The 57416-nt window shown below is 43.8% G+C and carries 61 protein-coding genes (1 of these 61 running past the window's edge); 16 read left to right on the plus strand and 45 right to left on the minus strand.

All coding sequences use genetic code 11. From position 1 onward, the window contains the following. The 11 genes from AB4298_RS06835 to AB4298_RS06885 form a co-directional block, all read right to left on the minus strand. Positions 1-245 (minus strand): hypothetical protein (locus AB4298_RS06835; protein ID WP_371986155.1); only part of this gene is annotated, 245 nt, incomplete at its 3' end. A gap of 506 nt (positions 246-751) precedes the next feature. Then, positions 752-1036 carry a hypothetical protein gene (locus AB4298_RS06840; protein ID WP_371986157.1) on the minus strand — a complete coding sequence of 95 codons (285 nt, stop codon included), beginning with the start codon at positions 1034-1036 and terminating at the stop codon, positions 752-754. A gap of 102 nt (positions 1037-1138) precedes the next feature. Beyond that, entirely contained in the window at positions 1139-2161 is a 1023-nt protein-coding gene (locus AB4298_RS06845; RefSeq protein ID WP_371986158.1) for a flagellar motor protein MotB, read from the minus strand. Further along, complete coding sequence (motA, locus tag AB4298_RS06850; RefSeq protein WP_249000203.1) at positions 2161-3018, minus strand: flagellar motor stator protein MotA; 858 nt, start codon at positions 3016-3018, stop codon at positions 2161-2163. Before motA ends, AB4298_RS06845 begins: the two co-directional genes overlap by 1 nt. 14 nt (positions 3019-3032) lie before the next feature. Continuing rightward, entirely contained in the window at positions 3033-3755 is a 723-nt protein-coding gene (gene fliA, locus AB4298_RS06855; RefSeq protein ID WP_371986159.1) for an RNA polymerase sigma factor FliA, read from the minus strand. Positions 3756-3766: 11 nt separating this feature from the next. Next, positions 3767-4210 (minus strand): flagellar basal body-associated FliL family protein, encoded by a 444-nt coding sequence (locus AB4298_RS06860; RefSeq protein WP_371986160.1) that lies wholly within the window; start codon positions 4208-4210, stop codon positions 3767-3769. Positions 4211-4225: 15 nt separating this feature from the next. Further along, positions 4226-5320, minus strand: coding sequence for a flagellar hook-length control protein FliK (locus tag AB4298_RS06865; protein ID WP_371986161.1), 1095 nt, complete (start codon positions 5318-5320; stop codon positions 4226-4228). Next, on the minus strand, positions 5313-5639 hold the full coding sequence (locus AB4298_RS06870) for a hypothetical protein (RefSeq protein ID WP_249000207.1): 327 nt from the start codon (positions 5637-5639) through the stop codon (positions 5313-5315). The genes AB4298_RS06865 and AB4298_RS06870 overlap by 8 nt, the downstream gene beginning before the upstream one ends. Continuing rightward, positions 5608-5988 carry a flagellar export chaperone FliS gene (fliS, locus tag AB4298_RS06875; protein WP_249000208.1) on the minus strand — a complete coding sequence of 127 codons (381 nt, stop codon included), beginning with the start codon at positions 5986-5988 and terminating at the stop codon, positions 5608-5610. The genes AB4298_RS06870 and fliS overlap by 32 nt, the downstream gene beginning before the upstream one ends. 14 nt (positions 5989-6002) lie before the next feature. After that, the gene (gene fliD, locus AB4298_RS06880; protein ID WP_371986162.1) at positions 6003-7382 is read right to left on the minus strand and encodes a flagellar filament capping protein FliD; all 1380 of its coding nucleotides are present in this window, start codon (positions 7380-7382) and stop codon (positions 6003-6005) included. A gap of 288 nt (positions 7383-7670) precedes the next feature. Continuing rightward, the gene (locus AB4298_RS06885) at positions 7671-8486 is read right to left on the minus strand and encodes a flagellin N-terminal helical domain-containing protein (protein WP_249000210.1); all 816 of its coding nucleotides are present in this window, start codon (positions 8484-8486) and stop codon (positions 7671-7673) included. A gap of 230 nt (positions 8487-8716) precedes the next feature. Between AB4298_RS06885 and fliB the strand changes: the two genes are divergently transcribed. Next, the gene (fliB, locus tag AB4298_RS06890; RefSeq protein ID WP_371986164.1) at positions 8717-9892 is read left to right on the plus strand and encodes a flagellin lysine-N-methylase; all 1176 of its coding nucleotides are present in this window, start codon (positions 8717-8719) and stop codon (positions 9890-9892) included. Positions 9893-9952: 60 nt separating this feature from the next. Here the strand turns inward: fliB and AB4298_RS06895 are convergent, their stop codons facing one another. The 12 genes from AB4298_RS06895 to AB4298_RS06950 are packed head-to-tail and all read right to left on the minus strand — an operon-like array spanning position 9953 to position 19889. After that, positions 9953-10972, minus strand: a complete 1020-nt coding sequence (locus tag AB4298_RS06895) for a hypothetical protein (protein ID WP_371986165.1) — start codon at positions 10970-10972, stop codon at positions 9953-9955. A gap of 34 nt (positions 10973-11006) precedes the next feature. Continuing rightward, positions 11007-11924: a flagellar hook-associated protein FlgL gene (gene flgL, locus AB4298_RS06900; protein WP_371986166.1), complete on the minus strand. Its 918-nt coding sequence runs from the start codon at positions 11922-11924 to the stop codon at positions 11007-11009. Positions 11925-11934: 10 nt separating this feature from the next. Then, the gene (flgK, locus tag AB4298_RS06905; protein WP_371986167.1) at positions 11935-13308 is read right to left on the minus strand and encodes a flagellar hook-associated protein FlgK; all 1374 of its coding nucleotides are present in this window, start codon (positions 13306-13308) and stop codon (positions 11935-11937) included. 45 nt (positions 13309-13353) lie between these two features. After that, positions 13354-13767, minus strand: coding sequence for a rod-binding protein (locus AB4298_RS06910; protein ID WP_249000215.1), 414 nt, complete (start codon positions 13765-13767; stop codon positions 13354-13356). Further along, on the minus strand, positions 13767-14897 hold the full coding sequence (locus AB4298_RS06915) for a flagellar basal body P-ring protein FlgI (protein ID WP_371986168.1): 1131 nt from the start codon (positions 14895-14897) through the stop codon (positions 13767-13769). Before AB4298_RS06915 ends, AB4298_RS06910 begins: the two co-directional genes overlap by 1 nt. Positions 14898-14932: 35 nt before the next feature. Continuing rightward, complete coding sequence (gene flgH / locus AB4298_RS06920; RefSeq protein WP_249000217.1) at positions 14933-15601, minus strand: flagellar basal body L-ring protein FlgH; 669 nt, start codon at positions 15599-15601, stop codon at positions 14933-14935. 50 nt (positions 15602-15651) lie between these two features. Continuing rightward, positions 15652-16437 (minus strand): flagellar basal-body rod protein FlgG, encoded by a 786-nt coding sequence (flgG, locus tag AB4298_RS06925; RefSeq protein ID WP_249000218.1) that lies wholly within the window; start codon positions 16435-16437, stop codon positions 15652-15654. Positions 16438-16475: 38 nt separating this feature from the next. After that, positions 16476-17210 carry a flagellar basal-body rod protein FlgF gene (locus AB4298_RS06930; RefSeq protein WP_249000219.1) on the minus strand — a complete coding sequence of 245 codons (735 nt, stop codon included), beginning with the start codon at positions 17208-17210 and terminating at the stop codon, positions 16476-16478. Between the two features lie 9 nt (positions 17211-17219). After that, positions 17220-18428: a flagellar hook protein FlgE gene (flgE, locus tag AB4298_RS06935; RefSeq protein ID WP_249000220.1), complete on the minus strand. Its 1209-nt coding sequence runs from the start codon at positions 18426-18428 to the stop codon at positions 17220-17222. Positions 18429-18450: 22 nt separating this feature from the next. Further along, complete coding sequence (locus AB4298_RS06940; RefSeq protein ID WP_249000221.1) at positions 18451-19113, minus strand: flagellar hook capping FlgD N-terminal domain-containing protein; 663 nt, start codon at positions 19111-19113, stop codon at positions 18451-18453. Next, complete coding sequence (gene flgC / locus AB4298_RS06945; protein ID WP_249000222.1) at positions 19113-19532, minus strand: flagellar basal body rod protein FlgC; 420 nt, start codon at positions 19530-19532, stop codon at positions 19113-19115. Before flgC ends, AB4298_RS06940 begins: the two co-directional genes overlap by 1 nt. 6 nt (positions 19533-19538) lie before the next feature. Continuing rightward, positions 19539-19889 carry a flagellar basal body rod protein FlgB gene (locus tag AB4298_RS06950; RefSeq protein WP_249000223.1) on the minus strand — a complete coding sequence of 117 codons (351 nt, stop codon included), beginning with the start codon at positions 19887-19889 and terminating at the stop codon, positions 19539-19541. Between the two features lie 102 nt (positions 19890-19991). Here AB4298_RS06950 and flgA point away from each other — a divergent pair, with 102 nt between their 5' ends. The 3 genes from flgA (at position 19992) to flgN (ending at position 21560) form a co-directional block, all read left to right on the plus strand. After that, positions 19992-20720, plus strand: a complete 729-nt coding sequence (flgA, locus tag AB4298_RS06955; protein ID WP_371986169.1) for a flagellar basal body P-ring formation chaperone FlgA — start codon at positions 19992-19994, stop codon at positions 20718-20720. Positions 20721-20830: 110 nt separating this feature from the next. Further along, positions 20831-21109, plus strand: coding sequence for a flagellar biosynthesis anti-sigma factor FlgM (gene flgM, locus AB4298_RS06960; protein ID WP_249000225.1), 279 nt, complete (start codon positions 20831-20833; stop codon positions 21107-21109). Then, a complete protein-coding gene (flgN, locus tag AB4298_RS06965; protein ID WP_249000226.1) occupies positions 21102-21560 on the plus strand; it encodes a flagellar export chaperone FlgN in 459 nt (152 codons plus the stop codon). The genes flgM and flgN overlap by 8 nt, the downstream gene beginning before the upstream one ends. A 45-nt stretch (positions 21561-21605) precedes the next feature. Here flgN and AB4298_RS06970 read toward each other — a convergent pair whose 3' ends face one another. The 8 genes from AB4298_RS06970 to AB4298_RS07005 form a co-directional block, all read right to left on the minus strand. Then, the gene (locus AB4298_RS06970) at positions 21606-22019 is read right to left on the minus strand and encodes a flagellar FliJ family protein (RefSeq protein WP_249000227.1); all 414 of its coding nucleotides are present in this window, start codon (positions 22017-22019) and stop codon (positions 21606-21608) included. Further along, on the minus strand, positions 22016-23359 hold the full coding sequence (locus AB4298_RS06975) for a FliI/YscN family ATPase (RefSeq protein WP_249000228.1): 1344 nt from the start codon (positions 23357-23359) through the stop codon (positions 22016-22018). Before AB4298_RS06975 ends, AB4298_RS06970 begins: the two co-directional genes overlap by 4 nt. Continuing rightward, a complete protein-coding gene (gene fliH, locus AB4298_RS06980; RefSeq protein WP_249000229.1) occupies positions 23349-24101 on the minus strand; it encodes a flagellar assembly protein FliH in 753 nt (250 codons plus the stop codon). Before fliH ends, AB4298_RS06975 begins: the two co-directional genes overlap by 11 nt. Next, positions 24101-25087, minus strand: coding sequence for a flagellar motor switch protein FliG (locus tag AB4298_RS06985; RefSeq protein WP_249000312.1), 987 nt, complete (start codon positions 25085-25087; stop codon positions 24101-24103). Before AB4298_RS06985 ends, fliH begins: the two co-directional genes overlap by 1 nt. 52 nt (positions 25088-25139) lie before the next feature. Then, positions 25140-26858, minus strand: a complete 1719-nt coding sequence (gene fliF / locus AB4298_RS06990) for a flagellar basal-body MS-ring/collar protein FliF (RefSeq protein ID WP_371986171.1) — start codon at positions 26856-26858, stop codon at positions 25140-25142. A 74-nt stretch (positions 26859-26932) separates the two neighbouring features. After that, entirely contained in the window at positions 26933-27271 is a 339-nt protein-coding gene (fliE, locus tag AB4298_RS06995; RefSeq protein WP_283107328.1) for a flagellar hook-basal body complex protein FliE, read from the minus strand. Between the two features lie 28 nt (positions 27272-27299). Continuing rightward, a complete protein-coding gene (locus AB4298_RS07000; protein WP_371986174.1) occupies positions 27300-28607 on the minus strand; it encodes a sigma-54 interaction domain-containing protein in 1308 nt (435 codons plus the stop codon). Further along, a complete protein-coding gene (locus tag AB4298_RS07005; protein WP_371986175.1) occupies positions 28604-29500 on the minus strand; it encodes a MotY family protein in 897 nt (298 codons plus the stop codon). Before AB4298_RS07005 ends, AB4298_RS07000 begins: the two co-directional genes overlap by 4 nt. Positions 29501-30044: 544 nt before the next feature. Here AB4298_RS07005 and AB4298_RS07010 point away from each other — a divergent pair. The 8 genes from AB4298_RS07010 (at position 30045) to flhA (ending at position 36568) form a co-directional block, all read left to right on the plus strand. After that, complete coding sequence (locus tag AB4298_RS07010; protein ID WP_249000233.1) at positions 30045-30926, plus strand: FliM/FliN family flagellar motor switch protein; 882 nt, start codon at positions 30045-30047, stop codon at positions 30924-30926. Then, complete coding sequence (gene fliN, locus AB4298_RS07015; protein ID WP_249000234.1) at positions 30919-31275, plus strand: flagellar motor switch protein FliN; 357 nt, start codon at positions 30919-30921, stop codon at positions 31273-31275. Before AB4298_RS07010 ends, fliN begins: the two co-directional genes overlap by 8 nt. 2 nt (positions 31276-31277) lie before the next feature. After that, positions 31278-32006 (plus strand): flagellar type III secretion system pore protein FliP, encoded by a 729-nt coding sequence (fliP, locus tag AB4298_RS07020; RefSeq protein ID WP_249000235.1) that lies wholly within the window; start codon positions 31278-31280, stop codon positions 32004-32006. Between the two features lie 27 nt (positions 32007-32033). After that, entirely contained in the window at positions 32034-32180 is a 147-nt protein-coding gene (locus AB4298_RS07025) for a hypothetical protein (protein WP_249000236.1), read from the plus strand. A gap of 42 nt (positions 32181-32222) precedes the next feature. Then, positions 32223-32492 (plus strand): flagellar biosynthesis protein FliQ, encoded by a 270-nt coding sequence (gene fliQ, locus AB4298_RS07030; protein ID WP_249000237.1) that lies wholly within the window; start codon positions 32223-32225, stop codon positions 32490-32492. 69 nt (positions 32493-32561) lie between these two features. Then, the gene (gene fliR, locus AB4298_RS07035) at positions 32562-33341 is read left to right on the plus strand and encodes a flagellar biosynthetic protein FliR (RefSeq protein WP_371986177.1); all 780 of its coding nucleotides are present in this window, start codon (positions 32562-32564) and stop codon (positions 33339-33341) included. Continuing rightward, positions 33338-34471 carry a flagellar biosynthesis protein FlhB gene (flhB, locus tag AB4298_RS07040; protein WP_371986178.1) on the plus strand — a complete coding sequence of 378 codons (1134 nt, stop codon included), beginning with the start codon at positions 33338-33340 and terminating at the stop codon, positions 34469-34471. The genes fliR and flhB overlap by 4 nt, the downstream gene beginning before the upstream one ends. 15 nt (positions 34472-34486) lie before the next feature. Further along, positions 34487-36568, plus strand: coding sequence for a flagellar biosynthesis protein FlhA (gene flhA, locus AB4298_RS07045; RefSeq protein WP_371986179.1), 2082 nt, complete (start codon positions 34487-34489; stop codon positions 36566-36568). Positions 36569-36665: 97 nt separating this feature from the next. Here flhA and AB4298_RS07050 read toward each other — a convergent pair whose 3' ends face one another. The 7 genes from AB4298_RS07050 to AB4298_RS07080 form a co-directional block, all read right to left on the minus strand. Continuing rightward, positions 36666-37637, minus strand: coding sequence for an alpha/beta fold hydrolase (locus AB4298_RS07050; RefSeq protein ID WP_371986180.1), 972 nt, complete (start codon positions 37635-37637; stop codon positions 36666-36668). Positions 37638-37752: 115 nt separating this feature from the next. Next, positions 37753-39540 carry a DUF885 domain-containing protein gene (locus AB4298_RS07055; protein WP_371986181.1) on the minus strand — a complete coding sequence of 596 codons (1788 nt, stop codon included), beginning with the start codon at positions 39538-39540 and terminating at the stop codon, positions 37753-37755. Between the two features lie 178 nt (positions 39541-39718). Continuing rightward, positions 39719-41095 (minus strand): oxygen-independent coproporphyrinogen III oxidase, encoded by a 1377-nt coding sequence (gene hemN, locus AB4298_RS07060; RefSeq protein ID WP_283107330.1) that lies wholly within the window; start codon positions 41093-41095, stop codon positions 39719-39721. Positions 41096-41343: 248 nt separating this feature from the next. Continuing rightward, positions 41344-41811, minus strand: coding sequence for a DUF2489 domain-containing protein (locus AB4298_RS07065; protein WP_249000243.1), 468 nt, complete (start codon positions 41809-41811; stop codon positions 41344-41346). Between the two features lie 94 nt (positions 41812-41905). Then, positions 41906-42442, minus strand: a complete 537-nt coding sequence (gene yihI / locus AB4298_RS07070) for a Der GTPase-activating protein YihI (protein ID WP_249000244.1) — start codon at positions 42440-42442, stop codon at positions 41906-41908. Between the two features lie 52 nt (positions 42443-42494). Continuing rightward, positions 42495-43163, minus strand: coding sequence for a methyltransferase domain-containing protein (locus AB4298_RS07075; protein WP_249000245.1), 669 nt, complete (start codon positions 43161-43163; stop codon positions 42495-42497). 811 nt (positions 43164-43974) lie between these two features. Further along, a complete protein-coding gene (locus tag AB4298_RS07080) occupies positions 43975-44595 on the minus strand; it encodes a c-type cytochrome (RefSeq protein ID WP_249000246.1) in 621 nt (206 codons plus the stop codon). Between the two features lie 169 nt (positions 44596-44764). Between AB4298_RS07080 and yihA the strand changes: the two genes are divergently transcribed. After that, complete coding sequence (gene yihA, locus AB4298_RS07085; protein WP_249000247.1) at positions 44765-45442, plus strand: ribosome biogenesis GTP-binding protein YihA/YsxC; 678 nt, start codon at positions 44765-44767, stop codon at positions 45440-45442. 831 nt (positions 45443-46273) lie between these two features. Here the strand turns inward: yihA and polA are convergent. Then, positions 46274-49030: a DNA polymerase I gene (gene polA, locus AB4298_RS07090; protein WP_249000248.1), complete on the minus strand. Its 2757-nt coding sequence runs from the start codon at positions 49028-49030 to the stop codon at positions 46274-46276. A 387-nt stretch (positions 49031-49417) separates the two neighbouring features. On the opposite strand from polA, the gene elbB reads away from it, so the two are divergent. Continuing rightward, positions 49418-50071 (plus strand): isoprenoid biosynthesis glyoxalase ElbB, encoded by a 654-nt coding sequence (gene elbB, locus AB4298_RS07095; protein ID WP_249000249.1) that lies wholly within the window; start codon positions 49418-49420, stop codon positions 50069-50071. Positions 50072-50161: 90 nt separating this feature from the next. On the opposite strand, the gene glpG is transcribed toward elbB, so the two are convergent. From glpG to kbl, 4 genes are all read right to left on the minus strand, one after another. Then, the gene (gene glpG / locus AB4298_RS07100) at positions 50162-51001 is read right to left on the minus strand and encodes a rhomboid family intramembrane serine protease GlpG (RefSeq protein ID WP_249000250.1); all 840 of its coding nucleotides are present in this window, start codon (positions 50999-51001) and stop codon (positions 50162-50164) included. Positions 51002-51020: 19 nt separating this feature from the next. Further along, positions 51021-51329 (minus strand): thiosulfate sulfurtransferase GlpE, encoded by a 309-nt coding sequence (gene glpE, locus AB4298_RS07105; RefSeq protein ID WP_249000251.1) that lies wholly within the window; start codon positions 51327-51329, stop codon positions 51021-51023. Positions 51330-51436: 107 nt separating this feature from the next. Next, entirely contained in the window at positions 51437-52462 is a 1026-nt protein-coding gene (tdh, locus tag AB4298_RS07110) for an L-threonine 3-dehydrogenase, zinc-binding type (protein WP_249000252.1), read from the minus strand. 83 nt (positions 52463-52545) lie between these two features. Then, entirely contained in the window at positions 52546-53742 is a 1197-nt protein-coding gene (gene kbl, locus AB4298_RS07115; protein ID WP_249000253.1) for a glycine C-acetyltransferase, read from the minus strand. Between the two features lie 314 nt (positions 53743-54056). Between kbl and AB4298_RS07120 the strand changes: the two genes are divergently transcribed. Next, positions 54057-54851, plus strand: a complete 795-nt coding sequence (locus AB4298_RS07120; protein WP_371986183.1) for a glycosyltransferase family 2 protein — start codon at positions 54057-54059, stop codon at positions 54849-54851. A gap of 13 nt (positions 54852-54864) precedes the next feature. Here AB4298_RS07120 and AB4298_RS07125 read toward each other — a convergent pair whose 3' ends face one another. After that, positions 54865-55515, minus strand: a complete 651-nt coding sequence (locus tag AB4298_RS07125) for a TetR/AcrR family transcriptional regulator (RefSeq protein ID WP_249000255.1) — start codon at positions 55513-55515, stop codon at positions 54865-54867. A 151-nt stretch (positions 55516-55666) separates the two neighbouring features. Between AB4298_RS07125 and waaA the strand changes: the two genes are divergently transcribed. Continuing rightward, positions 55667-56932, plus strand: a complete 1266-nt coding sequence (waaA, locus tag AB4298_RS07130; RefSeq protein ID WP_371986184.1) for a lipid IV(A) 3-deoxy-D-manno-octulosonic acid transferase — start codon at positions 55667-55669, stop codon at positions 56930-56932. A gap of 96 nt (positions 56933-57028) precedes the next feature. Here the strand turns inward: waaA and AB4298_RS07135 are convergent, their stop codons facing one another. Next, positions 57029-57416 carry the 3' portion of a 3-deoxy-D-manno-octulosonic acid kinase gene (locus tag AB4298_RS07135; protein ID WP_249000257.1) on the minus strand. Its footprint extends 344 nt past the window's final position, so only the last 388 of its 732 coding nucleotides appear in the window; its start codon lies beyond the right edge, outside the window; it ends in the stop codon at positions 57029-57031.

A 57416-nucleotide genomic window follows, 5' to 3' on the forward strand; every position in this document is an offset into this window, starting at 1 on the left:
GTCATTTCCAGGCGCCAAATAACGAGAAAGCCCGTTGCTAATGCAACGGGCTTTTTTCGTTTTTGTCTGGAAAGATGACCGAACGAACATGGTGAAATAAAAAGCCCGAACGCAGTGAGGTTCAGTACGCATGTGGAGTAGGGTGAGGTCCTTGTGCTTATCAAACGAAGCTTGATGCAAGGGATGAACGCGGAGAGCTTTTGACCTGCAGGAAATTCAGACTTCAAGGCATTCAATCGCTGCATATCCATATCCAAAAGACCTATATGTTTACTTCCGCGACTCGCTATAAAGTGAGTGTGTACTCCTAGATAGTTGATACACTCACCAGAGTCGTAGAGCATTTCTAGCGGGGAGTTACAGCGAGATAAATACGTTCGGATTTTTTATAGACTATGAATCCGTTATATAGATATAAATCATTATTCTTATTTAAATCCTCCCGATGCGCTGCAAGATTGCAAAGTACTTTGAGCCTTCTAACCCCTCAAAGGCACAGTTGGTTTCTAGTTACTGATTTATCGATACCTTAGTCGGAATTTCAATATGATTCGCTGAGTTTTGAAAGGCTGATATATATCTGTAAAACTAAGATTTAAATTCCTGTCAGGAAATTGGGACAAAGCATAGGGATGAAGAATATTTTGGTTTTAGAAACCGCAACGGGGCTAGCATTGTGTTGTTTAATCGCTCTTACAGGGATTTGGCAAGCTTGTGTCCGTTAAGGGCAACGGACACTGAAGCTGTAGTACTAGAAGAAAAAGAAGTAGGCGATGATAACGAAGGACATTAATGCGCCCATTATCACGGGATAAATTTGGTAACTGTCTTCTGCCCTACGGGCACGCTTGAAACATAGGTTGACTAGAATAAGATTAAAGATGACCACCATCACTGACGTAATAGCGCCATGACGAAAAGACATACTCTTTATTTCTACAAATAGGTAAAGCAATACAACCCAGTCGAATAAAATCAAATATAGAAAAAGTTTCTGCAGAAAGTCAGGTCCTTTACGTATATATGAAGCAGGCATTGTGATCTCCTTATATTTCACTAAATACCCTGGTTGTTTAGCAATTAAATCGAAAGTAGCCGATTTAAAGTTTGTTACTGATGAGGTGAGTCTGAGATAAACTTATTGCGAGTCGTTATTAGTCGTCCATGATTGTGGGTATCGAACCCGAGTTTGATTGGCTTCTGCTACCTGCTTTGCCTGTTTTAGTACACTTTTTGCAGCGCTGTCTTCAACGGTTAACCCCATCATCTGCTTAAGTTGGTTTTCTGCAGCTGAGGTCATTACTAATACTTCTATACGGCGGTTTGCTGCGGCAGCTGGATCTTCGGCAATATAAGGTACTTGATCAGCCATGCCTGTTACTTGAATGACTTGGTTGCGATTAATTCCGCCGTATTCTAATACCCTTCTTGCTAAAAGTGCACGTTTACTTGAGAGCTCCCAGTTGGTAAAGCTTTTACCTGCATAAGGACTAGAGTCTGTGTGGCCTGAAATGGTTATTTTGTTTTCTACTTGGCTTAATAATGGGCCTAATGCCATTAATAGATCTTCAAAGTATGGCATCATCTCTGAGCTGCCACGAGTAAACATAAATTGATGTATATTATCATGCATTAATATACGTACGCCTTGCGGTACTACTTGCAGTTCGACATTAGCCCCCATACTTACATCACGAATGACATTATCGATTTCTCGTGCAAGAAACTCTAGTTGTGCTTGGGTTTCAAATTTTCCCGGTACTAAGGCGTTTAGTTTAGGACCTCTACCGGCTTTAGCATTTTCCTCGCCAAAAGGAATACGGTTATGCATGGCTGGGCCACTTTTATCTACACCTGTTGAGGTTGCTGGCAGCACGGCTTGCTGAATACCTAAGTTGCCGTTGAAATCCAACATTGAAGGTGCGCCGCCTAAATCAAAGGGATTAATCGAGCCGTTATCGTAAAGGTCGCCGTTTAAGTACTGCACAATCATGGTTCTTTCTTGCTGATCAGCAATCTGCATTATCCATAGCACCATAAAGAGCGCCATCATGGCTAATGTGAAATCAGCGAAAGCAACCTTCCAAGCGCCACCGTGGGTTGACTTAGTTTTAGTGCGTTTTTTTCGGCGAATGATAATTGGCTCGGGTCTGATTAACATTAGCTTTTTTGCTCCGCCATCCAACGTTCAAGCTCAATAAAACTAGGGCGATTTTCACTTTGGATCTGTTTGCGTCCGGCATCTATGGCTTGCATCGGTGGTTTGCCTTTGGCAAATGCGGTTAGGGCTGCTGCGACACAACGCATTTGAGCGGACTTTCTTTCTACCAAATGCTCAAGTGCTTTAGAAAGAGGGTCGAATAAACAGTAGCAGGCAAAGATACCAATAAATGTGCCCACTAATGCAGCGGCAACCTTTACACCAATCATGGTTATGGGGCCGTCTATGTTAGACATGGTAATAATAATCCCCATTACTGCAGCTAGAATACCAAAGCCTGGCATAGCTTCTGCTGTTTTACTTAGAGCATGAGATGGACGCATTCTATCTTCTTCGATACGGTGGATCTCTTCTTCTAGAATATGCTCTAAGTCATGAGGTGAGATTTTACCGATAGATTGTAATCTCAGGTTATCGATAAGGAAGCTAAGTACATTGGGATGTTCTAATACCGCGGGATACATTAGAAACAGCGAGCTTTCGTTAGGGTTCTCAATGTGGTCATCAAGAATGCGTAATCCTTGTGCCTGTATTTGAGACATTAGCATGCCCATTAGGCCAAAAAGCTGAGGATAAAGCTCAGGATCTTCTTGTTCAACACGAAACAACTCTTTAAGTTGCTCAACCATTTCTATCAGGACTGGTTTAGGATTTGCTATCACTAGAGCGCCAATACCTGCGCCAAAAATGATCAGTATTTCAGCTGGCTGCCATAAAGAGACCAATGCTCCTCCAGCCCAAATATAGCCTCCAAATACTGAAAACATTATGATTACTAGCCCTAACAGTTTACTCATTCTATCTCACCTGATTACCGTTCCCATTGGTGGTAGACGTTGTGAAGTTGCTTAACGGCTTGTTTATGCAGTTGGCAAATCCGAGTTTCTGTCAGACCTAATGTTGCGGCAATTTCTTTTAAATTAAGTTCATGTTGATAGTAAAGCGACAGGATCACCTGTTCTCTTTTGTTTAATTTTGAAATTGCCTGGAATAAATATTCTTTTGCTGAAAATTGCTCCAATACATCATTGCTATCAACAAAGTGGCGTCCATCACTAATTAGTTCATCTAAGCTATGCATGGATTCTGATTGTGAAGCAAATAGGCGCTCGCGGTATTCAATAGGGTTAAGAGACATAGCCGCGGCAATTTCTTTGTCGCTAGGCTCACGCTCTAGCTGACGAGTCAGCTTTCTAACCATGTCATTTAGCTCATGGGCTTGCTGTCTTACAGGCCTTGGGCGCCAATCTTGACGGCGTAGCTCATCCAAAATTGCGCCTCGTATCCTTTGACCAGCAAAAGAAATAAAGCCGTTATCATATTCTCCAGGGTAGCGTCTCGCAGACTCGAGCAGTGCCATTAAACCAATCTGCTCCATATCCTCGATAGCTAAAACTGAACCACAATGGCTTCTTAGTTGGGATACTGAACGTTTTACTAAGGGTAAGTATTGCGTCATAACCTGGCCTTCAGAAAGTCGTCTTACCGCAGGATCTTCACTTACTTCTTGGTACGCAGATTGGGCTGTATTCATTGCAAAGACCTTTATTGAATAACCATACGAGTGAATAAGACTTCATCTAATTCAATGGCGAAGTCATTTTTAGCCAGCACAACCGACAGTAAGTTGTGTGCTTCTGTTTGTAACGATTCAAATTGTTTAGCGTTATTTAGCTCGTTAAAGTGCTTGTTGGAAAACATCTTCATTAATGAATTTCTAATAACTGGATCTGCTTGCTCAATGGTGTGAGCTACGTTCGTAGAGCGACTTTTGAAAGCCATTTCGAGCAATAGGTAATGAGGGTATTCGTCACCAGGAATAGAGATAACGAACTTTTCTAATGGGTAAAATTGTGCTGTTGGGGGAGTTTTCTCTGTAGAAAACAAGTCTTTATTAAGCAGTTGTGGAGACTGTGCTCCAAGCCAAAATGAAGCGGCTGTCCAGCCTAGAAGTAAGGCAGAAATAGTGATTTTTTTAGTTAATGCCATAGTTTTAGTCCTTAATTATGCAAGCAAATCAACGTAGTCTTGTTGAGGGGGAACAGTTCTCTCTGCAGCTGATTCATGCATTCCTGCAATTGAGATAACAGGTTGGTTTGGGTCTTGCTGCTGTTTGTTTTGCGACTCGCCTTGACTCACATCAACATCAATTAAGCCGCCATGATCATTAGCTAAATCGCTACGTAACCTGTCGAGGCCAGCTAACATTGCATCACGAATGACTGAGTTGGCGGCATGCATTTGAATATGTAGGCGATCACCATCTAAGCGTACGTTGAGTTCAATTTTGCCTAGTTCTGGTGGATCTAAACGGATCTCGGCTTGCTTTATCTGCTGATCTATTTGAAAACGAATCTGTTCTCTTAGGGGCGAAAGCATATCTTGAGCTTGCTGTAGTAGCGGTGCCGACTGAGTTACAGATACTGGTCCCCACTGTGCAATAGCGCTTTGTGAGCGGGTATTGGTACTAATTAACTGATTAGTCATTGAATCAAGGCCATCTAGATTAGTCGCATCTAGCTGTTGTCCATTGAATGACGTTTGTAGCGCAGACATATGCGATATAGCCGTGTTATTCAGCGTTTTTGTTAACCCTAAATCTAAGTTTAAAGTGTTAGATTGTTTAACTAGGTTTGCATTATTAAAGCTAATCGTGTTTTGGGTGTTTGTAAGGCTTTTTTCTAGATTTGAATTTATATTTTCAGGCGATTTTTGGAGATGTGAAGTGACGCTATTTGCCGTTACTGATGTAAGTTGTTTACCTAGAAAAGCTTGATTTATTCTATTTTGAATATCACCTAAAACATCTATTTGGCTGGCATTATTTTGGCTATAAATGGCGTTGTTAGCGACTAAACCTAATGTAGTTATTTGGGTGTTTATAACAGAACTTTCAGATGTATAAGTCGTATTCGCTAGTCTATTCATGCTATCTGGAGGCAAGATTGTCTGCGGTTGAGCCAATGCGAAAGGCACAGCTTCGTTAACGCTTTCAGTGTCAGCATTGTCATAACTTGTCACCGATGATGCAGGCTTTATCTGGCCGTTAGTCAAGGGGTTAGTAGTGGGCGTAGTATTGATTAATACTGAGTTATTCATAGTTAACCCCACCGCTTGCGCAGGTAAATTGATAAGCAGCAAGGCCATCTTGTTGCTGCTTAAAAATATCCATCTCTTGCTTTAATTGGCCTTGTGCTTGTTGCAATTGCTGCACTATAGCCTGATGAGTATTTGCGAGAGACTGGCGTGCAACTAGCTGTGAGCGGCAAGTAGGCTTACCCGCTTTTATCAGTGCATTAATCATTTTTTGATTTACTATTGCCAATTTTTCCCAATCCTGTGCTTGAGCGTGAAACTGCAGGGCTTTTTCAAACCGTTGCCATTGCTCAATTGAGATTGGACCATCCAGATCTGACATCGGTAATCACCTTGGTAATAGGAGTGAGTGCACTAGTGCTGTTTTCAACACTAGCAACGACTAATTGGCGACTGCAGTAGTCATAAAGCTGATTCAGTTTTGTCGCGACTTCACCACCATTTTCGATATCCAACATTGAATCCAAACCGTGAACGATATTTAGGCACTTATTGATGCTTTGACCTTTATCCTCATAGCTTTTTCTTTGCATAAAACCTGCAGCGCGTTCGATCTCTTCTAGTAGACCATCAAGCAACATACGCACCATTTCATGTGGGTTTGCAGCTGCAGCTCTAGCATTAATAGAGGTTTGCTTATAAGCATTAAAAGGATCGTGCTCGTTTAACATTTTGCTAGAATTCCTTAATAAAACAGCGCACTGGCTGAGTTAAGTTGGTTAATGGTGTTTTCCATTGCGGTAAACTGTGAAAGGTAAATTTGGTATCTTTGTTCCATTTGGCGATCGTGGTTATCCATGCTGGTTTCAACACGTTCAATCTGCTTTTCAAGATTGTCTTTTTTGAGATCCATCGAGCCTTGGAATTTGGTGAAAGGGTCAATTAGGGTGTCGAGTCTATCGATATAGCTACCACTGTCGGTAAACATGGCTTGTATCGCATCAGGATCATCTTTTAGTGCTTTTGATAGCTTGTTTGAATCAATATCAAGCTTGCCGTCACGGCCCATTTCAACGCCAATATCCGATAAACGCATGCCGTTAGAAGCGCTATCAAATATGGCGTTGCGCATACCTTGTTGCAGCATTCTGATGCTTGAATCGCCCTTAAGTACGCCTAATTGGTCTTCGGTAATTGAAGAGTTAAAGTCGTCATCTTTATCGTCTTCATCTTTGTCATCGGTATCGCTATCTTTATCTTCGTTTTCTTTGTTGAGATCATCTAACTCCTGACTGCCCATTGAGCGAGTCAACTTGTTAATCTCATCCATTAAATCGTTAAAGATATCGACAAAGTCCTCTACGGCTTTCTCACTGGCGTCGGTATCTGATTCGATTCTAATACTGCTACTTTCACCAGCGGTATGGGCTTTATTAAGCTCGATTGATACGCCGTCGATAACATTGGCTAAATTGTTGCTGCTACTAGTGATATCGATACCATTTAGATTGACCATGGCATCTTGTGCTGCGCGGCGTTCAGTCACGCCCCAATCGGCACCATTCATAGTGACATTGATATTGTTTGCTGCGCCAGATTCCTTCGAAGAAAGCATAAGCTCAACTTGGCCACCAGTGCGTACCAAAGAAGCTTGAACTCCTGGGTTGTCTGGATGCTCGTTGATCATGCTGGTGAGATCTTTGACGGTAGCTGTGCCATCGGGATTGAGCACTGCCATATCTAGGCTTACACTTTTACCGCCAAGTTGGATTTCAAGTACACCTGTTGTTGGAATTAAAGTATCTTCACTAGCGAAATTTTTAGTCAGTTGGTGTGCTTGCGCAAGTTGCTGTACGTGCAGGTCATAGTTACCCGCTGGTGCGCCACTTTCGACCGTGATGCTGGCATTGTCATCGCTGATTGATGAGGTTTTGCTCTCAAAGGCATCACCGTTAATCTTTTCAAGATTACTGGTCATTTTATCTAGACTGCGTTCAAGGATCTTATAAGCATCAAGTTGTGATTCGTACTTGGTCTTGTTGCTTTCAAATATCTGATCTTTGCCCATACGCTCAGCGGCAATAAGTTGTTCGGCGAATGTGGCGCCACCCATACCTGATATCATTTGATCTCTCCAATTCGTCTATTAATGGCAACCTTTGTGCCATATATTTAAGTGGTTGTTTTTATAGGGTTGTGCTCTTGGTGTGTGCTTGCTATGACCTGGGTTTTTCCGTTTCCCATGGCATAAAGGGAAGTAGGACTTCCGTTATTGAAATTGGTTGATTTATTGCAAACCCTTATCTGATATAAGGCGACATTTGCTGAGGGAGGCTGAAGCGAAAGCGGGATTTTTTATCAATAAAAAAGAGCCCTAAGGCTCTTTTTGAGGTCGGGATAAAAGGGAGGAAGATTAGCCCAATAGACCCATAACCAAACCAGTGTTTTGGTTTGAAGAAGACAGAATGTTTGTACCTGCTTGAACCAGTAGCTGGTTCTTAGTCATCGCAGCAGTTTCAACAGCAAAGTCAGTGTCCATGATACGACCAGCAGCAGCTTTGGTGTTTTCGGTAACGTTAGTTAGGTTAGATGCCGTGTGACCTAGACGGTTGATACTCGCACCTAAGTTAGAACGTTCTGTACCAACAGCATCAATGATTGCATCAACGTTGTCGATTTGAGCTTTTGCTGTCGCAGAGTCAGTAATATCACCAACAAATAGCGCTTTAACGTCAGCGACTTTAGTCGTTACAGTTAACTGCTCAGAAGCTGTGTTAGAAGCACCAATTTGGAAGCCTACACCCGCATCTAAAGAAGTGAATAGCTTGTTTCCGCCGTATTCCGTGCTGTCGATAATACGGTTAGCTTCAGCGTTAAGTTCTTTGTATTCAGCACCAAGCGCTTTAATGTCTTCAGCAGAGTTCACGCCGTTAGCTGCTTGAGTTGCTAGTTCTTTTTGGCGAGAAGCAATATTGTTTAGCTCATCTAGTGCGCCGTCAGCAGTTTGTAGCATTGACGTTGCATCTGAAACGTTACGATTAGCAGTTTCCATACCTGTTACGTTAGCATTTAGGCGAGTCGCAATCTGTAGACCCGCTGCATCATCAGCAGCGCTGTTGATACGAAGACCTGTTGATAGGCGCTCCATAGCGTTGCCAAGAAGGTCGTTATTTTTAGTGACAGCATTTTGAGCGATGTTTGACGCGTTATTAGTCATTACAGATAACATAGGATATTCCTTTGAGTTTTAACGGGTTATTTGTTGTCTATAAACTTAAAACGACGCCTAAATCGAAAACTGAAAGCAGGGCTGAAAATCTTTTTAAAAATATGGTTAAGCCTATGATTTTAATATTTAAATAATTTACAAAAATTAGATTAAAAAAAGCAAAGTTTTAGAAAAATTGGCTTTTTGTCGCTATAGATAAGCATATTTAGGCTTAATCATAGCGAACGATAATGAAGCACTCACTTGTTAGACCTCAATTTGTCACCCACTTCAATTGTATCGGCAGCGAATGTGAAGATAGCTGCTGTTATGGCTGGAATATTCATATTGATAAACAAAGCTATAAAAAAACATTAGCTCATAAAGAACTGAAAGAATTAGCCCAAACGGCACTTAAAAAAGTAAAGAAAAGTGAAGGGGTTTGGGCGCAGGCTGTGCTCAATGAAAATGGTGCTTGTGGGTTTTTAGATGACAACAATCTATGCCAGATCCATGCTAAAGCGGGTGAATCCCTCCTGAGTAATACCTGCAAAACCTACCCTCGAATGGCACACATGCGTGGCAATGATCGTTATGAAAGTCTATCTCTATCTTGCCCTGAAGCGGCACGTAATGTCTTGTTTAGGCCTAATCCATTTCTGTTTGAACAGCGTGAGTTTCATCATGATAAACGCCTTAAGTCCGCGCCACTTTGGGCTGAAAAGGCTTACGACTATTCAATTCAGTTACTGTTAAAGCCTGGTCAGCCACTAGAGTTGGGTTTGACCGCGATTGGTATTTTGATGAAGACGACAGATCGGGTGGCTAATCAAGAACTAAAAAGCAGCGCTATTGACGATATGTTTCAACAGTTGGTTATCCTAAGTGAGAACGGCCAGCTTAAGCAGCATTTTGACGGCTTTAATCAAGATACTGACATTCATCAAATGAATGCGTTTACCTCGATTCAATTATGGCTCAACACCAATAAAGTAAGACGTGGCCGCAGCCGATTTGAATTGATAAATAAAGCGATTTGCGCGTTAGCGGATGACAAGAAAAACATCAGCATGGCCAGTATTAACCAAGCTTGGCAGGATGTTGCGTTACCCGCGCTTGTTGGCCATGAAGCATTGTTTAGCCGTTACTTACTTTACTATTTCTACCATATGCAGTTTCCACAAGTTGATGCATTAACGCCTTCAGAGGCTTTTCGGGTGATGCTGACAGATCTATTTATGTTGCGCTGTTATTTAGCGGTGATGGCGGCTTATCACCAAGGCTTGTCTGAGCACGATATTATAATGTGTTTTCAGGTTTACCATACCAATCGCCAACATAAAGCTAACTATAGTCAGTATGTTACTGGGATATTGAAGCAGTCGAAGTTTGATGATTTGGCGGCAATTTTAACTTTACTCGCTTAGCAATATAGCGCTAAAAAATAAGGCGTCACCATTAAGGATGACGCCGAGCTCAATTGATATTTAAGCCAATAAAGAAGACACATGTGGCCGGGTGAGGTTAGCTTGTGCCATCAGGGAGTTTATTTTCAGTTTAAAAGGCGATGGCTGCATAAGGTTTGCTAGATCATTTAAAGTTGAGTCTATATTTAGCCCCACATCTTTTAGCTTATTGGCTTTGTGCAGCTGTTGCTGAATATGTAGCTGGCTGGTTTGTAGCTCTTTTAATTGCGTATCGACTTTATGGGCTGACTTAGCCACTTTAGCGAGTGATTGCTTAATTTCTTCGTGGCTATTGAAGCGCCATTGCTGTGGATCTTGCCAGCTGAGTTCGGGTTGCACTTTTATGGTTCTTATATCGCCTGCAGGCAGACGCTGCCCTTGCCCGGTCATCAATATTCCAGCCTTAATTTGTTGCCATTGCTGGGGGTGACTTTTAAATATTGTCCGATTGTCAGTTGATTGCTGCACCTCAATATCAAGTGCGGCAAACCCTTGTTTGAGCTTTGCCGTTAATTCATGTGCTTGAGCATTGGCAGGCAAAAGCACTTGGGTTGAGTCTTTTCCTAATTGAATTTGAACAATTTCGTCACGGGGTTTAGGACTCGTAAGATCTACCGATTTTAAGCTAAAACTATGCATTGCTGCTGGCCGATTGGCTGAAATAAGATTGAGCTGGTGATCGATTAGCGGGGCATCTAAATAGCGAATATCTAGCTGAGATAATCGTTGTTGCAATTGCTGGGCGCGACCAATAAATTCACTGTCTACGCTAGCTTTTAAAGCTTGCTGCCCTTGGTTATTTAGCTGCTTTAATAAGTTTTTTGCCTGCTGCAATCCTTGTTCAGCAACTTGTTGTGCACTGATTTTATGTTGTCCTTGAGTGACTTTAGCCCACTTGTTATAGCTTTCTAATCGATGGCTGGGAATAGTCGCAGCTTGGTTATTGTTGCGCTCAGGCAGTAATGGAGAGGCAACCGTCGTTGGCGCAACCCTAGGGTTACGCTGTTGGACATGAAGAGAGTCTGAAATTCCATTTAGCATCGAATTTTCTTTAAGTTAAATAATTGAATGTTATCTACAGGTGGTTAAACAGTGATAGTTGCGATACTTGCACAAAGGTTTGCTGAGTCACTTTTAATGCTGTCAGCTTAACATTGAACTCTGCCGTTGCCTGGGCATAGTCTAAGCCTTCAGTTTCACCAATAACCTCTTTATTAAATAGCACTCGTTCTTCATGGGAAGACTGCACTAAGCTCAGAGTATTTTGCTTGCCGCCAATGTCTGTAATGGCAGAGCTAATACTGTTAAGGCTGTCATCTAAGCTGGTTTGCATATCAATGGCTACTTGGTCAAACGCAGCATCACCTGGAGCTAGTGCAGGATCTTCTAGCGCTGCAATAAAATCTTTAGTCTGATTGAGGATATCTGCGCTGCCATTGGAGAATAAAAAATCAGCCGCGGTGCTATTGGCGGTCATCCAAGATGAACCTGAGGTTTGTACTTCTCGGGTGTTGCTATCGCCTTGGTAAACGTAATTACCGTCGGCATCTTTACCTATTGGCGCTGTGTCTGTTTTGTTGCCTGAAAATAGGTAGTTACCGGCTTCATCTTTGGCATTGACCGTATCTACAAAGGTTTCCAGCAATTCGTTCATTTCAGCGGCATAAGCGGATCTGTCTTCTGGCGATAGGCTACCGTTACTTGCTGAAATGGTGATTTCGCGCATACGACCTTGGAGCTCAACCATGCTCGACATATAGGTTTCTGAGCGGTCAAAGCTAGTCGACAAAGACTCGGTATTTTCAAGGTATTGATTGGTGGCGGCCATGTCTCTTTGGCTGCCAATGACTTTAACTGAGCCAATAGGATCATCTGACGGACGTAAAATGGATTTGCCCGTCGACATCATTTCATTGAGCTTAGAGATATCAAACGTCGACTTTTGTAGGCTGTGTAAATTGTTGCTGTAAAGATTCATCATACTAACGCGCATACAAATGTCCTTAAATACTGTTCAAAATGGTTTGAAATAACTGGTCTGCAGTCGCGATGACTTTGGCATTAGCTTGATATGCTTGCTGATACATAATTAAGTTGGCCCCCTCTTCATCAACATTTACACCGCTGGTGCTTGCCCATTGAGTTTGCGCCTCTAACTGCAACTTTTCAGCAGTATCTTGGCTCATTTTAGCTTGGCGTGAGGCGGAGCCGAGCTCACCAATTTTACTGGCGAAGGCATCGCCCATGGTGGCATCTACGCCCATAGAGCTAAATGAGATGTTCTTGTTCGCGAGTTCGACAAGATCTTTTAGATTGCTGTTGTCACCTGGACTGCCATCTTTACCAAATGCCAGCATGTCGGCACTAAAACCTGTACTTAGGGTTAAACTGCCCGCTGGGTTGGTTGGGTCATAACTAAATAGTGGTGTGGTTGGCGTATTACCATTTAAATCGGTACCGGCTGCTAAAACATTATTAAATTCATCGGCCATGGTCATCGCGAGTTCGTCAATAAAGGCTAGTGAGTCAACCATGCTGTTATCACGATAATCAATGAGTGCGCCTAAGCTGCCGCCAGCAGTTTCATCTAGTGGAAAATTAGATTGGCCAAACTGAATACTGACTTGATTAAAGCGTGGAGATGTCGGATCTGGGCTGACATTAATTTTTGATGCCGTGGTGCCCGAAAGTAACGGCTGGCCTTGAGCTAAAGAGATATTGAGCATGCCATCGGCATCTTCTACCACTTTAACATCAATAATCAGTGATAAGTCATCAACGGCAGCGTCTCTAGCATCTAACAAGGCTAATGGTACATTGCCGCTAGCCTTGGCTTTTTGAATATCGGTATTAAAACTGGCGATGGTGGCAAGTTGCGCATTAATCTCTTTAGCTGAAGCGTGGATCTGCCCTTCGATTTGTGAAACCTGTGCGTTTAAGCCTTCGCTAATAGAGTTGAAGCGCTGGGTTATTGCTTTGGCTTCATTTAAAAAGCCTTGGCGATGAGCTATTTCATTTGGTTGCTCCATTGCTGAATTGAGCGAGGCAAATAGTAGGTCTAATCCTGCTGAAATATTATTGCCCTCAGAACCGAAGATCTGCTCTACCTGACCAAAGTAGCTCGACTGAGTTTTGGTATAGCTTAAATTACTGGTGGTATTCCACAGCTGCGCGACTTCGTATTGGTCTGAAATACGGCGTACGCCATCAACCATAGCACCTGAGCCGCTGCCATAAATGCCATTACCCACAGAGCTGAGCATGGCATGTTGGCGTGAGTAACCCGGAACCATAGCGCTAGCAAGGTTATTTGAGGTGACGGTCAAGGCTGCCATACTGGCATTAAGCCCAGACATACCAATATTGAGCATGCTCATGTTAAATCCTTATCTGTGGTGTAAATGAGTTAATTACTTGTTCATTTACTCAGGTAATTTGCTAATAAAGGGCAGTATCAATGCAGGTTGCATCGCGTGAGTTGTCGGCCCATTGTTTGGTTGATTATTAGAGGCGACCGTCTCAGGGCTAGACTTAAGTCCTGCCGATAATTGTTTAGTCATTACCTCAGCTAACCCCGTGCTTTGCATCTGGCTTAAACGGCCTGCAAGTTCGGCGTCATGCCAGTCGCGATACATACCGTCATTTTGCGACGACAGAGGGCTATCTTTATCAGCCATCACATCAGAAGCTGATCGCATTTGCTTTAATACGGTTTGTAAAAACTGTGCTTCAAACTGCTGACTAACTAGTTTAAGTGCGCCGTACTCGCCGTTAGCTTTGATTAAGTCGCCGGCATCAAGCTGGTTAAGATAACTATGGTTATTGTCGATTTTCATTAGATCACCACCAATTCAGCTTCAAGCGCACCGGCTTCATTTAAGGCTTGTAAAATGGCCATGAGATCCATAGGTGATGCGCCTAAACTGTTGACTGCACGCACCACATCATTAAGCGCAATGCCTTCTGGCCAGACAAACATATGCCCATTGCCTGTATCAATATCGACTTGGCTGTCGGTAGTAACCACGGTTTCGCCCTGCGCTTGGCCTAAGTAGGCACCATTGGGTTGGCTTACCGATTCTTTTTCAACTATGGTGACGGTAAGGTTGCCATGACTAACAGCCGCTTTACGCACCACGACGTCACCGCCCATTACAACTGTGCCTGTGCGGCTGTTAAATACCACTCGTGGTGATTTACGCCCTTGTTCAATTTGTAGTTCTTCAAGCATTGACATAAAGGTCACGCGTTCACGATTTGATTTTGGCGCACGTACAATCACTTTGGCGCTGCTGTCTGCTTCAGCAACGTCAGGGCCAAATAACTCATTGACTGCACGCTCAATGTTGCGGGCCGTTTTAAAGCTGGGATCGATAAGGTTAAGCACGATATTTTCGTTATCGTTAAAGTCACTGCTCATATCGGCTTCGAGTAGGGCGCCGTTGGGAATATTGCCTACGGTTGGCACGTTAATGGTAATAGAGCTCCCATTTCGACCTTGCGCCGAGACGCCGCCAACCACTAAATTGCCTTGGGCAACAGCATAAATTTCGCCATCAACAGCGCGCATAGGTGTCATCAGTAGCGTACCTCCACGTAAACTCTTAGCATCACCGAGTGATGACACTGTGATATCTAATGTTTGTCCGGGACTTGCTAATGGTGGCACTGTGGCATGTACCGCGACCGCAGCCACGTTTTTTAACTTTGGATCGGTTTTATCATCAATCTGCACCCCAAACTGCTTCAACATATTGACGATAGACTGGCTGGTAAAGCGCACTTGATTACGGTCACCGGTGCCATCTAAGCCAACGACTAATCCGTAACCTACAAGTTGGTTATCACGGATCCCTTGTACATCAACAATATCCATTAAATATCTGTGCTGTACCTGAGCTTGGACGGGTAGCAAAGGTGATAGGCTCAACAGTACGCTGGCGATAAACAGGGCAATTTTTTTCATTAACACAATCCTGACTTTTACACGGAAACGGCTGATCACAATGGGAACCATGGGCTGTTAAAATATCGCGCCGCCCAACCCATTCGATTGCTATCTGAAATGGCGCCTTGGCCGCCATAAATTATGCGCGCATCGGCAATACGTTGGCTGGAAATTGTGTTGTCGTTACCAATGTCATCGGCGCGAATAAGCCCAAGTAGACGCAGGTATTCGTCACCTTGGTTGAGGCGTAGCCACTTTTCACCACGGATAAGCAGTGCACCGTTGGGGAGAACCTTAGCGACGGTTACAGTAATAGAGCCCGACAATTGGTTTTGCTGAGTGCTAGAGCCTGTGCCATTGAACGAGCGTCCCATATTTGCTTCGCCGTTGCCGCTGATAGCGTTACTACCCGTGGTAGCTTGGCCATCAATCGACATTCCGCCTGTTTTACTGGTTTTGGTGTCGGCACGTTTGCTTGAGTAAGTCTTTTCGTCGAGAGCGACGGTAAGAATGTCGCCCTCGCGAAATGCACGTTTATCTTTAAATAACGTCAGCATAAATCCAGGACGATAAACACTGCCATTTTCTGCTGGTGGCAGACTGTAATCGATTTCTGGTGGAGCCCACTCAGGTTTACCCGGCGCAGTATCTGCTTCTGGAATATGAGCAATACAGCCAGACAATAACATTGCCATTGCTAAGCTTAACCAAAGAGATTGCATACGGGCTCCTATGTTGAATATCATCATTTGTTAGTCGATAGCGTGCTGGTTTACAGCGCTTGGTTTAAGAACTTGAGCATGTCATCTGACGCTGATACCACTTTGGCATTCATCTCATAAGCTCGTTGGGTTGAGATCATCTCAACCATCTCTTCAACAACGTTAACGTTAGCGCCTTCGAGTGCGCCTTGGCGGATCTGGCCTAAAGCCTGGTCACCTGCAATGCCTTCAACGGCGGCGCCTGATGCACCTGTTTCGCGGTAAAGGTTGTTGCCACGAGCCTCAAGACCTGCTGGGTTGGTAAAGTTAACCAAGGTAATTTGCCCTAGCTCTTGGGCGTCGGCTTGACCAGCCATTTGTGCCGATACCACACCGTCGCTGGCAATCGTCACCGTTAGAGCGTCTTCAGGGATCTCAATATTGGGTACTAAAGGTAAGCCTTGAGAGGTGACCATTAAGCCTTCGCTGTCACGGTAGAATTGACCGTCACGTGAAAAACTGACTTCACCATTGGCTTCTTCAATTTGGAAAAAGCCTTGGCCTTCAATCGCTAAATCTAACTGCTGATTAGTGGTCAGCATGTCACCTGGGGTAAATACCTTTTGCGTGCCAACTACGCGAGTACCAGTACCTAGCTGTAAACCCGATGGCAGTTCGTTTTGCTCATCAACTTGGCCACCAGGTTGGCGCTGCACTTGATAAAACAGATCATTAAATGCCACACGATCGCGTTTAAAGCCGGTGGTGTTTACGTTTGCCAAGTTGTTGGCAATGGTGGTCATCTTAGTATCTTGGGCGGTTAAGCCGGTTTTACTGACCCATAAAGCTGATTGCATAGCGGTATTTCCTTAAAAATAGGCTTCAAAAACTGAGATTAGGCGTCACGTAACAGGCGGTTACCTGCTTCTGCCAGCTTTTCGGCACTCTTCATCAGTTTGACTTGCACTTCAAATTGGCGACTTAAGTCCATTGCAGCAATAAGCTCGCTTACGGCTTGCACGTTGCTGGCTTCAAGAAACCCACTACTGACCGTCACCTCGGCATTAACAGGTAAAGGTTGGCGGTCTTGGGTATAAAGTAAGCCATCTAAGCCTTTGCTCATCGTGTTGATATCGGGATTAACTAGCTTAAGCTGGCCAACTTCTTCAATCACGCCACCTTCGTCAGCCACTATGCTGAGTCGGCCATCTTCACCAACAAATAGCTCGCGGTACTCTGGTAGCACAATTGGCCCATCAACTCCGGCAACAGGGCGACCATCTAGGGTTAATTGGCCATTTTCATCTGGCTGAATCGCACCTGAGCGGGTATAGCCTTCACCGTCTTCAGTCATAACGGCAAATAAACCTGCGTCATTAATCGCCAGATCTAAGATTCTGCCAGTTGGGTTCATGGCGCCGCTTTGCTGGCTAAAGCCACTGCTTTGGGTTTGCGCTAGCACGCGGGTCTGCAAGCTGTTACCGGTTGCGGCTACAGTCATGGCATTAACGCGCTCTAAGTCTGCTTTAAACCCCGTTGTGTCAGCATTGGCCAAATTGTTGGCGCGAATAGCTTGCGCCTCCATGACTCTGGCGGCCCCCTTGGCTGCGGTATAAATCATTCTGTCCATGGATTAGGCCTAAATCACGTTCAGCAAGGCTTGCTGCATGGTTGAGTTAGCGTCTAACACTTTGGCGTTGGACTGGTAGTTGCGTTGGGCGGTCATTAGGTTGACCATCTCAGCGGTGGTATCGACGTTTGAGCCTTCAAGGTACCCCCCCGCAATTGCGCCTAAGGTGCCGGTTGTTGGCGTACCAATAATTGGCTGCCCAGCGGCATTAGTCGCGGTCCATGCGTTATTACTGATCGGCGTTAAACCGTTAGGATTGTTAAAGTCAGCCAGTACCACTTGGCCTTGTAGTTGTTCTTGGCCGTTGGTGTAAGTACCAAAAAGCATACCGCTTTCATCTAAGCGGATGCCGTTTAGCTCACCAGAGGTGTAACCGTTTTGGCTAAGGCTAGAGTTGTTGTAATCAGAGGCATACTGGGTACTCTTGTCATAGCTTAGAGCGAGGTTGAGATCTGACGCGCCACCAACAATATTCGGGTCGGTAATATCTAGACTGATATCTGCGCCGCTAGTCAGCATACCGTCTGAGTCAAACTCTAGTTCATGACCACCTGTTGGCGTTACATCGGTGTCACCCATCATGTAGTGCACAGACCAAGTATTGTCGTCAGTCTTAACGTAATACTGGGTTAATGCATGCTCTTTTCCTAGCGAGTCATAAGCCGTAACAGTACTTGATGAGTGGTAGGTTGAAGCGTCATCTGAGTCGAAAGGTGTCACCGCTGGGTCTATAGCCTCTACGCGAGCATCTAAGTTTGAAACCAAGCCAATATCGCTGGTGGCTTTTGCTGGTAATGAACCCGCTTGTACTTGTAGGTCGGCTACGTTACCTGTTTGCAGATTTCCTGCTGCGCTAACTGAGTAACCTTGTAAGCGGTTGCCTGCTGGGTCGGTAACAAAACCATTAGCATCTTGGTTAAACATGCCGGCTCTAGCGTAAGTGGTGGTGCCATCTTGGCCACTTAGTACGAAAAAGCCTTCCCCCTGAATGCCCATATCTAACTGGCGTCCAGTGTAAGTTAAGCTACCGCTACTACTGAAGTTTTGGCTGGTGGACATTACGTTTACGCCACCGGCTTGGCCGCCATTGTAAATCGCTGAAAACTCACTGCGACCACCACGAAACCCGACTGTCGACGAGTTAGCGATATTATTACTGATGGTGTTGAGATCTTGTGTGGTTGCTTGTAAGCCACTTAACGCAATATTGAACGACATAAATTAAGTCCTTGAAAATTAGTTATGAAACTTCAGAGATTTCCAGCACGGAAATCGTGCCAAGGCCATTACCTAGTTCAGCCATCATCATTCCTGACGCGCTGATAAAATGAATTTTTTCGATTTCTGCTTTTACAAATGTGTCAGCTTTCTTGGTTACTTCACCCGCAGTGGTATTAGCAACAATGCTGTATTCGCCAGCAGGTAGGCCTAATGCTTTAGGGTCGATAGTAAAAGGTGTGTCACCGACTTCTTGTGAACCTAAATTTAGGGTATGTACCACTTCACCATTGGCGTCGACGATATCGATATTGAGTTCTTCGACGGCATTATTTAGGAAGACTTTTCCCTCTAGCGGCTCCTCTTCGATGTTGAACTCTGAGGCTGGCACCATAGCGTCTTTACCGACTAGTTGTGCTGATTGCACAATGCCAAGGTTTTCCATAATCACCATTTGTGTCGATTGGTTAGCGCGCATCTGCTCCAAGCTCTCTACCTGAGAAAACTGTGCCAGCTGAGTTACGTATTCTGTGCCATCAACTGGGTTGGTAGGATCTTGGTTTTGGATTTGGGCAATCATCAAGGTCATAAATTCGTTCTTGATGGATGCGGCGTCGTTACCCGGAGAGTTAACGATGGCATCAACAGGATTAGTGTTGTTATTAGTTGCGCTAGTGACGTTCATTATTTCGCTCCCAGTTGCAGTAAGCCTTGCTGCATTGAGCGGGCTCGATTCATGATTTCAACATTGGTTTCAAATGAACGGCTTGCCGCCATCATGTCGGCCATTTCTTCTACGGTGTTAACGTTGGAGTAGGCTACGTAACCTTGTTCATCGGCATAGGGATGGTCTGGCTCATAACGTAAGTCGAGCGGCGCATCGGACTGCACTATTGCCGCAACTTCAACATGAGCCCCTGCCACTTGGCCTTCTTGGGTTTGCTGATAAATGGTCGAAAACACGGGTTTCAGGGCGCGAAAGGCCTCGTCTGGGTTTTCAGCCGCAGCACCAGCGTTAGCTAAGTTACTAGCAACGGTATTTAAACGAATGGTTTGGGCGTTCATTCCCGCACCAGCAATTTGATAGATTTCTGCAAATGACATAGTGGTTTACTGACCTTCGATTGCTGTGCGTAAACCTGAAATCTTCATATTGAGAAAAGTCAGGCTGGTTTGGTAATCCATCGCATTTTGTGAGTAGCGCGCTTGTTCTTTACCTAGCTCAACCGTATTTTGGTCGGCCGAGGTTTGGTAAGGCACACGATAGCTTGCTTGAAAATTACGCTCTGGAGACATGCCTGCATTGATCTGCAACATCACATTTTTAAAGTCGAGATCACGTGCTTTGTAGCCAGGAGTTTCGGCATTGGCTAAGTTACCTGCCAAGACTTTGCTGCGCTCAACGCGAAAGTCGAGTGTGTGTGGGTGAATGCCTAATGCGGCATCGAGGTTGATAGCCATTACGACTCCTAGTATGGTATGTCCAAATTTATTGCTGCATGAACAATCAATTAGTGTGCCAGTATTATTAAATTAGGATTTTCAATGGTTTGCTTTAATTTGGTGTCAAGTAACGGAATCTCTATTTCCTACTTCCTCTTCATTGTTTCCTGTTTATTTCCGCAGCTTAGTGCAGCGCAAACAAGCCACACAACGCCAGAGCAGATTGAGTATGCTCTACAGCAGTTGCTTAGTACTGAAATACGCCAATGGCAGCAGCAGGCAGGCTTAAAACAGGTCGACTTTATGCTGAATATTAAAGTCCCATCAGGAGCTAAGCGCTTGCCACTGTGTCCTAAAAAATTAGCTGTCGATGCTGCCAGCGGCATTCCAATTGGTAATGTTCAGCGCAAGATCAGTTGTCAGGAACTTGGTTGGAGTTTGTATGTGCGAGCCTCTGTCGCTGTGACTGCAACCATCCCAGTACTTAATCGAGTACTCAAGCGGGGTGAGTTGATTACTGCGGCCGATATTGAGTGGAAAAGCATTGGGCTGGGAGCACGTGACAAAGACTTAATCACCGATGCAAAACAGATTGTAGGTCAGCAAGTGCAGCGTAAAATTCGTCGTTATAAAGCCATAAAAGCGGTGCAGGTCACGGCACCTAACTGGGTAAATATTGGTGACCGAGTGATTATTGAAGCGAGTAGTAATGGTTTCTATGCCAAGATGCAGGGCGAAGCGTTAGAGGCGGGTGGTGCGGGAGAGGCTATTAGAGTTAGAAACCTGAGTTCTGGTAAGGTCATTTTTGCTTATCCACTTGCACCTGGACGTGTAGCGACTCAGTTTTAATTATTTGCCGTGAGCCGGTTAAATCATGGCTAAAAAAATGCCGCAGTTATTTCAGATTGAAGCCAAAGTGTCGCTTTAATTACTTAGTAAGCGAATTTGAGATAACCGTTATGGAAATTAGTAAGTTAAATAGCACAATCCATACTGAATTGGCGATGAGCAAGAGCAAAACCCCTGTCATGCCACTTGCTGAGGCGTCAGCTGTCATTAAACCTCAGCAGGAAGTGAGTGACGATTGTCGTCTTATTGAATCTGCACAGCCTCAGTTAGAACAGTTACCTGACTTTGATTTAGGTAAAGTTGCGCAAATACGCCAATCATTAATTGATGGTAGTTTTGAGCTAAATCTAGAGCAACTTGCGGAAACTATGGTTCAACAACATGGATAATGCAGTGCCTAGTAAGCGTGAATTAGTACAGGCGATAGTGCGTGGTATTAAGCAAGATACCGAAAGCTATAAGCAGTTAAAAAAGCTGTTGAATCGTCAGCGAGAGCTGATGCAGTGTCGTGATAATCGAGGCCTTAACCTGCATAACAAGCTGCAATCTAGCTTGTGCGAAGACTTAATGTATAAGGCAGATCTACGTCGACAGATGCTAGAGTCTTTAGGTTTTGCAGGTAACGCGAGTGGCATGCAAAGTTTGATCAATAAAATGCCGCCAGCCTCGGCAGGTCAAGTGACGCTGTTATGGCAAAACTTACTGATTACGGTTAAGGAAAGTCAGCAGGTGAACGAGGCTAATGGCAAATTGTTAGTGGCGCAGCAAGAGGTGATTAGCCAATTGCTTCATCCAGGTGGCGACAATAAGTTTGATTATGGTGCAATGCGAACCCTGTAAAACCGTTAAAGACCTGATAAACGGTATTATCTATTTTGGCTATAACTAGCTGCGAACATAACGCGCCGCTAGGTCATCCAACTGTTTTTGTTCTTGCTTCTGCTGTAACTGTTTACCTTGTTGCAAACGCTCATTGTAAAGCCACTGTATGCTTTGTTGACGCCCAAGTTGCTTATGCCATAAACCATGCACACGATGCTGCTCTTGTTGTAGTAATAGCTGTTTGCGGGTCAATTGTTTAAGCATAGGTTCGATGACTTGGCACATCTGCGCATTATTCTGCAACAACATCGCAGAGGCGCAGCGGCTATTAACCTCTGAGTAGTCGCTGATCATTTGACCTAGTTGTTGCTTTTGCTGCTCAATCCGGTTGATTTGTTGTTGAGCGCTATTTTTCTGCTGTCCCAGTTGACTGAGCTTTTTCTCTTCTTGTTGGCATAGTCGCTGTAGCTGCTTCATTTATGCGGCTCGGTCGTTAACGAAAACCCCATTTGAGTCACAAGTAACTCTAAAGCACTTAGACTTTGAGGAAGGTCGGCTAGAGTACGGGTTTCTTGACGCAAAAATGCAGACATTTGCGGATAAGCGTTAACAGCCATATCCATTTCTGGATCATGGCCTGCTTGGTAGCCACCAAGTGGCAGTAGCTCTTTAACTTCGTTATAGCGGCTATTGAGGTGACGGAACCATTGCCCTTGCTTTAGCGTCATCGGTGCCGCCACTTGCGAGGCTAAACGACTTACCGATGCGCCAATATCAATAGCCGGAAAATGACCTTGTTCCGCAAGCTTGCGATTTAGCACTATATGGCCATCTAAGATTGCTCGGGCAGAATCGGCAATAGGGTCTTGCTGATCATCGCCCTCGGTTAATACGGTATAAAAGGCGGTGAGGGTGCCGCTAGGGTGCTGACTGTTGCCCGCCATTTCTACTAAGCTAGGTAGCAAAGCAAATGCTGACGGCGGATAGCCTTTGGTTGCAGGTGGCTCACCTAAGCTAAGCGCTATTTCACGCTGCGCTTGAGCGTAGCGAGTTAAAGAGTCAACCAGCATTAATACTTGCTTGCCTTGGTCGCGGTAACCTGCAGCAACTTGATGACATAAGCGCATGGCGCGCATTCGCATTAAGGGCGTGGTATCAGCTGGGGCTGCAATGACAACTGCGCGTTTTCGTCCCTCTTCACCTAATGCCTCTTCAATAAACTCTCTCACCTCACGGCCACGTTCACCAATGAGACCAACCACAACAATATCGGCCTCTGTAAAGCGAGTCATCATGCCCAGCAGGACACTTTTACCCACGCCTGAACCAGCAAAAAGTCCTAAGCGCTGCCCGCGGCCGACAGGGAGTAGGGCATTGATGGCCCGAATACCTACATCTAGCGGTTCGGTAATGGGTTTACGTTTGAGCGGGTTGGTGGTTTTAAATTGCAAAGGCACTTGGGGCAAATGTTTGATACAGCCAAAATCATCTAAAGGTTGACCTAAACCGTCGAGTACTCGGCCAAGCAATCCCATACCTGAAGGGATCTGGTAACGGCCTTCAATTGGCATCACCCGCGCACCGGGCATTAATCCGCTGGCGTGTTCAATCGGCATTAAGCAAAGGGTGTCTTTGTAAAACCCGACGACTTCGGCTTCAACTAAATGATTATCTCGGCATTCGATATGGCAACGGTCGCCAGTGGCGAGTTGACAGCCCACGGCTTCAAGTAAGAGACCGTTAACTCTGGTTAAGCGACCATAGACTTGAGCGACAGGGATTTTGGGCCAATTTAAGATATCAGCATTAAGCTTCAACGTTGGCCTCGTGTTGTTCTTTAGCTGCTAGTGGCATCTGTTGTAGATGCGTCTCCACTTGCGTCATACAGCGGTTTAAGCGTGTTTCAACTGAGGCATCAGCATCGGCAGTATCACTTACGATGCGGCAACCGCCGGCACTAATGCTGGCATCTGGCACTAGGCTCCAAGACTTAACCTTGTCGGCAGCCAACTCGTTAAGCTTATCAACGGCGCTTGGTTCTAAGTGAATTTTAACCTTGCTAGGATCATCTGGCAGTGCTGCTAGGGTTTCTTCAATGAGTGTGAGAATTTGTTGTGGCTGTAAGGTGAGTTCACAGCGGATCACTTGCAACGATACTCGGCGTACTAAGTCGAGAATTAACGACTGTTGCTGCAATATTTGCTGATTATGGCCCTCTTCAAGTACCGCTTGCAGTGCCCCTAAAGGCGCAATCAAGCTGTTGAGTTGGTCTTCAACATTATCTTTGCCTTTTTGTTGCCCCTCAATACGACCTTGGTTAAAACCTGTTGCATAGCCAGCCTGACGTCCCTCTTCTTCACCTGAGCTAAAACCTGCTTGATGACCCTTTTGCACACCTTCGTCATAGCCTTTATCGAAAGCTTGTTGAAAGTCCTGCCAGCCAGCGCCTTCTGTCTCGCTCGGGGCTCCAGTTTCAATTAATGGTGAAAAACGGTGACGGCGAGGGTGCTGGCCAACTAAACGCCAACGTGGATCGGCTTTATTTACTGTGTCATTCATTATTCAACAACCTGCTCTTCAAAGAGTTGTAGCTCTATTTCGCCATCATCCATCATCTGTTTTGCTAGCTCCATAATCTCTTTACGAGCCGCAATTGCTTGGCTTAATGGTACTGTGCCAATCGCTTCCATTTGGGTTTCTATTGCCGATGACATACGTTTAGGTAGCGCGCTAAGTAATGCTTGCTTTAAGTCGTTGTCGATGCCTTTTAGCGCGAGAGCAAGTACGTCGGCAGGCACAGCTGCCATGACTGCTTGCAAGGTTTCAGGCTTTTGGCGACCCAAAATAATGAAGTCAAACATGTTGTCTGCAACATTATTCGCGAGTTGTTTGTCATGTAGCTTGAGCATCTCCATAAGTTGCTCACGGTTGCCGTCAAAGCGATTGAGGATGTCGGCAACTTGGCGCACACCGCTAACTTGGGTATGGCTTTTGTCCATAGCATTTAGCATGCAGCGTTCTACCAATTGTTTAAGCTCATTAACCACTTCGCGGTCAATATCTCCGAGTTGAGCTATTCGCAGTAATACGCCGTCTTGATCTTCTGCCGGTAAGCTTTGCAGAACTAAAGCAGCATTTTCTGGTGGCAGTAGTCCGAGCAATACCGCTTGTAATTGGCAATGTTCATTGGCAATTTCACGAGCAAGCAACTGTGGGTCAACCCACTCTAAACGTTTTACTAAGGTTTTGATTTCGTCACCGTAAATGGTATCAATCAGACCTTTAGCTACACGATCTCCAAGGGCAAGATCTAAAGTTTTTTGCAGGTATGAACGAGACGCTCTGGCAATACCTGATTGCTCTTGGTATCGATTGAAAAAACGACCGATAACGGCTTCAGCTTCATGTTGGGTAATGCTCGAGAGTCGCGCCATTTTATAGCTTAAGTGTTGAACATCATTTCTGTCTAAGTGCGCCATAACTTGAGCCGCAGCTTCTTCACCCATGCTAAGTAAAAGCATGGCTGCTTGCTCTAGGTTGTCCATTTTTAGTGTGATTGCATTGTTGTTCACGATGTAGATTACCTATGTTTATGGGCTAAGCCTGTTGGTGCTGCGGTTCGTTTTCGTTTTCGCGCTCACTGATCCAATGAGATATCACCTCAGCTACGCGTGCAGGTTCTTGGTTAGCCAGTAAGGTCAGATGATCCATCTGCACCGTTAGTGGTGAACCAGGTTCTGGCAGACTAAGGGTGCTAGTCCAACCGTTCGTTGTTTTGACGTTATCGAGTGACATTAGCGCATCAGCTTGCTGTGAATTAGCTAACGCTTCATTGGCTTCTGCAGCTGGTGGCATTAACGGAATCGCAGAGTCTTGGTTGGCATCTTGACTACCGTATTCTACGGTGCGAGTAAGATGTTGGACCAATGGTCGTAGTACAAAAAAGATCATGCCTAGACCCAAAATCGCGCCGATTAAATAGCGTAGGTAAGCTTGATAACTGTCAGCTTGCCACCAAGGAAGCGGCTCATATACCACGGCTTTGACCGGGGCAAAATTAAAGCTGCTGATACTGAATTGATCGCCACGGTTTGCGGTGTAACCGATTGCGCCCTGTACCATATTACTAATTTGGTCTAGCTGTGGCTGTGTCCAGCCAGTGTCCCCAGCGGCTTGGTTATTTAACAATACAGCAATCGATAGGCTTTCTAGCTGCATTTGCTGATAGCGGGTGTGTTTAACCGAGCGGCCAACTTCAAACTGACGACTTTGGGTTTGATTTAGATTGCTGCTGGCGTTATTGGCTGCAGGATCGGCTGTCGGTGGTTGATTGCTCAGCGCTCCGGGGATCCCCAGCGCCATGTCTCCATTGCTTTGGTTAGTGCTCTGATTTTCTTGACTGATAACCGTTTGCGGATCAACTGACTCGCGAGTTTCTTCAACTTCGTTGAAGCTTACTTTAGCTGCGACTTGTACTTGGAAATTATCTTGCCCAAGAACTGGAAGTAACATGCTCGAAGCTCGGTTAATTAAGATCTGCTCTAGCTCTTGGGTGTATTCCAATTGTTTGTCACGAGCTTGTGTCATGTCTTGGTTAGCATTGAGCTCGGCGCTTAGGTGATTGCCTTCTTGGTCGACAATCTGTACTTGCTCTGATGTCATACCGGTTACGCTACCGGCAACAAGGTTGGCAATTGAAGTGATCTGCTCAGCTTTTAGGTGTTGACCAGTATAAAGATCGAGCATGACTGATGCTGTTGGTAGCTCAGGTTTTTGGCGAATAAACAGGGTTTTCTTTGGGATTGCTAAGTGAACGCGGGCAGTTTTTACCGCCTTTAACGCCATAATGGTGCGCGACAGCTCGCCTTCAAGGCTGTAGCGGTATTTGGCTTGCTCCATAAATTGGCTGGTACCAATCGCCGATGCATCGAGAGATTCCATGCCCGATGGAACTTTAGCTTTTACGCCACGAGCGGCGAGTAGCATTCTAGCGTGACCTAGTTTATCTTCAGGCACGAGTACTAGACCACTTGTTGGGTCAAGTCGATAACTTAAACCTTCGCTATCTAACACCTCAATAATGTGTGAGGTTTCGACATTCTCTTGGTCACCATACAAAGGGCTATAACCTTGACCTGTACTCCAAAGCATTAAAACAATCACACAGGCGGCAACAATGGCCATAATCGCCAGCGTTGCTGCATGACGGTCGCCTAAGCTGAATTGCTGCCATTTTTGTTTTAGGGTGCCAAGGTGATCACTTTTACCTGAAGCGTCTGTTATTGCAGGGCTGGTTTGAGTCAATGTGGTTGACATGTTTTAGTTATCCTAGCTTAAAAAGGCCAATCGCTTGTTAAGCGTTATCGAATTAGTAATGAAGTTAATAAGGTTCAAATAGGCATTTTCATGACGTCATCGAATGCTTGTACTAAGCGATTTCGAATTTGAATCATGGCTGAAAATGACAAGCTGGCTTTTTGTGAGGCAACCATCGCCCCGACTAAGTCACTACTTTGGCCACTATCAACTGCCCGAACTAGCGCTGATGAAGCGTTTTGGTCGGCATTAATAGCTGAGACTTTTTGCTTCATTAACTCAGTAAATGAAGCAGGCTGAAAACCAAAATCCCGTGGGTTAGGGCCTACTTTGATTGCACCTTTTGCCATTTCAGTATGAATACTCATTTGCTGCATGAGTAACTGAGGGCTAGTGATACTGGCATTTGACATGGATGATCCTTAAAAATCCGATTCTGGTTTAAGCGGCGTGACCTGATTGCGCCAAGATATTATCGATATCAATACCTTGTTCTCTCATTTGCACTAGCTTGTATCGCAACGCTCTGGTGGTCATGCCAAGTGCCTCTGCGGTGTGGTTACGCTGGCCATTGTTGCGCTTCAATGTATCGATAATGTATTGAAATTCTGCATGGCGTTTTGAGGCTTTAAGCCCTAACTCATTCGGTTCGCATAGACGCTCACCTGTTTGAGTGACTAAACCTAGTTCTTCTGCTTGCAGCGCTTGACCGCGGCGCATAACTAGTGCGCGTTGTATGGTGTTTTCAAGTTCGCGAACATTTCCAGGCCAGTCGTGACATAAAAGCAGATTACGTGCTTGCTCGCTGAAGTAACAAGGCTGATCTGCGGCAAGCATTTTGTAACGTTTTAGAAAGTGTTCTGCGATAGGCAGAATGTCTTCGCGACGTTGGCGCAAAGGTAATATTTTTATTGGTAGCACATCTAAACGATAGAAAAGGTCTTCTCTGAAACTGCCATCTTTAACGGCTTGGCGAAGATCTTTGTTGGTCGCCGCAATAACGCGAATATTGAGCTTTACTGATTTATGACTACCTAAGCGCTCAACCTCTCTTTCTTGCAACACGCGCAATAATTTTGCCTGCAGGAGTAGTGGCATTTCGCCGATTTCATCGAGTAAAAGCGTGCCGTTATTGGCTAATTCAAATTTGCCAGCCTGATCAACATTAGCACCAGTAAAAGCCCCCTTAACATGACCAAAAAGAATCGATTCCAAAATGCTTTCCGGAATTGCTGCGCAGTTAATCGCGATAAAAGGTTGCTCGGCTCGATTAGAGTGACGGTGAATATATCGCGCTAAAGGTTCTTTACCTGTTCCGCTTTCGCCAGTTAATAGCACAGTTGCTTCAGTACTTGCTGCGCGATGGGCAAGCATGAGTAGTTGCCTACTTACTGGCGCTGCACAAATAAGCTCATTATTGGGTAACTCTAAACGGCGTAATCTTTGTAATAGCGAGCTGAGTTGGTTTTGATCAATTGGTAGTAGTAAGTAATCTTGAACGCCTGATTGCATAGCCATACTCGCAAGCTCTGTTTGCTCAGGTTCCAATAAGGCGACTTGATGCTTGCCTGGGTAGCGCTGCAGTTGCCGTGTAACACTGTCTAGGTTGCACTCCGATAGATTAACCAAACTAAGCCAAGGGCACGTATTATCGGATTCTTGCCATAAGTGAAATCCTTGTTGGGCTAATAGATCCACACTTGATGTTGGGAGTTGTGCATCGATAAATCTTAAACTCGTATGATTCACTTGGATGCTCCTTGAGAGGCCATTTTATTCGTGGCTGACTTAACCAAACGCAAGCTGACACGACGATTTAACTCTCGCCCTGTAACATCATTATTGCTGGCTATTGGTGCTCTATTACCGTGGTGGCGAACTTGAATCATGCTGATCGGCACCCCAAGCTCAATGAGTCGAGACATCACTTCGTCAGCCCGTTCTTTGCTGAGCAAAAGGTTTGTTAAGTGATCGCCTGATGCGTCTGCATGACCATCGATGAGAATTTCTTTAATACTTGGATCGGCTTGAAGGTAACGGTAGACCGCATATAAATCTTGTTCATGGGAAGCCAAAAGATGGCTGGAGTTACTCGCAAAGCGTAAATCTAAACGGCGCAAGTAGCTAAAAGGCTGTGGTAAAAGTTGTTGCCGACAAATACGAAATTGGTTTGCTACTTTCTGAGTGGCGACAGGGCTAGAACTCACTTGATAATTTGTTTCGGCTGTAGAAATAGCGATTTGCCAAGTGAGCCCTTGTTCTAACGCTTCTAAGAAGGCTGCGGTATTTTTTTGACTAGAGGCACTCACGCCAAGCCAGTTAAGTACAGTCGTTGGAGGTTGCAGACTGTTTTTGGCCTGCCACGCTGGAGATATTACAGAGGCGAGACTCTGGTTATTATTTAGGTCTAACCAGTCGCTTTGTAAAGTTAGCGTTATCGCCTCGCCAGGCTTTGCTATGAGTTGTAGTGTGCCGAAACTTTGCACTCTATGGGTTATTTCACAGCCAAAAGCATCCCCAGAAAAATCCCATTGGGCTTTTTCTAGATGTGTTTGATAGTTATTTGTTACAGCCAAAGCATTATTAGTGACGGCAACAAAAACAACGTTTAGACAGAGCAATATATAAACTGAGGCTTTCAATTTGTCATAACCCTTAAATGTAGAAGATGTTGTGTTTTTTATAATTCTATTTTTAAGGTTGCCAATTAAACACGTAATATTAAATTATGTAAAACTCTTTTATTTTTATTTTTCATTTAAATCAAATTTTAAGTAAATACTTTTGGTTAATATGTGTAAAACTCTTGCAGAATCAATGAAACTGTTTTAAAACCATCATCCATTACAGATTATCTAATAATGACACTGGCTGTTTTATTAGCAGTCATAGTGGTTTTTAGTTTACCTTTTTGGTTTAAGTCTTTGATTTTAGTGTTTTTATTGTTTATTTATAAAATAATCTAATTTTGGTTAAAGTTTTTGTTTGATTCGGTCGCCTTATAATTTGTTATTTGCGCTTAATTTTTGTTTAGGATGATTAATTAAATCTTCAATTAATTTAATGTGGTTTTTTTGACGTTAATTTGTTTTGTTTTTTTGAGTTGAGATTTTGTCGCTAGTCATTTTAATAGCTTTTTTAGTTGTTGCGTCGATATATTGACGCTATGTTGTTGAGGAATTTAGGGTGAAAACTACCGCGAAAGCTAATCTAATTAAATCCAGCCTCGGCATTAAAGTTAGGCCAGTTGTATTAATTAAAGAAAAGTTAGCTCGTAGCCGACTTTTATTACAATTAGAATCATGCCAGCGTTTAATGATGGATGTGGTCAATGAATTGCTTTTGCCAATAACAAGGCAGGGTCATTATGGCGTATCTAATATCTCGCTCAGCGTTAACAATGAGCCTTTAGTTCCAGAGCTTGACCATGCTTGGTTTTTGCTAAGCTATAACCGAGTTGAATTAGGTTGGTGGTCTATGGATAAATGCATCCTAGATCAGTTGGCAAGTAGCTATTATGGCTGTTACTCAACAGTGATGGCTTCGCCGTTACGTGCGCCGAGCCAATCAGAGTTTCGTTTGGTAAAACGCCTAATGACAGCTGCAATTACAACCTTGCCAATTACTGAAATTGATATCAGTAAACTCGAGCTGGAGTTGGTAATGAGCAAAACGCCTATTGCTCCGCCAGTTTGCTGCGAATTGAGTTTTCCTACAGGTCACCACGGTTCGCCAATTTATTTTTATATGGCTGAACATTTACTCGAATTAATGGCAGAACAACCAAGCCATTTTCAAGCTGATCCGTATTTAGCGGATAAATTAGCCCATAGATTAAAGCAAATTCCGGTGAAAACTCTTGTCGAACTCGGGCATCAAAGCATGCCTGTTACCTCTCTGCAGCGACTTGCAGTGGGTGACATCTTACCTATGAATTTACATTCTCGCTGCCCTATGACGGTAGGTAAGCGTCCACTTTTTTACGCCACAGTGCACACCCATGAAGGGCAGTTAGTGGCTAAATTGACCCAAGAAGTCTTTTTAATGGAGGAGCAACCCAATGGCTGACAATAGTATTTTGCAAGATGATGATTTTTTATTGGATGACGATTTTTTTGCAGATACCGCAATTGGTGAAACCAAAGCGTCGGCAAAGCCTGTTAAGGATATGTCTTTCTTTCAGCAGCTACCGGTACATGTGACTTTGGAGCTTGCTAGTGTGGAAATGTCTTTAGGCGAGCTAACTCAAATGGGCGAGGGAGATGTAGTGGCTCTTGATCGTATGGTTGGTGAGCCATTGGATATTCGGGTTAATGGTGCCTTACTCGGTCGCGGCGAAGTGGTTGAGGTGAATGGTCGTTATGGTGTGCGTTTACTTGAGGTTGAAGCCACAAGTTTAACCGGAGCCATTGACTAACTATGTGGCGAGTGTTGCTGCTTGTATTGCTAAGTTTCTCATCTACTGCTTATGCAGGGGACGGTTTTACCTTATTTTCATTAGCTGATGGGGATAAAACCCAAGCTGTTAACGTTAAATTAGAAATTTTGGCACTGATGACAGTGCTAAGTTTTCTACCCGCATTGCTGATGATGCTAACCAGCTTTACGCGGATTATTGTGGTATTGGCTATTTTACGACAAGCATTAGGCTTGCAGCAAAGCCCACCCAATAAGGTACTGATTGGCATCGCATTAGTCATGACTATCTTCATTATGCGCCCAACAGGGCAAGCTATCTACGATGAGGCTTTTCTACCTTATGACTTAGGTCAAATAGAGCTAACTGAAGCGGTTGCTCGCGCTGAAATTCCATTACGACAGTTTATGTTAGCGCAAACCCGTGAAACTGATCTGGAGCAGATGCTTAAGATTGCCGATGAACCTACAACACTTACAGCCGAAGAGATCCCTTTCTTTGTATTGATGCCTGCATTTGTATTGAGTGAGCTAAAAACAGCGTTTCAGATAGGCTTTTTAATCTTCTTACCATTTTTGGTGATCGATCTGGTCGTCGCCAGTGTCTTGATGTCTATGGGTATGATGATGTTGTCACCCCTTATTATTTCTCTTCCATTTAAGCTGATGGTGTTTGTATTAGTCGACGGTTGGTCGATGACAGTAAGCACTCTGGTAGCCAGTTATGGATAATCTTTTACCAATGGCGATTGTTTGCTTATGAAGCTCAATAACAACGATACAGCGCTGCTGTACATCTCTTTTACTGACACACTTTACCTGCTGCTGGGTGGTGTGATGTTAGCCTTGGTTGCTCTAAATGACTGGCCTGCAGTGATTGCTTTGCTTACAGGTATTGAGGCATAGGCTGTGAGCATAAATGAGCTAGCAGTTTTTGGGAGTTAAGTAATGGATGTCAACGAGCTTACCGCAATGTTTGCTGAAGCGATATTTCTGGTCGTCGCCATGGTTGGTGTATTGGTGGTGCCAGGTTTATTGGTCGGTTTACTGATAGCGGTCTTTCAGGCGGCAACCCAAGTTAACGAACAAACTTTGAGTTTTTTGCCGCGACTGATCATTACCTTACTGATGGTGGTTTTTGCGGGTGAGTGGCTACTGATGAAGATTTGCGATTTCTTCGATCGCCTCTTTATGAACATTCCACACCTTATTGGCTAAGGGGAAACCTCTGTTGCTGCTCGCTTTGAAGATGAATGGTTTTGTTGCTTACAGGCTAAGGGCTTCTCTTTGCTGTCGTTAACATCGGTGCAGATCAGCGCGTTTATCGGAACTTTCTGGTGGCCATTTTGCCGCATAATGGGGGCATTTATGGTGATGCCTTTTTTGGGTAATAATTATATCCCCGCCACGGTGCGTATTCTTTTAGCTATGAGTATTTCAGCATTAATTGCTCCGCTACTACCGCCTGTACCACAGGTTGATGCTGTTTCTTTTCAAGCGCTAATTCTAGCTGTTGAACAGCTTTTAATTGGCTTTATGTTGGCACTATTTCTGTCAATTATGATCCACGTAATGACCCTTTTTGGTGCCATGATGTCGATGCAAATGGGCCTTTCAATGGCGGTCATGAACGACCCGTCTAGTGGTGGTAGTAACCCCATTTTGGGCTTGTGGTTTATGCTTTATGGAACCTTACTGTTCTTGGCTCTCGATGGTCACTTGGTGGCGATTGGCGTATTAGTCGACAGTTTTAGGTTGTGGCCCATTGGCATGGGGGTGTTTGAATTACCTTTAATGGGGCTAATTGCTCGTTTTGCATGGATTTTTGCCGCAGCTTTTATGCTGGCTTTGCCGGCGATTTTAGCCATGTTAGTGGTTAACTTAACGTTTGGTGTGTTAAGCCGTGCCGCCCCATCCTTAAACGTATTTGCTCTGGGCTTTCCGATGTCGATGTTGATGGGATTACTTTGTGTTTTCTTTTCGTTCAGCGGTTTGCCTAGCCGTTATAGCGACCTTTGCTTAGATGCGCTATCTGCCATGTACCAGTTTATTGGAGGTACGCCATGAGCAATAAAGATAGCGGCCAAAGTAAAACTGAAAAAGCGACCCCGCAAAAGTTACGTAAAGCCCGTGAACAAGGGCAAGTACCACGCTCAAAAGATCTTGCTGCTTCAGCACTTATTATTGGCTGTTCATTAATGCTGACTACGACCGGTGATTGGATAGCTGCGCGAGTCGCTGAGCTGACTCGAATGAATATGTCTTTTACCAAAGCGCAATTAGATGAGCCGGGGATGATGACGCGGCATATGGCGCACTCGCTGTTAGAGATCCTTAATATTCTTGGACCACTCTTTTTAATGGTGGCAATCATTGCCATGGTTGCAGGAGCGATGCCGGGTGGGCTGATTTTTAGTTTTAATAATGCCAATTTCAAATATAGCCGAATCGATCCGATTGCAGGTTTAGGCCGCATAGCATCGGTTAAGTCTCTGGTCGAATTGGTTAAGTCGATACTCAAGATAGTGCTGCTGTTGGGTATTATGTGGGTCTTTTTACAGAAAAACTTTCAAGCGCTAATGGCGATTAGTCAACTACCTGTCGATGAAGCGGTTACGCGTGGGCTAGATATGCTCAGTTTAGCCATGCTGTATTTGGGGTTAGGTTTACTGTTGATTACCTTTATTGATGTGCCATATCAGTATTGGCATCACCACAAAGAGCTGAGAATGTCTTTGCAAGAGGTGAAAGATGAACATAAACAACAAGATGGTAAACCTGAGATAAAAGCCAAAATTCGCCAAATGCAACAAAGAATGAGCCGATCAAGAGCTGATATTTCAGTTCCCAAGGCTGATGTTTTATTGGTAAACCCGAGCCATTACGCAGTGGCACTTAAATATGATTTGGATAAAGCGGATGCGCCATATGTGGTGGCTAAAGGCACTGATGAGCTGGCTCTTTATATGCGAGATATTGCAAAGCGCCACGATATTGAAGTGATTGAGCTGCCTCCGTTAACCCGGGCAATTTATTACTCAACCCAGATTGAACAACAGATCCCAGCCGGGCTATTTGTCGCGATTGCTCACGTACTAACTTATGTGATGCAGCTACGCGCTGCAAGGCAAGGGATGCAGGCAAAACCAGAACCTTTGCCGCACTTCTTTATTCCTAAAAACTTACAACATGATTAAAGGTTATTTGAATTAATGAAATGGTTTTCGCGCGTTTTTGCTGGTAGCCCAAGCTATATAGGTATTCCAATCATGTTGTTGGCGGTGTTGGCCATGGTTATTTTGCCTTTGCCGCCTTGGTTACTCGACATTCTGTTTACCTTTAACATCGTCTTGGCAGTTATGGTGCTGCTAGTTGGCGTCTCGATTCGCCGGCCATTAGAGTTCTCGGTATTCCCAACGGTCCTGCTACTAGCAACCCTGCTACGACTTACCTTGAACGTAGCCTCAACCCGCGTGGTATTGATTGAAGGCCATGAAGGGGGCGATGCCGCAGGTAAGGTCATTCAAGCCTTTGGTGAAGTGGTTATTGGCGGCAACTATGTTGTCGGTGGCGTTATCTTCTTAATCCTAATGATTATCAACTTTGTGGTCATCACCAAGGGGGGAGAGCGCATCTCTGAAGTTTCGGCGCGCTTTACCTTAGACGCATTACCCGGCAAACAGATGGCAATTGATGCTGACTTGAACGCGGGCGTGTTGACCCAAGAGCAAGCGCGAGATCGTCGTCAAGAAGTGGCTCGTGAAGCTGACTTTTATGGCTCAATGGATGGTGCCTCGAAGTTTGTGCGTGGTGATGCGATAGCCGGTATTTTGATCTTAGCGATTAATATGCTCGGTGGTTTAGCCATCGGTATCTTTATGCACGACTTAAGTGCAAGCGAGGCATTTAAGACTTACGCCTTGCTTACCATTGGTGATGGTTTGGTTGCACAGATCCCGTCGTTATTGCTGGCAACTGCAGCAGCAATTATTGTCACCCGGGTATCTGATGCGGAAGAGATGCCGGAGCAACTTAGACAACAATTACTTGCTAATCCTAAGACGTTAGCAACATCGGCAATTGTAATGCTGATTTTAGGCATTGTACCGGGAATGCCAACTTTTGTTTTCTTATCTTTTGCGGCGTTATTGGGTTTTGTCGCTTGGAAGCAAAGTTTGCGAGAGCCTGAAATTGCTGCAGCTGAAATAGCGCAGCAACGTGAGACGACCTTAACCGAGCCCTCGGCACCTAGCTGGGATGCATTGCCATACACGGATTTGATTGAAGTGCGTTTAGGTTATCGTTTAGTACATTTGGTGGAGCGCAGTAAAGGGGCTGAGCTACAAAAACGTTTAACGGGTATTAGGCGCACATTGTCAGAGCAGGCGGGATTTTTACTGGCTGAGGTGCGAGTGCGCGATAACTTGTCTTTGGCGCCTAATGCTTACCAAATAAGCTTGATGGGTAACCCTGTTGTAACTGCTGAGTTAGATCCTGATCGCTTGATGGCTATTAAGAGTGGTCCGGTATTTGGTGAGATTGATGGCGTGATCACCAAAGAACCAGCATACCAAATGGATGCGGTATGGATTGAGCAAGACAATAAAGCTAAGGCTCTTAATTTGGGTTACTCCGTGGTGGATAACGCGACGGTGATTGCAACCCATGTGAGTAAGCTCATTCGCGAGACTTTACCCGATATGTTGCAACATGATGATGTGCTGTCTTTGAGTGACCGTTTAGCGAAGCAGAGTCCGAAATTAGCCGAGTCGCTCAATAGTGCTCTAACGCCGATATTGCAGTTGAAGGTGTATAGATTACTGCTAAAAGAGCAAGTGTCTTTAAAAGATATTCGTACCATTGCAACCACTTTGCTTGATTGTAGCGAAAACAGTAAAGATCCTGTGTTACTCGCGGCAGATGTGCGTTGCGCGTTACGAAATTCAATTTTACATTCAATTGTAGGTGCTACACCTAAGCTTAACGTTATGACTTTAGCACCGGATCTTGAACAAACTTTAATGTCGGCATTAAATCAGTCACAGCAACAAGGTAAGGGCTCGTTAGATAGCTTTCCGGTGGACCCACAATTATTGGCGCAACTACAGCAGCGTATGCCGCAATTATTGGCGCAAGCTAAAGAGCACGGCCACAGTCCGCTGTTATTAGTATCACCGCAGTTACGGCCTATTTTAGCGCGTTATGCGTTGGCGTTTGCTCGTGGTCTGCATGTGTTGTCTTACAATGAAATTCCTGAAACACGCGAGTTAATGGTAGCGGGACAGCTAGGTTAAACGCAGTCTATTAGGGCTTTGTCTAGCTGTAAGCAGTTTAGTACAGAGAGTGAAAAGGATAGCCAAGCGCTATCCTTTTTTATGTCTCTATAAGGCTCTAGGCTTCGGCTAAAAACGTTAGTAATGCAGTTAATGCCTGATTACGGGCTTTATCACGCTCCATAAAGATTTCATGGCGGGCGTAAGGAATTTTGGTGAGCTGACATAATCCATTTATCGCGCGTTTCTGAGCACGATTATCAACAATAGTATCTTCTTCAGCTTGCAGGATTAACAAGGGGATTTTGCTATTACGTGCAGCTTGAACGGCTTGTTCACCGGCATCAATCGACTCGACCAACCAGTGATTGGTTGGCGAGCCAAGTTGTAACTGCGGGACTTGCTGATAAAGTTCGCGATAATCTTCGTAGCGTAATTTGCTATTAGTAAGGTCATTCTTATCAAACGTTGCTGCGTGATAATCTTTACCACCCAAAATGTAATTTGGTTGTTTATGGTTGTCGAGTAACGCAGCCAGTCCACGAATAAAACCTTTGGTTAATGGCAGCTTAATACCGTACATAGGCGCGGAAAATACCGCTGCTTTAAAGGTATTTGGGTACTGTTCTAGGTATAAAGTACCAATAGCACCGCCCATAGAATGACCCACAAGGAAGTATTTTCCCATCGGGTGTGGTTTAACAACTTTGTCTATAAATTCGGCAAAATCGTCGACATATCGCTGGAACTTGTCGATATGTCCTTGATGTGGGTTTGAGGTGGTACGTGCCGATAGCCCCTGACCACGATGATCGACAGCAAATAAACTGTAGCCTTGTTCATACAGATCAAACATCAGCTCTTTGTATTTTAAGTAGGACTCGACTCGGCCGCTACTGATCACAATTGTTCCTATGCTATTAGGGTGGGTGATGCGGGCATAAGCAAGGGAAATATCGTCGCGGGTTTTAAAGCTCGATTGCGTGACTTGCTGCCAAAAAACTTTCTGCTCAGGGCTGTTCAGGTGATGCTCTGATGAGAAGCTAGCTGGAATAGTGGTGTTCATATAGGGTTCGGTAGCAATCGACATGGAGTGGTTCTATTAAGTGATCTTGCATGCAGTGTAGCAAACTTGCTCGGGCAGACTCTAGTGAATAAAAAGGCCGCTAACGCGGCCTGATATTTATCCGTATATCGCAGCAAGATTAAATTGCAGCCTTTTGTGTCGCGATAAAATCGTTGATCTGCTGCTCTAATACCGACATCGGCACTGAACCATTGGCTAGAATAGCGTCGTGGAAGGCGCGAATATCGAAGTTCTCACCCAGTTCTGCTTCTGCTTGTGCACGCAAACGCTTAATTGTTAACTCACCAATTTTGTATGACAAGGCTTGCCCAGGCCAGTTAATGTAGCGGTCGATTTCGGTGGTGACATTGTGCATTGAAAGCGCTGTATTACCTGCCATAAAGTCGATTGCTTGCTGACGACTCCAGCCTTTAGCGTGCATACCTGTATCCACGACGAGCCGCGCTGCGCGCCACATCTCATAGGTTAGGCGGCCAAAGTTACTGTATGGATCTTGGTAAAAGCCGGCTTCGAGCCCTAAGTATTCTGAGTATAAGCCCCAGCCCTCACCAAATGCCGAGATATAGCTGTAACGGCGAAAGTTGGGTAAGTCGGTTAGCTCTTGGTTGAGTGCAATTTGTAGATGGTGACCGGGCACGGCTTCATGTAGCGTCAAAGCTTCCATCTCGTAAAGTGGGCGTTTATCGAGTGCGTAGGTATTGACCCAGTAATAACCAGCCTCATCATCTCGACTAGAGCCAGAGTAACGTCCTGTGGTGTATTTAGGTGCTATTTCCGCGGGTACAGGCTCAATACCATAAGGCTGACGTGGTAGCTTACCAAAATACTTTGGCAGCATGGCATCGGCTTTTTTAGCGATATAAGCAGCTTCTTTGAGTAACTCTTCTGCGGTTTTAGGGTAAAACTGTGGGTCAGTACGTAAAAAGTGTAGGAATTCAGCAAAGCTACCTGCAAAACTGACTTGCTCGATGATCTGCTGCATCTCTGCGCGAATGCGTTTTACTTCTTGTAAGCCAAGTTGGTGCACTTCATCTGAAGTCATATCAAGCGTGGTGTAGTAGCGCACGCGGTTTTCGTAAAAATCTTCACCATCGGGTAGATCATAAGAGGCGATGCTTTCACGGGTATTAGGTATGTACTCGGTGGTCATAAACTCCAAGAAAGCTTGGTAGGTTGGCAATACAGTATTTGCGACCAACTCACGCCCTTGCTTGGTTAATTGGGCTTTTTCTACATCAGTAAAATGGCTTGGGTACTCAGTAAAAGGGGCAAAGTAGCCGCTGTCTTCAACCGGTACAATAAAGGCGCTAATGCTGGTTTCAAACCCTTGAAGAGTGACTTTAGACGGGGTTATACCTTGTGCTATGCCTTGCTTTAACCAGTAAGTTTGCTGATCGAAGTAGTTCGGTAGTGCTTGTAGCTGCTTGATATAGTTTTGGTAGTCTTCAATTTTGCTAAAGCGGCCTTTAGATATTGAAGCTATATAAGCATGGAAACCACTTTCGGCTGACAGTGGCATAAAGTGGTCATTATAGCGGTATTGGTCGACTTGGTTTTGAACTTGGTCTTGCAGGATTTGTGCGTTAATTTTATCGTTTTTATTAAGGCTGCTGCGGTCAATTTGTATTATTTGTGCGAGTAATGTTTGCCTGCGCTGATCGAGTGCCGCTAACGCTTGTGGTGATAAGTCTTGTAGCTGTCCGGCTTTAGAAGCATCACCCATTGAGTAGGCAAAACTTGGGCTGGCGTCGAGAGAAAGCTGCCAAGCGTTGTCGATTGCTGTTTGCAGTTGTGAATTAGTGACTGCTTGAGTCGTGTTAGTTTCTGCCGCATTGATTTGAGTGCTAGGTGCTTGGCAAGCACTAAGGCTGGCGACTAGCAAGGTAGGTAGCAGGTATTTATACATGAATCATCCATTATTGTTTTAGTTATATTGATTGGTATTTACAAGATGATTATGCCGTGATGGCATGTAAAGATCACGGTCAAAGTGTATACAATTGTAATTAAAGATTTTGGTTCACTTTGCTGATTTTAGGCATAAAAAAACCGGCTAATGCCGGTTTTTTGCTAATCAAATTTGATTAGATAACACGAGAGAACTGCTGTTGTCTTGCTTTCTCACGGTAGTAAACGTCGAAACAGATACAGATATTACGGATCAATAGACGGCCTGTAGGGCTGATAGTGATCTTACGGTCTGTAATGTCGACGAGCTTATCATCGATGAAAGTTTGCAGTAGTTTAAGATCTTCTGCGAAGTACTCTTCAAAGTTGATGTTTAGCTTTTCTTCAATCTTCGCCATATCTAGGTCGAAGTGGCAGATTAGCTGCTTAATCACTACGCGGCGAATTTCGTCGTCACGGTTTAAGCTGCAACCTTTCCATAGTGCGTGGCCGTTAGCATCGATTGACTCGAAGTAAGGGCGCACATCTTTTTGGTTCTGGGCGTAGCAATCGCCAATCTGGCTGATTGAAGATACACCAAGACCCAATAGGTCACACTCTTCTTGAGTGGTGTAACCTTGGAAGTTACGGTGTAGACGGCCTTCGTTCTGTAGAATCGATAGCTCGTCATCTGGCTTAGCAAAGTGGTCCATACCAATGTACTGGTAGCCTGCACCCGTTAGCGTTTCGATTGTTTGATGCAACATATCGAGTTTTTGCTGAGGTGATGCTAAATCTTCATCTTTAATCTTACGCTGCGCTGCAAAACGAGATGGCAGGTGAGCGTAGTTAAACACTGATAGACGATCTGGATTTAAGTCCAGTACGCGCTGCATCGTTTCTGCAAACGTTTCTGGTGTTTGGTGCGGCAAACCATAGATTAGGTCGATGTTAGTTGAAACAAAGCCTAGCTCTTTTGCACGTGCCATTAGGTCGAAGATAAACTGCTCGTCTTGCTCGCGGTTTACTGCGATTTGCACCTTTTTATTGAAATCTTGCACACCAATAGAGATACGGTTAAAGCCCGCTTCTTTTAGGGTGTCTAGCATTGAAAGCTCGATTTCACGAGGATCAACTTCAATTGAGTATTCGCCTACGTCAGCTACATTAAAGTTTGCTTTAACCAGTGCTGAAAGCGTTAGAATTTGCTCAGGTGTTAGGAATGTCGGTGTACCGCCACCCCAGTGAATTTGGGTCACTAAGTAATTTTTAAACAGCGGTGCACGTTTAACGATTTCTGCCGCTAGATACTCAATGTATTGATCGGCTTTATGCTGGTGACGAGTGATAACTTTATTGCAGCCACAGTAGTAACAAAGCTTGGCGCAGAAAGGAATATGGATATAAAGAGAAAGCTTGTCACTCTTGCTGTTCTTAATAGAGGTCAGCAGTTTTTCCTCGGTAAACGAATCATCGAATTCCAAGGCCGTCGGATAAGAAGTATAACGTGGACCGCTATAATTGTACTTTTCGATCATTGACTGATCCCAACTAATTGGGGTGGGCTGCTTCAAGGCGTGTCCTCCGGCGTATAGTTTAGCAACATGTGAAGTATGCATGGTTATTTGTTGAATAACCTTGATCCATGTTGTAAAAATTTAATATGGGTAGCAAAGTATGACTGAATATCGCTGAAAATGAGGTTTATGTCTGTGGTCTTTAGAGGATTTTGTGCACAGACTCACCCTATATAAGCAAAATAGGCCATATCTGCGACCTAGATTGCATCTGTTTTGCGCTAACAACTAGGCTAGCATTAACACTAGTGTAGTGAACTTGACGTAAATTCACTCAAAAGCTTAGCTTCTTCTAAAATTTTCGCCTCTAACTCGCCTTCAGAGCGCATGCGAGCAAAATCGAGTTTCATTCGCTGTTGTTTGTCTAATTCTTTACGTTGCTCTTTGATGGGGTGAGCTTTGATGATTTCAAAATGCGCAAAGGTTGCTGGGTACTGTTTTTCAACCATTTCAGCCATACCAACTAATTGAAATAGCTTAGCTATGCGCATTACGCCTTCCGATAGTTCACAGCGGCCTTCTAACATTGCGCTGGCAATATAACGAATATTATCGAGTAGTTCGTCTGACTTAGCTTTGGCTGCGGCAGCTTGCTGTTGTTGCTGCTCTATTTTACGTCGCTGTTGTTTGCGCACTTGAATCACGAGGTAGGTCGCATACGCCGTAAGCGCGACAATAATAAGTGCACCAAGAATAATGAAGGTCGTTGTCATACTAAACCCTAGTTGGTCGAAGTGGGATACAGGTGACGATTATGGATAAAAAAATGGCATCAATAAAGATGCCATCGGTTTTATATAGAAGAATTTAGTCTTTGTCGAAGTAGTCTTTTAGCAGATCTGCACCAGACTCGAACTTGTCGAATAGGTCATCATCGTTAACTGACTTCTTGCTTTGCGGTGCATCATCTTCTTCATCAGTGATGCCTAGCTTGTCCATCAGCGTCTCAATTTGAGTGAGTTGCTTGTTCAGCCACTTTTGGTCTTCAGCGTTAAGGTTTTTACCTTCTTCAAGCATGTCTAACAGGCTATTGAGTCTTGGATCTTCTTCCAGCTTCAATAGTTTCTGCTCATCAGTTAGCTTAGGCCCTTTTGGTTTTGGCTCAGCTTTCACTTCAGCATGAATATTGAGTTGCACAGGCTTTTTACTACCGTGGCGTGGATCAGCACTTTTAGCCTTACCACCGTTAGCTTGGCTTTCAATCATCGAAGCGTTATGACGACTTCCCGCTTTATTGCCAGCAACTTGTTTTTTGCCTGCAAGAACACGATCTTTCTTCTTGGTTCTTGGGGCTAATTTTGGAGCATTATCGTTGCTCTTACGCATTTTCTTACTACGGGACATGATCGCTTATCTCGATAACTTAAAAGACTCTATTGCTGAAAAGCTGCTTGGCTTATGCAACAACGGAAGTTTGGTCGCGTGTTATATCAGATCCTGATGGTTTTTGCACCAGAATGAGACCGTTTGCTGCAAATAATAGCTTAAAAGCGCCTTTCTTTGCTAGAAACTCGAATGTTGCTTGTTGATAAAAGCTGACATGGGTCAGGTTATTCTTATGGTGCCACTTACCGAAAGCATTGAGATCACTCAGTAACGGTGTGCAAATTGCCATCCACCCTCCGGGCTTGAGTAACTGAGTGAGTAAGTTCCACTCTTTAAATGGGAAGCGAAAATGTTCAAATACTCGATAACAACAAATGAAATCGTATTCTTGTTTTAGTGCACGGTTCCAAGGAGCAAGGCTAGGGTTATATTGATTGAGTTGATGACCTTTTTTATTGAGCTTTCTTAAGGTTTTATCATCGAGAGTGCGGCCAAAGTTGAGCCCCAATAAAGGCGTATGGCCATCTTCACATTGTTCGACCAAGTCTAGGACAAAGCGTGCAAGGGCTTTTTGCTTATTATTGGCGAGCCGATATTTTTGCAACTCAGCAGAGGGAGGCAGGTGTGAGTTGGCGTCGGCAAAGACTAATTGGCATTGCAGGCAATGGTATAGGCAGCGCTTTTTGTCGGCGAAAAACCGTGCGGTACGATCACTATGACAAAGAGGGCATCTACGCATATATTAGCTAAACCAATGACTTAATTAATTTGAGTATAAATCAAGATAGAAAACTGAGAAATAAAAAAAGGCGACAGATTAATCTGTCGCCTCTATAAAAGTGCTAATCCGCACCAATTCTGATTTCAAGTATCCATACTTGCTATGTGACTATCCCGGTCAATATCCATCTTATTTTTTGTCTGCTTTCCATGCATGTCTTATCGTTTATGGTCTTCCCGACACTTTATTTTTAGACCTGTCGCCATCCTGACAACAGTTTCCGTAGATGGTCTTTAAAGACACATCACAATTTTTATTCGTCCATCCAATGACGCCTAAGTAACCATCCATGTATATTTTTTTAAGTATCGTCCAGTGATAACAAGCTTCCCGCAAGTGCATCCTAAGCTAGTAGCTTCCTTTGCTGTGTTTGTATCCTACAAACACCTTCCTATTGGAGCGCGTTTCTCTGAATGTAAGGTTTAATGCTAAATAGCGTTTTGGCCTTCCTAACCAAATCCTTACTAAAATTCTTACGACCTGGACTTCAATTTGAAATCTCTACTCTTATTATTTTTAGTGAGTGGTCTCAATAATATTATTATTATTTAGTTAATTTATTCTTATATCTTAAATGTATACATACCAAAATCTGTAAGTTGTTATTAATATTTTTTGTACTAACAGTTGGGTTCATCTCGGTACGGGAGCTATTTAAACCTAGAACTGTGATCTCTGTCAAGTAGGTTTTTGCGTGAAGTTTACGTAAACGTAAACGGCATGCTATTAAAAAGGACGGTTTCCCGTCCTATTTAGTTAAGGCTAATATTTACTTAAGGCTTGATATATATTTAGATAATGCGTCGATATCATCGTTGTTTAGCTTTTTAGCAACGTCTTGCATCATGCCATTTAAGTCGTTGTTACGATTTGTATCGTGGAACTTATTTAGCTGGATCTTGATATAATTTGCATGTTGACCGTTAATTGCAGGGAAGCCAGCAAGCTCCGCACCGTTACCTTGCGGTCCATGACATGCGATACAAGCTGTAATGCCACGGGTAGCATCACCATTTCGGTAAAGTTGTGCCCCAAGCTCTGGCACATCTTTAACATCGATATCTTTATGTTCTTGGCTAGCATAAAATGCAGCTAGGTCTGCAATGTCTTGATCGCTAAGCGCTACAGACATGCCACCCATGATTGGATCCATACGACCCTGTTTACCGCCAGTCTGTGCTGCACTGCGGAAATCATGTAATTGCTTTTCTAGGTATGTACTATGTTGACCTGCAAGTTTTGGGTACATGTCTATCATGCTGTTGCCGTCAACACCGTGACAAGCAGAGCAAACGATGGCTTTAGTTTTTCCGGCTTCAGCATTTCCTTCTGCCATAGCAGGTGCAGATATTGTGGCTAAAACAGACAGCGCAAGAGCTAACTTTTTCATGGCGTTCCAACTTCTTATTAAAATATTTGTCATGAGCTTACTAGGAAGACCCGCAAGCGTGATAAAATGTATTTTATGTGATCGGGGTAATATTTTACACGAAATTGTGAAAATGTAAGCAACTCTTCGATATTTAGCTAAGTAAGTTGATAAAATTTTGGAGTTAATTGTGAGTGAATCTCGTATCGATTTCCGTAAAGCAGAGTTTTTAATTAGTGCGCCAGACATCGCGCACTTGAATGAATACCTCCCTGGTGATGTTGGGGTGGAGATTGCATTTGCGGGTCGTTCTAACGCGGGTAAGTCAAGTGCACTGAATTTACTGACAGAGCAAAAAATTGCCCGTACTAGTAAAACACCTGGACGTACGCAGTTAATTAACGTTTTTAAACTAGATAAGCACCGCCGCTTGGTTGACTTACCAGGTTATGGCTTTGCTCAAGTTCCTTTAGCACTAAAGCTAAAGTGGCAAGAAGCGCTGGGTGAATATCTGCTAAAGCGTGATTGCTTAAGCGGTGTTGTGGTCTTAATGGATATTCGTCATCCACTTAAAGATCTTGATATGCAAATGATTGAATGGGCAGTTCAGAGCCATATTCCTGTTTTAGCATTGTTGACCAAGGCTGATAAGTTAGGTCAAAGCGCTAGAATGAAGATGGTTAACGAAGTGCGCAAAAAATTAAGCCATTTTGAAGATGGCGTAAAAGTTGAGCCTTTCTCTTCATTAAAAGGGATTGGTAAAGGCAAAGTGTTAGGCATTCTTGATAGTTGGTGTAAACCTGAATGGTTAATGCAGCAGCTAGAAGCGGATGCAATTGCGGCTCAAGCCGAATCTGACAACAAATAACGAGTTATTGGTATATAGATCCGCCACGGCTTGTTAAATGACGCTCCCAAATGGGGGCGTTTTTTTATGGATTTTTTTCTGGCCTTTAGCGTAATAACACTGAATTTTCGCCAAAAAAAAACCGACGGCATAAACCATCGGCATAAATTAGCTCTTTTGGGGAGAAGCTAAATTCAACAAGACTCAAGTTCAATCAAACTATGTTGATATCGCTTAATGAACACAGCATAACTCGAATTTTGTTCGATTTAAAGTATTTACTCTAAATTTTCTTGCAGACGAAAAAAAGCCCCAGCGAATTAGATTCACTGGGGCGCCATAATTTGGCCATTTACTACAGAGTAGCAAACGTAAAAAAAAGGTCTGAAAGATAGAACATCTTAACCTCTGTACCCTACGCAGAGAATACTACTCCATTAACCGCTATATGAAAAACTGTTTTTGTAAAAAACAGACAATAATGTGATGGATATCCCAATGTTTGTTCAATAAAAATACACACTTTGATCTCAAAATTTCAGTTATATAGCTATATATCAACAATTTATGCCTAGTTTGATTGTTTTATGTTGTAGTGGATCAATTTGAAATTGAACGCTTGTTTCATATAGAAAACTGTCTAGATAGATAAGTAACGAGAAAGATTTACTGCAGAAGTGTCTAAAACATCAATTTTTACGAGCTGTGTAGAGTATTTACGTGTGGTTTATAGAAAATAGCGTTAGTAGCATCGATTTATTGTTAGCTTGCAAAGTTTATTGGGGGAAGTACCTCAAAATGAGTTAGCTGACGAGCCAATGCTGTCAGCTAACTTATTGACGTTATCGGTAACTAGTGAGCTTGTTCCCAGTTATCACCCACTCCAGCTTCAGCAAGTAGCTCAACATCTAAGTTAGCAGCTGCGGCCATCAGCTCACACACTTTAGCTTGTAGTGTATCAACCTTAGTTGCATCGACTTCAAATACCAATTCATCGTGTACTTGCATGATCATGGTGATTTCACCGGCTGTTTCCGTTTCAATCCATTGAGCAATATTGATCATCGCCTTTTTAATAATATCGGCAGCGGTGCCCTGCATCGGCGCATTAATTGCCGCACGCTCAGCTGCTTGTCTGCGCATCGCATTTCTATCTTTAATCGCAGGTAGATACAGACGACGACCAAATAGCGTAGAAACATAGCCAAGATCGGCAGCAATAGCGCGCGTTTCTTCCATGTACTTAAGTACACCTGGATAGCGTTTAAAGTAAGTGTCGATATAGCTCTGTGCTTCGGCTCTTGGAATGTCGAGTTGTTTGGCTAGGCCAAATGCCGACATACCGTAGATTAGGCCAAAGTTAACCGCTTTAGCGCGACGACGCTGATCGGTAGTGACTTCACTGAAATCAACATCAAACACTTCTGCTGCGGTAGCTTTGTGAATGTCTTTACCTTCAGCAAACGCAGTTAGTAGGCCTTTGTCTTGCGACAAGTGCGCCATAATTCTTAATTCGATTTGTGAGTAATCGGCAGCGAGGATTTTTTTACCTTGTGGGGCAATAAACGCATGACGAATACGGCGGCCTTCTTCGGTACGAATTGGGATATTCTGCAGGTTAGGCTCGCTTGATGATAAGCGACCCGTTGCCGCGTTAGCTTGGTGGTAGCTAGTGTGCACACGACCTGTTTTAGCGTTAACCATTAACGGCAGCTTATCTGTGTAGGTGCTCTTAAGCTTAGCTAGACTGCGGTGCTCAAGAATGATCTTAGGCAGCGGATAATCTAGCGCTAATTCAACTAACACTTCTTCTGCTGTTGACGGTGCGCCTTTAGGGGTTTTCTTGATTACTGGGTAGCCAAGTTTTTCAAAGAACAGTTCTTGTAACTGCTTTGGCGAGCTTAAGTTAAATGGCTGTCCCGCGATCTCATGAGCTTTATGTTCTAGGTCATCAATCTTACGCGCTAACTCTTCGCTTTGTTGGCCAAGTAGCATGCTATCAATCAATACGCCTTGTCGCTCAATATCAGACAGAATATTAACCAGTGGTAACTCTATATCAGTAAATACGCTTGCAAGCTCTGTATGCTTTTCTAGGCGTGACCACAAATGTTGGTGTAAGCGTAGCGTGATATCTGCATCTTCTGCAGCGTAAGGTGCTGCAGTTTCTAATGGAATTTGATTAAACGTAAGCTGTTTAGCGCCTTTGCCAGCAATCTCTTCAAAGCTAATATTTTTATGGCCAAGGTATTTAAGCGCTAAATCGTCCATGTTGTGCTTAGAAGCGACAGAGTTAAACACATAAGACTCAAGCATGGTGTCGAATTGCACGCCGCGCAGCGTTATGCCTGCATTAGCAAAAATACTGATGTCATACTTTAAGTTTTGACCGACCTTTTTAATCGATTCATCTTCAAGTAATGGCTGTAGTTTCTCAAATATTAGCGCTTTATCTAATTGCTCTGGCGCGTCAACATAATCATGGCTTAAAGGCAGATAAGCGGCTTTACCGGCTTCAACCGCAAACGAGATCCCGACTAACTCTGCTTCCATATAGTTGAGGCTAGTGGTTTCGGTATCTATTGCGATAAGTTCAGCTTGATTTAGCTTAGCTACCCAAGTATCTAATTGCTCAAGAGTTAGAATCGTGTCGTATTCAACTTCAATATCTAGCTTAGCTGCTGGTGCATCATCGTCAGTGTCTGCTGAGGCTTTGCTTGATGGTTTGTTATCGAGCACTTCTGCTAACCAGCGTTTAAACTCCATTTCGCCATAACACTTAATTAGCTCATCTTTATTCGCTGGCTCGATTGATAATGCACGCCAATCTTGTTCTAGCTCAACGTCTAGTTTGATGGTCGCTAACTCATAACTGAGTTTAAGCATATCGGCATGCTCAATGATTTTAGCCGGCATGGTTTTTGAGCCACGGAAGCCAAGTTCTGGCATTCTCTCTGGTGCAGCTAAGATTTTATCTACGCCACCGACTCCGGTTAACATGGCTAATGCGGTCTTTTCGCCAACACCTGGTAAACCTGGAATGTTATCGGCTTTATCGCCTTGAAGTGCCAATAAGTCGATGATTAGCTCTGGGCCTACACCAAATTTTTCAGTCACTTCTGCAGGACCCATGATGGTATTGGTCATGGTGTTAATTAGTGTGACATTGTCATCCACTAATTGCGCCATGTCTTTATCGCCTGTACTGATTAATACTGCGCGGCCTTCTTTGCTGGCTTGAGTAGCAATAGTGCCAATTACGTCATCGGCTTCAACACCTGGAATACAAACTAGTGGTAAACCGAGCGCTTTAATAATTTGATGTAAAGGTTCAATTTGGGTGCGTAGGTCATCCGGCATTGGTGGGCGTTGTGCTTTGTACTCTGAGTACATGTCGTTACGGAATGTTTTACCTTTAGCGTCAAACACCACTGCCATTTGTGATGGCTGATATTGATTAATTAGGCTACGCAGCATATTGATTACGCCATACACGGCACCGGTTGCTTCGCCTTTAGAATTCGTTAAATGAGGTGGAGCATAGTAAGCGCGGTAAAGGTATGAAGAACCATCCACAAGAATTAAAGGGTTATCGGCAATTTTAGGCATAATTTAGTATTTGTTTATCGGTATTCGATGATGGCGCTAGCATGCCATATTAGGGCAATTTCGGCCACGTAAAAATACATCGCAGCCTGTGGATAAGTCTGTGAGTGAAACTGAGTAACTCGATCTTGAGCAAAAAGAGGAATAAATGCGCGTAAGCGTAAGTTGTTGATATTTAATCAAAAAAAATTAATGTGTGAAGTGGCTTTTATTTTGATTATTTGAACTAATTATGTGGACTTTTTATTTTTATGCGTATTTTAAACCCATCCCTTGGTTAAATATTATTCACTTGCTAAAGTGATGACCTAACTTAGCATGATAAATAATCTGATCAAGCAATTTATTACAAGTTTGTTAAAACAATATGATATATAAAGAGGCTTTTTAATGAAAAAAGTAGCAGTTCTTTTAAGCGGCAGTGGCGTCTACGATGGCACTGAGTTACATGAGTCCGTTTTAGCCTTATTAGAGATAGTTAAAGCTGGAGCTAGTTATCAATGTTTTGCGCCAAATATTGCTCAATTACATGTGGTAAATCATCTTACTGGAGAAGCTGAAGAGACTGAAACACGTAATGTTTTAGTTGAGTCAGCAAGAATTGCGCGTGGTGAAATAAAAGCTGTAGATGAACTTAATATTAGCGAATTTGATGCGTTAGTTATTCCGGGAGGATTTGGCGCGGCAAAAAACTTGTGTAGTTTTGCAGTTTCTGGCGCAGAGCATCAAGTCGAGCCAAGCGTAAAAGATTTTATCTCGCAATTTGCGGTTAAGCATAAGCCGGTAGGTTTTATCTGTATTGCTCCGATTATGATCCCACAATTATATGGCCAGGGAGTCAGCGGTACTATTGGTAGCGATGCTGGCACTGCCGCGGCTTTTGATCTGCAAGGTGGTCAACATAAAGCGGTTGGTGTGCATGAAATTGTGGTTGATGAGGAACACAAAGTGGTTAGCACTCCAGCCTATATGTTGGCGGCCGACATTGTTGAAGCACATTCCGGTATCAGTAAATTGATCGAGAAAGTCCTGCAGATGGCATAGTTTTCTATTGTTGCTGATATTAAAAAGCCCGCAAATAGCGGGCTTAATTTATTAGTGGTTGTGCTACATTTTGAAGAGCTAAATACAGCACTAAACTTTGCGGGTCTTGCTGTCTATAAAGCCTTGAACAACACCAACTAATAAACCACCAAGGTGAGCACCATTGGCGATCGATAGGCCAAACATATCGGTAAAACCTAATACTAACCATAACAGCATAAAACCAATATAGGCAGGTGGCAGACCGATACCTGACTCTGGTCGCTTAACACCCATTATCCAGGTGTAGCCGACGACAGCATAGACAACACCAGACAAACCGCCAAATTGAGGCCCTGCCATAAAGTATTGCAATACGTTCGGCAGCGTGCCGCCAACTAACAGTAGGATGAACAGTGGCGCAAAGCCAATTCTATTTTCTATTTTGCCCCCGAGATACCACCACCAAAGCAAATTGAAAATGATATGCATGGCAGAAAAGTGCAGCAAACTAGGAGTAAATACACGCCAAAATTCATTTAATGTGGCTGAAGGAGTGGCGGTAAAAAATGATAGGTTATCGAAAATTGAGTTGGCAAAACCTAGGTTCATCCCAGCATAAATAATCACGCAGGTAAAAAATACCATCAGGGTGAGTGGACCTGCGCCAGTTATAAATTGGCTGACTAACTGCAGACTTGGACTACCATAATCTAGTTTGGTTTGAGTGTCACCGTTGTCCCATGATGCGGCTAGGTACTTTTCATCATAAGGGTTTTGGATAAAGTAGAGGTATTCTTGATGAGCACGTTCGAAATGGCTCTGCTCATGGATCATCAGTATCACGCCTTGTTCGGCGGGCACTAATTCACATTTAATACTTAGCCCTTTTAGGTAGTCGATGAGAGCGAGTGCTGCTCGGCTATTGGGAAGCCTGCCAATCTCTATCATGCTTTTACCTCTTGCGTATTTATAAGTTAGCTTGGTGCCAAGCGCTATAACCGCCATCTAAACTAAACACGTCATCAAAGCCTTGCTCATTAAGATAAGTTGCTGCGCTTTGGCTACTGATCCCATGGTAGCAAACTACAATAAGTGGCAGGTCCATATCGGCATCGCCAATAAAGTGAGCGAGATTGTCATTGGTTAAATTGACGGAACCAATAATATGACCGGCTTCGTAGCTAGCTGCATCTCTGATATCAACGATTTGTAATTCGTCTGATTCAGCTTGCATCTGAATAAGTTGATTAACGCTAAGATGTTGAAAAGCTGACATAGAAAACCTGTATTGATTAGATTAGAAAAAACAAAAGCGACTGTAATAGTCTTTAGTCGATATTACAGTCACTTCATCGGAGAATAAATCAAAAGCTGACTAATGATTTAATCCCAGTTGAGGATCACTTTACCTGATTGACCAGAACGCATGGCATCAAAGCCTTGCTGGAACTCATCAATATTGTAATGGTGAGTGATAATCGGTGAGATATCTAGACCTGATTGGATAAGGCTTGCCATCTTGTACCAAGTCTCAAACATTTCACGGCCATAAATACCTTTAATGATAAGGCCTTTAAAGATCACTTTGCTCCAGTCGATAGCCATTTCACCACCAGGAATACCCAGCATAGCAATCTTACCACCGTGATTCATGGTATCTAGCATTGAGTGAAACGCACTTGGCACGCCAGACATTTCTAAGCCCACATCGAAGCCTTCTGTCATGCCTAGTTCTTGCATCACATCTTCTAGCTTTTCTTTGGCAACGTTTACCGCACGAGTTGCGCCCATTTTCTCAGCTAGTTCTAAGCGGTATTCATTGACATCGGTGATCACCACATGGCGTGCACCTACATGGCGGCAAACCGCTGCTGCCATAATGCCGATAGGACCAGCACCAGTAATGAGTACGTCTTCACCAACAAGATCAAATGACAGCGCAGTATGAACCGCATTACCAAATGGGTCGAAGATTGAGGCCAAATCATCAGAAATATCATCTGGGATCTTAAAGGCATTAAAAGCAGGAATGACTAAATACTCTGCAAAAGCACCTTCGCGATTGACACCTACACCTGAGGTGTTACGGCATAAATGAGTGCGACCTCCGCGGCAGTTACGGCAGTGACCACAAGTAATATGTCCTTCGCCTGAAACGCGGTCTCCGATAGTGAAACCACGGACTTCTTGGCCCATATCAACCACTTCACCCACATATTCATGACCAACAACCATAGGTACAGGAATGGTGTTTTGGGACCATTCATCCCAGTTGTAGATATGAACGTCGGTGCCACAAATTGCCGTTTTACGGATTTTAATTAATAGATCGTTATGGCCTACTTCTGGCTTAGGCGCATCAACCATCCAAATGCCTTCTTCAGGCTTTAATTTGCTTAGTGCTTTCATCTTATAACCTATTACAAGCGGCGTTGGCTGCTTGCTAAATATCATTTAAAAAAGGCTACAAACGTAGCCTTTTGAAGGTAATTTTAGCTGATAATGCCCATTTCTTTAGCGATACGGGTAAAGGCCTCAATGGCTTTATCAATTTGCTCTTTGGTATGCGCAGCAGACATCTGAGTACGAATACGTGCTTGGCCTTTTGGCACTACAGGGAAAGAGAAACCAATTACATAAATGTTTTCAGCTAAAAGACGGTTGGCAAAGTCACCAGCGAGTTTAGCGTCACCAATCATTACAGGAATGATGGCATGGTCGGCACCACCTAAAGTGAAGCCCGCAGCTGACATGTGCTCACGGAAATAACGGCTGTTTTCCCATACGGCTTCGCGCAGTGCTTGGCCTGATTTCAGCATTTCTAGCACGTGGATAGATGCTGTCACAATTGACGGAGCTAGTGAGTTAGAGAAAAGGTAAGGGCGTGAGCGTTGGCGTAACCAGTCGATGACTTCTTTCTTACCAGAAGTGAAACCACCTGACGCACCACCAAGGGCTTTACCTAGGGTACCCGTGATAATGTCTACGCGGTCCATCACTTCGCAGTACTCATGAGTACCACGACCTTCTTGGCCCACAAAACCAACAGCGTGTGAGTCATCAACCATAACGAGTGCACCATATTGGTCAGCAAGATCGCACACACCTTTAAGGTTAGCAATCACGCCATCCATTGAGAATACGCCGTCGGTAGCGATCATAATGTTGCGTGCGCCGGCTTCTTTAGCGGCTTTTAATTGCGCTTCAAGATCGGCCATATCGTTATTAGCATAACGGAAACGTTTGGCTTTACATAAACGTACACCGTCGATGATAGAAGCGTGATTTAGCGCGTCAGAGATGATGGCATCTTCTGCGCTTAATAGAGTTTCAAAAAGACCTGCGTTAGCATCGAAGCACGAAGAATAAAGAATGGTGTCTTCCATGCCTAAGAATTCACTAAGGCTAGCCTCTAAGGTTTTATGAATATCTTGAGTACCACAGATAAAGCGTACTGATGCCATGCCGAAACCGTGGGCATCTAGGCCACCTTGGGCTGCTTTAATTAATTCTGGGTGGTTAGCTAAACCGAGATAGTTGTTAGCGCAAAAGTTGATAACTTGGTCGCCATTAACTTCAATTGCAGTTTGTTGAGGAGAAACAATGACACGTTCGCTTTTATATAAGCCTTCGGCTTTAACGTCGGCAAGCTGTTGATTTATTTGGTCGTAGAATGAGGTCTTAGGCACCTTTATTCTCCTTAATTAGCATTATTTTGATATTTGGAGTGGCGGCATTTTAACCTTAATTGACGCGGCTCTACAGCCTTTTTTTTTAGTCACATTAAGAGATTAATTAGATTAGGGAATGATCAAAGTTTAGATTAGTTAAACTAAGGCATTATCTTATAAAAGGTGAACTTATTGAAGGTTTTGGAGCTCTAATTGCGGGCCCAATTGCAATTGCTTGAAAGGTACAAAGTTTAAAGTCTCTCTCAAGTTTTCGCTGAGAACTGTTACAATCTGCGCGCGTTTATAGCACATTATCACTAGGAGTATAGCTCATGAGATTGTCCTTAATTATCACAACCTATAATTGGCCTGAAGCGTTAAGAAAGGTTTTGGATAGTGTTGCATTGCAATCGATAGCCCCTTTTGAGGTGATAATTGCTGATGATGGCTCTGATGATGTGACTCGAAAGCTTGTTGAGGAGTACCAATCAAAATTAGATTGTTCATTGTTACATAGTTGGCAAGAAGATAAAGGTTATAGATTGGCGTTAAGTCGTAACCGAGGAATAAATATGAGTTCCGGAGATTATATTGTCTTTATTGATGGCGATACGATTCTTGAGCGACATTTTATCCATGATCATATGCTCGCTGCAGAAAAAGGTGTTTTCGTTCAAGGTCGTCGTGCTTATTTAACGGAAAAAACTAGCAAGCGCTTGCTCGGTAACGAGCAAATGCCTCACTCCTTAACATCTGGGATTGAGCATAGAGATCAAGCGTTAAGATTACCTTTCTTGCCTATCAAGTTTAAGCAGACTTATAAGTATTCTCTGAATAGAGGCATGGGAGGGCATTGTGCTTTTTGGCGTAATGATGCGATTAAGGTTAATGGCTATAATAATGATTTTGAAGGCTGGGGACCGGAAGATTTAGAGTTCTTACAGCGGATGTTTTTTAGTGGTTTAATCTGTAAAAAACTCAGATTTACAGCTGCTTGCTATCATATTTACCACAACGTAAATACTAAAGGTTTCCTTAAGGAGTGCGTGGCCATTTATAATCAGACTATGCAAAAAAAAGAGTCATTTTGTGAAAGAGGCATTAATAATGCCTCCTCTTCAAAATAAATGGCAGCTTTTGCTAAGCCGCTTCTTTCGCCAATGCTATATAGTAGCTTTCTAGGCGTGAAAATGTTGCCTGAGAATCCGGTGTTGCATAGGATTTAAATAGCATGATTACTCGTAATAGCCCTTCATATAGCGACTCTTTGGTAATCGAGCCGATATTCGACTGAGTTTGGGTGAGCTTGTAACTGATCCAGAAGCTGACTAACATTTTAATTGTATCAGCAAGCGGCTTAACATCGGTTTCATTAACTGCCAAAAAGCCATCTTGATTGAGCTTTTCTAGTACGCCAGTTGAGCGGGCTAACACATCTTGTTGTGCTTTGAGATAGCGGTTTTTCAGCGTTTCATCGCGACTTAAGATATCTGCTAAGTTTGCATACATAAAGCGGAACTGCCATAGGGTATAAAACATGGCATCGAAATAACCAACTAACAGATCAACATCGACCTCTTTATCAACGTAAGGCTGAAACCCCGACTCAAGATGCTGCTCATACAAGCTAAAGATAGAGCGGATAATGTCTTCTTTATTGCGGAAGTGGTAATAAAGGTTACCTGGGCTAATATTCAGGTGGGCGGCAATATGATTGGTTGTGATAGCTCTTTCGCCATGTTCATTAAACAACTCTAAACTGGCTTGTACGATTTTGTCACGGGTCTTCATATTCATCCTAAATGATTAATATCCAGTATAATGATTACGTCTCAGGTGCTGAGCCTTAGCGTAAATGCTCGGTGTAATTACGCGAAGGTGTGACTATCATGTTAGCATTAACCTAATTCTTCAAGTAAAACTCTCTAAAGTACTTAATTTCATGAATCGTAGTCTTTATTCAGTCCTGCTATATTTAATTAGCCCACTCATTTTGCTTTATCTGACCTTTAGGGCATTTAAAAGTAAGGATTATCGCGGGCGCTGGGGCGAGCGCTTTGGAATTAAGCGACTAGCAAAGACAGATTTGTTAGTGCACTCGGTATCTATGGGCGAAACCTTGGCTGCGGTGCCGTTGATTAAGCAAATCCAAGCAAGGCATCCACAACTCAGTATTACCATTACTACGACGAGCCCGACAGGATCGGCTGAAGTCACGCGGGCTTTCGGTGATTCAGTACAACACTGTTACTTACCGTTTGATTTAGCTTGCTGTGTCCGCCGCTTTGTAAAACAGCTATCGCCTAAGTGTTGCATCATTATGGAAACAGAGTTGTGGCCTAATTTAATCCATTATCTAAAGCAGGCCGATGCGCAAGTGCTGCTGGCTAACGCAAGGTTATCTGCTAAATCCGCAGCCTCGTATCGTAAAAATCACAAGCTAACCTTACCTATGCTCAAGTTGCTAGATGGTATAGCAGCACAATCTGAGCAGGCTGCAGAACGATTTATTGAATTAGGCGTATGCCCTGATCGCGTTAAGGTTTGTGGTAGCTTAAAGTTTGATATCAATATCGATGTTGAGCGTGTTAATACTGCCAAGGCATTACGTAAACAATGGTTAGCCGCTGATAAACCAGTTTGGGTTGCGGGCTCTGTGCATCCTGGTGAATTTTCGATACTCATTCAAGCCCATACGCAATTACTACAAACTTACCCAAATGCGCTGATGATTATGGTGCCACGTCACCCTGAACAATTTGATACAGCGGCTGCTGAAATTAAAAATGCAGGCTTAACGCTAGTGCGTCGTAGTACTGAAGAGCCTGTATTAGCCTGCACTCAAGTTATATTAGGCGATACTATGGGAGAGCTACTGACGTTTTACGGTGCCGCCGATCAGGCTCTAGTAGGTGGCTCGTTAATTGTACATGGTGGCCATAACCCCTTAGAGCCGGCGGCTATGGGGTTACCGGTAATGATGGGGCCAAACTACCGTGATTTTAACGAAATCTCTGAGTTGTTACAGTCGGCTGGTGGCTTAACTGTAGTTGATGACGCAGCTGCATTAGCTGCCCATTTGATTGAGTTGTTTGCTAACTCAGAGGCTTATAACCAAGCAAGCTTGGCAGCAAAAGAGGTTGTGGCACAAAACCGAGGCTCACTGGCTAAACAGCTGAAGATGGTTGAAGCCTTTATTCATGGTTAACTTGGCATAGATTACGGCGTAAATAATTAAAGGTCAGCATTTTAAGCTGACCTTTTTATTTCACTGATTATTTCATGAATGTGGCTATGAGCATCACTATGACTTGAGTTTGGCTTGGTAGGCTTGATGTAGCTGTAACCAGTTATCTTCGCTGAAGGCTAATGTGTTTAATTTGCCTAGTTCTTTTCTGAAAGAGCGTAGCAAACGACTCATATTGGCTTGTTGCCATTGAGCGTTAGGTTTTTTCAGTTCGCCGCGGTCAAAATCAATCAGGTAAAACTTATCATCAGTGATAAGAATATTTTTCGCATTCAGATCAGCGTGATAAACACCGTAATTATGAAACTCAGCAATTGCCTTACCAAGAGACTGCCACTGTGACTCACTCATCGCTGTTTTGCTTAAACGAGCCACTAAATCTTCCGCGCCATCAACTCGCTCAATAATTAAATCAGCGCGATATAATAGCCCCGAGTGCTCTACA

Origin of the sequence: Shewanella sp. 10N.261.52.F9, from assembly GCF_041471165.1 — a bacterium.
Classification (GTDB): Bacteria; Pseudomonadota; Gammaproteobacteria; order Enterobacterales; family Shewanellaceae; genus Shewanella; species Shewanella marinintestina.

Bases quoted from the DNA above. Each gene is read 5' to 3' on its own strand.
- AB4298_RS06840 (WP_371986157.1), bottom strand. From the start codon at position 1,036: ATGCCTGCTTCATATATACGTAAAGGACCTGACTTTCTGCAGAAACTT.
- AB4298_RS06845 (WP_371986158.1), bottom strand. From the start codon at position 2,161: ATGTTAATCAGACCCGAGCCAATTATCATTCGCCGAAAAAAACGCACT.
- motA (WP_249000203.1), bottom strand. From the start codon at position 3,018: ATGAGTAAACTGTTAGGGCTAGTAATCATAATGTTTTCAGTATTTGGA.
- fliA (WP_371986159.1), bottom strand. From the start codon at position 3,755: ATGAATACAGCCCAATCTGCGTACCAAGAAGTAAGTGAAGATCCTGCG.
- AB4298_RS06860 (WP_371986160.1), bottom strand. From the start codon at position 4,210: ATGGCATTAACTAAAAAAATCACTATTTCTGCCTTACTTCTAGGCTGG.
- AB4298_RS06865 (WP_371986161.1), bottom strand. From the start codon at position 5,320: ATGAATAACTCAGTATTAATCAATACTACGCCCACTACTAACCCCTTG.
- AB4298_RS06870 (WP_249000207.1), bottom strand. From the start codon at position 5,639: ATGTCAGATCTGGATGGTCCAATCTCAATTGAGCAATGGCAACGGTTT.
- fliS (WP_249000208.1), bottom strand. From the start codon at position 5,988: ATGTTAAACGAGCACGATCCTTTTAATGCTTATAAGCAAACCTCTATT.
- fliD (WP_371986162.1), bottom strand. From the start codon at position 7,382: ATGATATCAGGTATGGGTGGCGCCACATTCGCCGAACAACTTATTGCC.
- AB4298_RS06885 (WP_249000210.1), bottom strand. From the start codon at position 8,486: ATGTTATCTGTAATGACTAATAACGCGTCAAACATCGCTCAAAATGCT.
- fliB (WP_371986164.1), top strand. From the start codon at position 8,717: ATGAAGCACTCACTTGTTAGACCTCAATTTGTCACCCACTTCAATTGT.
- AB4298_RS06895 (WP_371986165.1), bottom strand. From the start codon at position 10,972: ATGCTAAATGGAATTTCAGACTCTCTTCATGTCCAACAGCGTAACCCT.
- flgL (WP_371986166.1), bottom strand. From the start codon at position 11,924: ATGCGCGTTAGTATGATGAATCTTTACAGCAACAATTTACACAGCCTA.
- flgK (WP_371986167.1), bottom strand. From the start codon at position 13,308: ATGAGCATGCTCAATATTGGTATGTCTGGGCTTAATGCCAGTATGGCA.
- AB4298_RS06910 (WP_249000215.1), bottom strand. From the start codon at position 13,767: ATGAAAATCGACAATAACCATAGTTATCTTAACCAGCTTGATGCCGGC.
- AB4298_RS06915 (WP_371986168.1), bottom strand. From the start codon at position 14,897: ATGAAAAAAATTGCCCTGTTTATCGCCAGCGTACTGTTGAGCCTATCA.
- flgH (WP_249000217.1), bottom strand. From the start codon at position 15,601: ATGCAATCTCTTTGGTTAAGCTTAGCAATGGCAATGTTATTGTCTGGC.
- flgG (WP_249000218.1), bottom strand. From the start codon at position 16,437: ATGCAATCAGCTTTATGGGTCAGTAAAACCGGCTTAACCGCCCAAGAT.
- AB4298_RS06930 (WP_249000219.1), bottom strand. From the start codon at position 17,210: ATGGACAGAATGATTTATACCGCAGCCAAGGGGGCCGCCAGAGTCATG.
- flgE (WP_249000220.1), bottom strand. From the start codon at position 18,428: ATGTCGTTCAATATTGCGTTAAGTGGCTTACAAGCAACCACACAAGAT.
- AB4298_RS06940 (WP_249000221.1), bottom strand. From the start codon at position 19,113: ATGAACGTCACTAGCGCAACTAATAACAACACTAATCCTGTTGATGCC.
- flgC (WP_249000222.1), bottom strand. From the start codon at position 19,532: ATGTCATTTGCAGAAATCTATCAAATTGCTGGTGCGGGAATGAACGCC.
- AB4298_RS06950 (WP_249000223.1), bottom strand. From the start codon at position 19,889: ATGGCTATCAACCTCGATGCCGCATTAGGCATTCACCCACACACACTC.
- flgM (WP_249000225.1), top strand. From the start codon at position 20,831: ATGGAAATTAGTAAGTTAAATAGCACAATCCATACTGAATTGGCGATG.
- flgN (WP_249000226.1), top strand. From the start codon at position 21,102: ATGGATAATGCAGTGCCTAGTAAGCGTGAATTAGTACAGGCGATAGTG.
- AB4298_RS06970 (WP_249000227.1), bottom strand. From the start codon at position 22,019: ATGAAGCAGCTACAGCGACTATGCCAACAAGAAGAGAAAAAGCTCAGT.
- fliH (WP_249000229.1), bottom strand. From the start codon at position 24,101: ATGAATGACACAGTAAATAAAGCCGATCCACGTTGGCGTTTAGTTGGC.
- AB4298_RS06985 (WP_249000312.1), bottom strand. From the start codon at position 25,087: ATGGACAACCTAGAGCAAGCAGCCATGCTTTTACTTAGCATGGGTGAA.
- fliF (WP_371986171.1), bottom strand. From the start codon at position 26,858: ATGTCAACCACATTGACTCAAACCAGCCCTGCAATAACAGACGCTTCA.
- fliE (WP_283107328.1), bottom strand. From the start codon at position 27,271: ATGTCAAATGCCAGTATCACTAGCCCTCAGTTACTCATGCAGCAAATG.
- fliN (WP_249000234.1), top strand. From the start codon at position 30,919: ATGGCTGACAATAGTATTTTGCAAGATGATGATTTTTTATTGGATGAC.
- fliP (WP_249000235.1), top strand. From the start codon at position 31,278: ATGTGGCGAGTGTTGCTGCTTGTATTGCTAAGTTTCTCATCTACTGCT.
- AB4298_RS07025 (WP_249000236.1), top strand. From the start codon at position 32,034: ATGAAGCTCAATAACAACGATACAGCGCTGCTGTACATCTCTTTTACT.
- fliQ (WP_249000237.1), top strand. From the start codon at position 32,223: ATGGATGTCAACGAGCTTACCGCAATGTTTGCTGAAGCGATATTTCTG.
- flhB (WP_371986178.1), top strand. From the start codon at position 33,338: ATGAGCAATAAAGATAGCGGCCAAAGTAAAACTGAAAAAGCGACCCCG.
- flhA (WP_371986179.1), top strand. From the start codon at position 34,487: ATGAAATGGTTTTCGCGCGTTTTTGCTGGTAGCCCAAGCTATATAGGT.
- AB4298_RS07050 (WP_371986180.1), bottom strand. From the start codon at position 37,637: ATGTCGATTGCTACCGAACCCTATATGAACACCACTATTCCAGCTAGC.
- AB4298_RS07055 (WP_371986181.1), bottom strand. From the start codon at position 39,540: ATGTATAAATACCTGCTACCTACCTTGCTAGTCGCCAGCCTTAGTGCT.
- AB4298_RS07065 (WP_249000243.1), bottom strand. From the start codon at position 41,811: ATGACAACGACCTTCATTATTCTTGGTGCACTTATTATTGTCGCGCTT.
- yihI (WP_249000244.1), bottom strand. From the start codon at position 42,442: ATGTCCCGTAGTAAGAAAATGCGTAAGAGCAACGATAATGCTCCAAAA.
- AB4298_RS07075 (WP_249000245.1), bottom strand. From the start codon at position 43,163: ATGCGTAGATGCCCTCTTTGTCATAGTGATCGTACCGCACGGTTTTTC.
- AB4298_RS07080 (WP_249000246.1), bottom strand. From the start codon at position 44,595: ATGAAAAAGTTAGCTCTTGCGCTGTCTGTTTTAGCCACAATATCTGCA.
- polA (WP_249000248.1), bottom strand. From the start codon at position 49,030: ATGCCTAAAATTGCCGATAACCCTTTAATTCTTGTGGATGGTTCTTCA.
- elbB (WP_249000249.1), top strand. From the start codon at position 49,418: ATGAAAAAAGTAGCAGTTCTTTTAAGCGGCAGTGGCGTCTACGATGGC.
- glpG (WP_249000250.1), bottom strand. From the start codon at position 51,001: ATGATAGAGATTGGCAGGCTTCCCAATAGCCGAGCAGCACTCGCTCTC.
- glpE (WP_249000251.1), bottom strand. From the start codon at position 51,329: ATGTCAGCTTTTCAACATCTTAGCGTTAATCAACTTATTCAGATGCAA.
- tdh (WP_249000252.1), bottom strand. From the start codon at position 52,462: ATGAAAGCACTAAGCAAATTAAAGCCTGAAGAAGGCATTTGGATGGTT.
- AB4298_RS07120 (WP_371986183.1), top strand. From the start codon at position 54,057: ATGAGATTGTCCTTAATTATCACAACCTATAATTGGCCTGAAGCGTTA.
- AB4298_RS07125 (WP_249000255.1), bottom strand. From the start codon at position 55,515: ATGAAGACCCGTGACAAAATCGTACAAGCCAGTTTAGAGTTGTTTAAT.
- waaA (WP_371986184.1), top strand. From the start codon at position 55,667: ATGAATCGTAGTCTTTATTCAGTCCTGCTATATTTAATTAGCCCACTC.